The sequence below is a fragment of the Aeromonas sp. 600948 genome (assembly GCF_049174875.1).
GTDB lineage: Bacteria > Pseudomonadota > Gammaproteobacteria > Enterobacterales > Aeromonadaceae > Aeromonas > Aeromonas veronii_A.
Window position 1 is genome coordinate 1 of sequence record NZ_JAAKTY010000029.1, and the last position, 51,141, is coordinate 51,141.

The following is a 51,141-nucleotide window of genomic DNA, read 5'->3' on the forward strand; positions in this document are numbered from 1 at the left end:
CACCGGCAGCTTGCTGGTGTAGAGCCGTCCCCAGGCGTGGCGGCTGTAGCAGTCCAGCACGGTTTGCAGATACACCTGCCAACCGCTTGGATCGCGCCGACGAAGAAGGTGCCGACAGCCACCAGTTCTCCGGTGTAGTGGACCTCAATCTGACGTTCTCGAAACTCTGGGCTGAGACGCTCGAACAGGCGAAGTTACTCGTCATTGAGCTCTTTGGCGAGCTCTGGCAGGCTGAGTTTTTCTCGTTGCAGGTCTACGGTGACTCCAGATAACACAGTAGGGGGCACTGTTTTGTTATCCGGTTTGAAGCCATATGACCACTCCCTTTTGTGGACAACTGTCAGGTGAATACCAACTCCATACAGCCAGGGAGTGGCACCAGAGTCGGCTAGCCATGCACCAGCGCGGCGGCGGCCACCTTGTGACGGGCAATCAGCCCCTCGATATCCAGCCCCTCGATGGCGCCATCCACCACCCGCCACTTGCCGCCCACCATCACCCGATCGGCACGCTCGGCGCCGCACAAGATCAGGGCCGCTATGGGGTCGTGGCTGCCGCTAAAGCGCAGATCATCGAGCTTGAACAGCGCCAGATCCGCCTGCTTGCCGGGTAGCAGCTCACCGAGATCGCCGCGCCCGAGCAGCCGGGCCGAGCCAACGGTCGCCCACTCCAGCACCTTGCGCGGAGTGATGCGCTCGGCGCCGTAGCGCAGCCGCTGCAGATAGAGCGCCTGACGGGCCTCCTGCATCAGGTTCGAGGCATCGTTAGAGGCCGAGCCATCCACCCCTAGCCCCACCGGTGCACCGGCCGCCTCCAGATCCAGGGTCGGGCAGATGCCGGAGGCGAGCCGCATATTGGAGACCGGACAGTGGCACACCCCGGTGCCCGCCGCCCCCAGCCGCGCAATCTCGTCCGGATTGAAGTGGATGCCGTGGGCCAGCCAGGTGCGATCGCCAAGCCAGCCCACCTTTTCGAGATAATCGACGGTGCGCAGGCCAAAGCGTGCAAGGCAGAACGCCTCCTCATCCAGCGTCTCCGCCAGATGGGTGTGCAGCCGCACATCGAGCTCGGCCGCGAGTCTGGCGCTCTCCACCATGATCTCCTCGGTCACCGAGAAGGGGGAGCAAGGGGCCAGCGCAATCTGGATCTGCGCCCCGGCGCCGCGCTCGTGATACTGGCGCACCAGCCGCAGACTGTCATCGAGGATCTGCTGCTGCCCCTGCACCGTGTGGCGCGGCGGCAAGCCCCCCTCATCTTCGCCAAGGCTCATGGAGCCACGGGTCAGCATGGCGCGCATCCCCAGCTCACGCACCGCCGCCACCTGAATATCGATGGACTCCTCCATCCCGCGCGGGAAGAGGTAGTGGTGATCGGCCGCCGTGGTGCAACCCGAGAGCAGCAGCTCCGCCATCGCCACCTTGCTCGCCAGCGCCAGCGCGTCCGGCGTCAATCTGGCCCACACCGGATAGAGGGTCTTGAGCCAGGGGAAGAGCGGCTGATTGACCACCGGCCTCCAGGCACGGGTCAGGGTCTGGTAGAAGTGGTGGTGGGTATTGATAAGGCCCGGCAGCACCACATGGTCGCGGGCATCGAACAGCTGATCACACGGCCGGGCAGGCTGCTGGCCTGCCGCCAGCACTTCGCTGATCAGGCCGTTCTCAATCACCAGCCCGCCGCGGCCATCGACCGTTTCGGGGGTAAAGGTGGCAAGGGGGTTTTTAATCCAGATACGGGTAGCGGACATGGCCGACGCCTCCATCAGTGACACATAGGGGTGAGCCAGCTCAGTTATACCCTGTCTGCTGATCCAGAGGCGGCGGTCAGCGACCGCGGCCAACCCAGTCTAGACATACAGCGCAAAAAGTCTGTGATCGCCGTTTTGAATCAAGGTGATAGCGACGGATTACCCAAGGCGACCAACCGCACAAGGTTTACCCCGCAATTAATCAATCAGTAATTAACAAAAGCTTGTGCCAGCGCAAAAAAACCTCTGGTTTCTGATAGTTGCGTGATGGCCGCCATAGTTAAGCGCTCAATGAATCCGTAAGATATTTGGCGGCGCCTGTTGGCCCCTTTTCCCAAACCAAGGTCAACGGCGCAATGTGGCAGCGACAGTCAGGGGCGGTAGCGTCTTTCGCGGAGACCAGCCGGTCTCCCGCCCCTGCGCCAGGGCAACCGTCCCCTCTCCCCTTGCGGGTGAGCGGTAGGGTGCAATAAGCGCAGCGCATTGCACCACGGTAACCGTCCCCTCTCCCCCTGCGGGAGAGGGTTCGGGTGAGGGGTCACCAACCCCGTTGGCATGGCTTCGCCAGCAGGGTCGGTAGGGTCGATTAGCGTAGCGTAATCGTCCGTGCTAACCGCTCCCCTTGCAGATGAAGCCCATGGCGCAATCCGCCAAGCCTGACGCAGCAAGCAAACCCGCGTCGAATAGAGGTGCAATTCACTTCGTTCATTGCACCCTACGGTATGGGACAAACGGGCTCACCCCGGCGAACAACAGGGGGCAACAGCCAACCCGCCGCCCCGAAGCCAGTTAACAGGCGTAGGGTGCACCAAGCGCAGCGCATTGCACCGCGGTAACACTCCCCAGCCTATTTGGGGCAAAGATCGGGCGGGTTGTTAGCTCACAGCCAACCCCTTGCCCACCCCGTGACGAGAGCAGATTGTCGCACCTATGCAACAAGCGCCATCGGCATGGTTGCATAGGTGAAAAAATCATGATGAATACAATGACAAGCAGCAGATATCCCTATCGGGAAACGGTTTTATATTGAAGGCCCGATAGTGAGTACTTCACCGTAATAACACCTTATTTCTCGAACGTCCGATTACGCTTCGCTAGTCCTTATACCTTTTTCACAATTTTAAGATACCTAGACTTAAAGGAGTTTTATATGCTTCAACAACAGATTGAATTGATTCCAATCAAAGAGGGGGAAGTTAATGGCATTAGCATGGGGGTTTTGCCAGATGGGACTCCTTATCTTTCAGCTAGAGGATTAGCATCACTCTGTGGTGTTGCTCCAAGCTCCATAACGACATTAACATCCAATTGGGATCTAGAGCGAGTAAAACCTAGGGGGATAAAGATATCAGCCCTATTGCGCGAGCAAGGTATTTTATCAGATGATCTATTTATTCAAGTAACAGTCCAAGGTCAGAAGGTTAGTGCTTTCAATGACATATCTTGCATGGCTGTGCTTGAATATTATGCATTTGACTCATCCTCCACAAGTGATATTGCATTACAAAATTATCGATTACTGGCGCGCAGGTCACTTCGAGAGTTTGTATATACTAGCCTAGGTTATGATCCTTTAAATTCTATTCCTGAAGCATGGAAGCATTTTCACGACCGGATGATATTAAATGAGATTCCACGTGGTTACTTCAGTGTATTTAAGGAGGTTGCGGATATTGTTGTATCAGGAATACGTCATGGCTTGAAGATGGATAGTCACGTAGTCCCAGACATCAGTGTCGGCCGTTTGTGGAGTTCACACTGGGAAAAATACAACTTTGACAACAAATATGGCGCAAGGACTAAGCACCCACATACTTATCCTGATTATTTTCCACAAGCAAAAGCAGGCCCCAGACCTGCCTATATTTATCCATTATCAGCTTTAGGCGAGTTTAGAATTTGGTTAGAACAAGTGTATCTAGTTGAGCGTTTTCCAAATTATTTAGCTGATAAATCAAAAAGTGGATTTATTCCTGCTGGAAATATCAATTTATATATAGAGGCTGTTACTCCTAAATCGCTAACACAAAAATAGTTTAAAACTGAAACTGAAACTGAAACTGAAACTGAAACTGAAACTGAAACTGAAACTGAAACTGAAACTGAAACTGAATAAATTAGACAAAAACGAGGTTAATAATGAATTTTGATAAAGAGTTACTTGGGAAAATATTAGATCCAATCCATGGCATCATACGCCTAAGTGAATTAGAAATTGAATTCATAGATCATCCTCTATTTCAGAGACTTAGGAATATCAAACAAAATACTTTTTTATATAAAGTTTTTCCTTCAGCAATGCATAGTAGATTTGAGCACTCTCTCGGAGTTATGCACTTATCATATGAAATATTAAAAAATTTGAACTTGAATTCATATAGATACCAAAATAAGTATCGCGATGGTAGCGTTTTTGATGGTATTGAGAGTCTTCCATTAAGTAATATTCGAGAGTTGAGATTGGCGGCACTTTTACATGATATTGGTCATGGTCCAATGTCTCATCAATTTGATTCATTTATGTGTAAAAAAGAAGACTTATCAGAGCATCTTGAAGGTGATTTTGATGATATTTTTAATATGATTGAAGATGGTTCAACCATTGAGCATGAACACATGTCTTCAATCTTCATAAAAATTATTTATGATAGCCTTAGTCATAAGTTACGCAGTTCGATAAATATCGACAACGTCATAAACATCATCGAAAGCAAATATAAACAAAAAGCAATTCATGTTAACATTAATGGTGCAAATATTGACATCCTACCTTTATTTACATCTATAATTTCATCCTGCCCTATTGATGCAGACAGAATGGACTACTTGTTAAGAGATAGCTATTTTTCAGGCGTAAAGTGTGGTATTTATGACTATAATAGACTGTTCATGTCGATCGTTCCTGTGATAAATAATAATAAAGTATTTTTAGCGTATAAAGAAAGTGGTATTGATTCAATTCTTGAATTTATAAATGCAAGATCGAGTCTCTTTGGCCAAGTTTATTATCATAAAACGAATAGAGCATTCTCAGCAATGCTAGGAAATGTTTGCGATTTATCAAAAGAGAATGCATCAGGAAAACCTCTTAGCTTATTCAAATTTGAAGAACCTGATAAGGCTAACCCAGAGAGTAAGTTAGAACAGTTAGAGATATTCTATTTAGAAAATTCAGATGATTTTTTCCTACATGAACAACTACCCTGTTTCATTCATGAAAGTAAATTCCCCAGCGAGGGACAAGAGATTCTTGATGATATCATAAACAGAGTCCCATGGTCGAAAAAGTATGAATCAAAAATATACCCAACAAATTTAAAAATAACAGACGAGATAAACAAAACCTTTATATCAGAACTCAAATCAGAACTTTTTAAAATGATCTCAGAGATCATTCCAAAATATATGTTTGCCATCGATATAATGGCAGACAATGCATTTAAAGATATAGATAAAACAGAAATAAAACTACTGCGAAAGAATTTGAATGGCGGATACTGCATAAATAAACTCACTGAATGCGGCGACAAGCTCGACAAATATCAGTCAATAAAATATTTAATTCGCATCTTTATTTCAGAAAAATATAGCTGCAGAGTTTCAACTGATTTAATTGAATCGATTGAACGTAAGAAAAATGAGTTAGCTCAATCATATTTCAATTTATAACATCAATAAAAACCGCAGCCTTGAGCTGCGGTTTTTATTTCTATTCCCCAAACACACTTCTATCCCAACTAAAAAACTATTTCCCCAACCCCTTGCACTGCTCTCCCCCTGCGGCGGGATAGGCGGTGAGCGTCTCATAGAGGGCGGCGCGCAGGCTGCCGGATTGGCAGAAATCACAGCTGCCGCCAGCGTCGATATCGGTGATGCGGGCGCCTTGCGGCCCGTCTTGTACCAGATAGGTGCTGACAAAACGGTAGGTGCCGCTGGGGGCGTCGAGCGGGGTGCCCGGCTCGCCAAAGGTGAAGCGCACCTTGACCTCGCTGCGATCCCGGCTGCCGGCGATGGCGCGCGAGGAGAGGATCTCCGAGCCCAGCAGGTTATCCCAGGCGTTGGGCAGGAAGGGGTTGCCCTCGACAAAGGGGGGCTTCTCGTCGGGGGCCTCGCGAGTGGCTATTTCGCGCGCCTTGGAGGCGGCATTGAGCAGGCAGAGCAGCTCGGGGGAGACGATAGTGGGCAGCGCGCCGCCAAGATCACTCTGATAGAGGCCGCTCGGTTTGACTGCACGCTCCCAGTCGAGAAACTGGGCCACCTTGGCCTTGGCGCGGGCACTGGCGGCCGGATCGAGTTTGCCGCTGGTGGTGGTGCCCGCATGGGCCGGGGCGATCAGGGCCGCCGCAGAGAGGGCCAGTGCCAGCACGGGCCAGCTGGATATCTTCATGGTGCCATCTTCCTTATGTTCGCTTGCATGGGCCGCGCCTTGAACAACGCGCCGGGCCCTGAAAAAAAGAGCGCAGCCCAAGGGCTGCGCTCTGCGTCAGGTCGTCAACCGGCGGCCCTTAGGCACGGCGCCAGCTGGTCTTGCCGGCGCTATCTTCCAGCACTATGCCCATCTCGGTGAGACGGTTGCGGGCGGCGTCGGCCGCAGCCCAGTTCTTGTCGGCACGGGCCTGATTGCGCTCGGCGATCAGGCGCTCGATTTCGGCAACCTCTTCGTCCGCTTCGTCACCCTTGAGGAAGGCTTCGGGGTCTTGCTGCAGGATGCCGAGCACGGCGCCCAGCTCGCGCAGACGGGCGCCCAGCGCGGCGGCAACGGCCATGTCTTCACCCTTCTGGCGGTTGATCTCGCGCACCAGATCGAACAGGGCGGAGTAGGCTTCCGGGGTGTTGAAGTCGTCGTCCATCGCCTCCTTGAAGCGAGCCACCTGCTCGTCGCCACCGGCAGCAGCGGCCACCGGCAGATCGCGCAGGGCAGTGTACATGCGCTCCAGCGCGGCGCGGGCTTGCTTGAGGTTATCTTCCGAGTAGTTGAGCTGGCTGCGGTAGTGGCCAGACATCAGGAAGTAACGGACGGTTTCGGCGTCGTAGTGAGCCAAGACGTCGCGGATGGTGAAGAAGTTGCCAAGGGATTTGGACATCTTCTCTTTATCCACCATCACCATGCCGCTGTGCATCCAGGTGTTGACGTAGTCGCCACCGTGGGCGCAGCAGGACTGGGCAATTTCGTTCTCGTGGTGCGGGAACTGCAGATCGGAGCCGCCGCCATGGATGTCGAAGTGGTTGCCAAGGTGCTTGGAGTTCATGGCGGAGCACTCGATGTGCCAGCCAGGACGGCCCGGGCCCCAGGGGCTTTCCCAGGTCGGCTCGCCCGGTTTGGACATCTTCCACAGCACGAAGTCGAGCGGGTTGCGCTTGGCATCGACCACGTCGACGCGGGCACCGGCTTGCAGCTGCTCCAGATCCTGGCCGGAGAGCTTGCCGTAGTCGGCATAGGATTCGACGATAAACATCACATCGCCGTTATCTGCCACGTATGCGTGCTCTTTTTCCAGCAGGGATTGCACCAGCTCGATGATCTCTTCGATGTGCTGGGTGGCGCGCGGTTCGATATCCGGGCGCACCATGCCGAGGGCGTCGAAGTCGGCGTGCATGTCGCCAATCAGCCGCTCGGTCAGCTCGTCGCAGGTCACTTGGGTCTCGGCGGCACGTTTGATGATCTTGTCATCCACGTCGGTGATGTTGCGCACGTAGGTGAGGTCATAACCGGCGTAACGCAGGTAGCGAGCGACCACATCAAAGGCGACGAAGGTGCGGCCGTGGCCGATATGACAGTGATCGTAGATGGTGACACCACACACATACATGCCCACCTTGCCCGGGTGGATAGGTTTGAATTCTTCTTTTTGACGAGTGAGTGTGTTGTATATCTTCAGCATCTTCTAACCACTGCCTGTGAGTAAAATGGTTGGTCATGATACCCCGTTCAGGGGCAGAAAACGAGGCAGAAAACGTGGCCAATCCCGCCTGCCAGCACGGTTACGGCGCCAGAGAGACTATGCCGCCAGCCCCTGATGGGCTAGAATTGCCACCACTTTATGCCATACACCTGCGGGCACTTCGTCGTCCGCATCAAATGAAAGGACATATCATGGTCACTCTGCACACCAATCACGGCGACATCACCCTCACCCTGAACGCTGAAAAAGCCCCGGAAACCGTGGCCAACTTCCTGCAATACTGCCGTGACGGTCACTACGACAACACCATTTTCCACCGCGTCATCGACGGCTTCATGATCCAGGGCGGCGGCTATGCCCCGGGCTTTGAAGAGAAAGACACTCGCGCTCCCATCAAGAACGAAGCGGCCAACGGTCTCTCCAACAAGATCGGCACCATCGCCATGGCCCGCACCATGGAGCCGCACTCTGCCAGCGCCCAGTTCTTCATCAACGTGAACAACAACGACTTCCTCGACTTCAAATCCGCTACCACCCAGGGTTTCGGCTACTGCGTATTCGGTGAAGTGACCGCCGGTATGGACGTGGTCAACAAGATCAAGGGCGTCAAGACCGGCAACTACGGCCGTATCCATCAGGACGTTCCGACCGAAGACGTGGTGATCACCAAGGTGACCCTTGCTGACTGATCTCTGCCGACTTGGCACTGACAAAACTGCGGCCCCGGCCGCAGTTTTTCCATCTGCCTCCCCCACTGCCAGCCCAAACTGGCGCCGCCTCGACTATCTGGCCCACGGCAACCCGCGCCAGCGCTCGGCCCATGCCCTGCTCACCGCCGGTGTGTGGGATGAGCTGGCAACGCAGTGCGCCGATCTGGCGCTGGTGAGCACGCTCGCCATCGGCCTCGATCGGCCGGGCAGCGATCTCGATATTCTCTGCCAGCATCCAGATCCCGCCAAGTTTGCCGCAAGGCTCGAGGCTCAAGGTTGGCAAGCGAGCGTCAAGGGCGACAATATCTGGCTGCTGGAGCGCACCTTTTCCTGCCTCGACCAGAGCTGTGCTAATAGCGGTTCTGACAAGAGCGATGCCTGCTTGCTACTGGAGCTCTATGTCACCCCAGCTCCCATCGAGATGCAGAACGGCTGGCGCCACCTCACCTTGATGGCGGCCCTGCTAGAGCGTTTTGGTGATGCCTTCTACCGTGACGTGCTACGTCTGCGCCTTGAAGAGGGACTAAAAGGGGAGGCGGCCATGTGCCGGTTGCTGGGGCTGGCGGGAGATCCTTATGAAGCGCTGCTGACGCTGGAGGGACGCAATCTTGCCGAGCTGGCATGGCAGCCGCCATCCCGTGACGATATCCATACCTCAACTGGCGCGATGGCGCCCGCAGCGCACTATTCGTCCCCTGTTGTGTCTACTACCTCTGCCACCCCTGTTTGCCCTGTTTCGACCGAGAGCCCGACCCCCACATCATGAGCACCCTCTTTATCAGTGACATTCACCTCTCTGCCCAGCGGCCCGATATGACCGCGGCACTGGTGCGCTTTCTCGAGCACGACGCCCCCGGCGCCGATGCCCTCTATGTGCTGGGGGATCTCTTCGAATTCTGGGTTGGCGATGATGACCCCAATCCGCTCCATCAACAGATGGCCGATGCCTTCTTGGCCCTGAGCCAGCAGAACGTGCCCATCTACTTTATCCACGGCAACCGCGACTTTCTGCTGGGCCAGCAGTTTGCCAAGCGCGCGGGGATGACCCTGCTGGGGGACCCCTGCGTGATCGACCTCTATGGGGAGCGGGTAGTGCTGAGCCACGGGGATCTGCTCTGCACCCTGGATGAGGGGTATCAGAGGTTTCGTCGCATCACCCAGCTCAAGTGGCTGCGCTGGCTCTTTTTGCGACTGCCGCTTGCCCGCCGTCAGGCCATCGCCTGCAAGATGCGCGGCCAAAGCCAGATGGAAAATGCTCACAAGAGCCAGATCATCATGGATGTGACGCCCGCGGCGGTGGACGAGATGCTGCGCGCCCATGACTGCCGGATGATGATCCACGGCCACACCCACAGACCCGCCATCCACGACTTCACCCTGGACGGTCACCCCGCGCGGCGCATCGTGCTGGGGGACTGGTTCGAGCAAGGCTCGGTGCTGGTCTGTCGCCCCGGCGAGCAGCAGCTGGAGATGCGGGCGCTGGCAACGATCGACCCCGCCGCTCATCCATCCCTCTGACATCCCCCCTGCAAGGGTTGCAGGCAAAACCTGCGGCCCAGCATCCCCTGTTAACCCGGTGAAGCGACTCATTACGGTGAGCTCAGGCTGGTATGGCCTGTGCTGATGGGGGGCTCGCCCCATCCCTATCGGTTCTGCTGCACCAGCAACACCAAATACGGCAAAAGCCGGCCAAAAAAACATCCAAGATGCTGAAAATAAAGCAAAATGACCATTCAATCAGCGTTGAAATAAGCAAGGCAGCTCATTAGACTACCGACTCCCCTACCCGTCGTAACACAAGGAACGTATCAGACAATGAAAAAGACGGTTCTCACTCCCTTACTGGCGCTGTTGATCACAGGCTGTGGCGGCGGTGATGGCGAACAGGAAGAGACCCCTATCCGCCCCCCTGTCACCCCCAACTATTTCGAGGCATCCAGCCAGAGCAGCGCGGGCGGACAGTTGAACCCCACCAGCCTGCGGTTGGCGGCGGGTGAACAGGGGAGCTTCTCGGTACAGGCTGACAGCGGTTACCTCCTGACCGGGATAAGCGGCTGTGATGGCACCCTGGACGGCCTCACCTATACCACTGGCCCCATGCGCAGCGATTGCCAGATCTCGGCCAGCTTCACGCAGGAGAGTGCAGCCGTCTATTTCAACGCCACCACCCAAGCTTCTCTGGGAGGCGCGGTCAGTCCCGACTACCTGCGCCTGAATGCGGGTGAACAGGGGCGTTTCACCGTGCACCCCGAGAGTGGCTTCGTGTTGGCAAACATCACAGGGTGTGAAGGCACCCTGACGGGTAACACCTACACCACAGGCCCCATGCGTGGTGATTGCCAAATCTCGGCCAGCTTTATCAGCGATGCCGCCAATGCCATTACCCGGGAAGATCATACCCTTGCCAGCGAGCAATCCCTGATCGCCCATGCCCGCGCGGCGATTGCTGACAGTGAGGCGCACCGCACCGAGCTGGTTCGCAGCCTCTATCAGGGGATGGCACAGATCAGCTGGAACCCGAGCCACGACTCCATCACCTTTTCCAGCTTCCAGCCTGAGAGCACGGTGACCCTGCTCCCCTCCAACATCAATGGCAAGGGGGAGAGCGAGATCCGGGGTCTGGTGATGGTCTCCGAGCAAGCCGATTACCGTCAGGCTGCCATGGGGGCGAACCTGTTTTCCGTTGACCGCACAGCGCAGAGCGAGGCGCTGCTCAAGGGGCTGATTGGCTGGCTGACCCGGGGCAAGGATAGCGATGGCCTGCGCATCCTCACCGCCCAGATGCCAAGCCGCGCCGATAGCGTCTATTTTCCCCACAACGAAGGCGTGCGTGACTGGCTCAAGGCGATCTATCCCGACAAGCACAGTATCAACCCGGCCAATACCTGCGATTATCAGGCGCTGAGCGACTGTATCGACACCATGGCGCCGGAGCTTATCGTGATCAGCGATATCGACCGCCAGGGGCTGGGGTATCAGGGGATCGCAGAGGCGATCGCCAAGGCCAAAGCGGCCGGGATCCCGCTGCTGCTCTCCAACTATCGGCGCGATGCCAGCCCGCTGCTAAGCCCCCTCTATCTCGATATGGGGCTGGTCACCTGGGGCAACTACTGGTCAAAACTCAGAGCCAGCGATCTGGCAGTGAACACCATCATGGCACCCGACGCCCAGCTGATGGCGGTCGATACCCTGCTTGGCAACCTTCAGGATCGCAACTTCACAACCCAGTGGCTCGATAGCTGCGGCGGCAACTTTATCAATTGCGGTGGCTCGGAGAGCTTCAACCAGCAGTTCAAGCTGGGTGCCGACTGGCTGAGAAATGGGGCCATCACCCTCGACAAGGCCGGGATCAGCCCCTTTGCCCGTGAGGGCGCGACACTGCTGCCCGCCACCCTGCTGCTGGCCGACAAATACCGTGCCGCCATCGACTACCCCATCGCCTGGGATGAGCATCAATCCTGGCAGCAGGCGATGTTTGCCGACTGGCTGGTGAGCTATGCCCGCACTCGTACCCCGGCCCAACCCGATCTGGGGGAGTACGTCACCGATCGCAGCAAGGTAGTGAAGGGACAAGCGGCTCACTATGCCTATCCCGCAACGCTCACCGACAGTCGGCGCATTGCGGTTCCCTACAGCGGGCAGTGGACCACCACCGGCTGGTATGCCCTGCCGGGACAAACCATCACCCTGAGACGCACCGATAACGCCGATGTGTCCGCTACCGTCCGACTCAACTACCACAGGCCCAACACCAATCGCGCCTATGAGCAGAAGATCTATCGAGCCCCGCTGGAGCTGACCACCGGACGACTGATCTTGGCCAAGGGGGGCCGCGTCACCTTCACCTCGCCCTATGGCGGCCCTATCTACCTCTATCTGGAAGGGGCGGCTGCATCGCTGGCCGTCCAGGTGAGCGCCACGGGCGTCACCCGTCATCCGGCCATCATGGATTTCAGTGATGAGCAGCAGATCCGCGAGTTCAACGAGCGGCTGGAACAAACCGAGCTGCCCCATATCGATCTGCGGGCCGATGGCGCAGAACAGCATCTGCGCCGGGATCGCTTCACCAAGGCGGTGGGTGGCGTCATCCCCGACACCAATGCCCTGCTCGACAGCATCGCCCGGGATCACATCAATGGTGTCTACACCCTGGCGGGCCTGAAAATTCAGGGCAAGGGGCTCGATGAGTCGCTGCCTGCGGATGTTAAAAACGCCTGCGTGGCACTGTTGGGGGAGGGGTGTCTCGATGAATCGCTCCATACCCGCACCATCATCCAGCATGCCAACTATGACCAGAATGCCCATTGCGGCAGCGGTTGCAGCGGCAACCCGTGGGACTCTTCCGGCAGCATCAGCCCGACCGGCTGGCTCGACAATCACGAACTGGGCCACAACCTGCAGACCAACCGGTTGAACGTGCAGTACGCTGCGGCAGGCGATGCCGACAACTGGAGTGGCTACGGCAGCCGGGCGGGGGAAAACTCCAACAACATCTTCCCTTATGTGGTGAAGTGGCGCGCCCATTATCTGAGAGATGGCAACACGGCGCCCATCAAGGATGGACACATGAATCACAAGGATCTCTTCTATGTGTTCATGTCTGATGCGGCGCAGGTAAGGGACAGGAGTGGCAACCGCCTCGTGCTCGGGGCCAACTGCAAGGTGCTCGATACCGGCGAGAGTCGCTACGAAGCCCCCTGGAAGAGCAATGCCTACGCCGTCCACAACGGCTATCGCATGGCGTTTTATATCCAGATGGCATTACGCGCCCACCGTATGCTCCTGACTGATGGCACCCGGCTGAACGATGGCTTCACTCTCTTCACCCTGCTCTATCAGCATTCACGGATCTTCGGCGCGGCAGCCGACAGTGAAGCGCAGTGGAATGCCAACAAGGATAGGCTCGGCTTTAGCCTGTTCCCCTACTCGGGGCATGCGGTCTATGGCGGCAAACGGGTGCGCGACATACCGGGCAATGACTTTATGCTGGTTGCACTCAGTCGGCTCACCGGTTGGGACTGGCGCAATCATTTCGATCTGCTCGGCCTGCGTTACTCAAGCCTCGCGGTCGCTCAGGTGCAGGCCAACCAGCGTTATGGCAGCCTGCCGATGGGGATGTATGTGCTGGAGGATGACCTGCCCCCTGCCAACATGAGCGAAGGCGTCACATTCCTGCCGCTCTCTGAAAGCGACGGATCCACCCTCTGGCCCCGCAACAGCGGCTCGCCAAGCGCCTGCCCAACACCCTGAATCCGGTCATCACGATAACTACGACAAGCGCCCGGCTGGGCGCTTGTTGTTTATCCGGCCTTTGGCCCCATGGTGGATGCCGAGAAGGTTGGGGAGTCTGCGTGGAGAAGAACGAGCCGAAAATGTGTAAGCCTGTGTAAGGACTAAACACATCTCTGGCCCATCCACGCAGCAATGTTACAGCACCGTCATCTGACCGGCATAGAGGATGAAGTAGCGCAGCAGCAAGATCCCCACCAGGCTCAGGCTGCAGACCAGCACCAGGTGGGAGCGCTGGTGCTGGCGAGCTGGCGAGCTGAACAGCCCCAACAGTTGGGGAAGCAGGATGCCGATGCCAATCACGCCAAACCAGAAGACCTGCGACCAGAAGCCGCCGCCTATGGCCGCCCACATCGCTGCCTCCCGCTGGCCGCCACCGAAGTAGAGGCCGGTGAAGAAGCAGACCAGCAAGAAGATCTCGATAGCCACCATGGGACGCTCGAAGCGGTGCACAAAGCTCACCCCCTTGCTATGGCTGCTCTCCTTGAACAGAGTCACCGCCAGCAAGATGGTGGAGGCGACCCCTGAGCTGATACCGGATACCAGAAACAGCGCCGGCAGGATCGGGTTATTGAGCATGGGGTAGGTCTTGAGCGCCGAGAGCAGGAAGCCGGTATAGGCCCCCAGCAGTACGGCCAGCAACAACAACAGGGGAGTAAGCAGTCGCTCGATCTGTGCCATCTTGCCTATCAGGGTATCGATGAAGGCGAACCTGTCCGCCAGCAGGTGCCGCCGCAACCCCTCGATCTCGGCTCTGAAGACCACCGCCAGCCAGGCAAACAACACCGTCATATAGACCTGAAACAGCATGACCCCCATCGACATCACGGAATCGAACTGATAGTGGAACATCAGCTTCCAGAAGGTCCAGGGACGAGCCAGGTGGAAGATGAGGATCAGCAGCCCCAGTATCACGCTGAGCGGGGCCAGAATGGCGGTCGCCCTGATGATGCCGCTCTCGCTGCCGGCCCCGCGCTGGCGCAACAGCACCGAGAGGGTGACTGAACCGGCGGAGATCCCCAGCAGAAAGAGGTAGATGGCGATGGGACCATCCCAGACCAGTGAGTCGAAGTGAAATGCGTTATGCCACATGGTACATACCTCCCGTTTCGCTACTCACCATCTGCAGAGGGATACCGTCATGATGCGGGTTATGAGGACTCATGATTTTACCTCCCCTTTCGGTACCCGATACATCTTGGGCGAGGTGCCGAGGAACTGTTTGTAGCGATAGGTGGTTTCATGCACCAGCCGTCTGGCGATCGGGCTGTGAGGATCATCCAGATTGCCGAACACCAGCGCCTTGGTAGGGCAGGCTTCGACACAGGCGGGTTGCTTGCCGTTGGCCAGATTGGTTTTGCGGCAAAAGTCGCACTTGTCGGCAATGCGGGTGACCGGGTTGATAAAGCGTACCTGATAAGGGCAGGCCGCCAGACAGTAGCGGCAGCCGACACAGAGATCGGGGTTAATGTCGACGATGCCATCCTCGGCCCGGATATGGGATGCACCCGTCGGGCAGACATGCACACAGGGGGCGTTATCACAGTGCTGGCAGGACTTGCGGAAAAACCGGTACTCCTGATCCGGATATTCACCCACAGGGCCGGAGCGCAGGATCTGCAGGCGGGCTACCCCTTGTGGCACCTGATTGACTTCCCGGCAGGCATCCATGCAGGCGGTACAACCGATGCAGGCTGTCTCATCGTGGATCATGCCGTAGCGCCCCCCCCCGATGGTCATGCTGTTGGCCAGGGCGCGGGGCGACCCCGTCATCAGGATCAAGGCGCTGGCACTCATCCCCACCATAAACTCGCGACGGGTCGTGCTCATGCGCCCTCCTTGGCCGCGGCTTGCTGCCTGGCCTCATGCTGCTTGCTGTGGCAGTCGACGCACAGCTTGATGCGGGCCTTCTCGGGGATGCCGACCATGGGCTCTTTGGCCGGGTGCAACTGATGGCAGCTGGTGCAGGTCACGCGAGTCGCATGCACGTCGTGAGCCCACAGCGCCTTGCGCAGATCATCGGGCTCATGGCAGCTCATGCAGACGCCGTTTTGCTGGCTGAGCGGGAAGGCATCGTCGCCAAAGCGCATCACGTCGACAATGCCGCCACGCTGTTTGCGGTGCTGGGCTGACGGGTTGCCGTGACAGTTGGTACAGGTCACCGCTTCATTGGTATTGGGGTTGGTGACGCTGGCATGCTTGCCATGCATCCCCTCGTTTCCGTCGTGGCACTTGTCACACTTGGCGAAACGGGCGGCCGCTGTTTTCTCGGCTGCGGCTTTCTTCGCGGCTTTGGCCTGGCGTGAGGCCAGTGCATCGGCGGCACTGCTATCGGCCACAGTGCTGACGGCAGCAGACGCTGGTTCGACGGCGGTCGCTGCGAGGGCAAACTCGCTTGCACCCAGACAGATCGTGGCAAGCAAGGCCCACTGCATTATTTTTTTCATACTGGACTCCGGATCAAAGAGGTTCAGCGGCGTTATCCACCCCCTGACAAGAAAAAGAGCGACAAATACCTCCCAAAATGCCAGAAACGGGCAAGAGTCCCCCACCCACGACAGAGTGGGGGCTTGATCAATGGATAAACCTGACCGCTTTGGTTATTGCTGGCTGGCGTAGTACTCGGCCAACGCCTGGAGATCGGCATCACTCATGGCAATGATGGCGTTATTCATCTTCTCGTCATTGCTGCGCTTGCCGGCCTTGAACTCTTGCAGGGCCATCAGTATGTAACCTTTTGGCTGACCGGAGAGGATGGAGGCTTCATCGTCGGCAACGGAGCCACCTTCGGAGTGACACTTCTTGCAACCAGACTCTTCATGCAGTTTTTGTCCTGCTTTGGCCAGTGCGGCATCGAACGGCTGCTTCATCGGCTGGTAGGGCAGTTCGGCATAGTAAGCTGCCAATTCGTCGATCTGATCGTCGCTAAGACCCTTAACAATGTCGGTCATGTTTCCCTGTTTGCTGGTGTCACCGGTGACATGATTAACGGTCTTAGCAGGGCGGCCATCTAGGTAGCTTCGCATCTGCTCCGCAAGATTAGATTCTGCTATTCCGGCGATTGTCGGAATATCTGTATGTGAGCTGATCCCCTGATTACCGTGACATGCGTTACATGTTTTGGCCATCTCGTCGACCCCGGCAAAGGCTGGCCCAATTGAACCAATCAACAGAGATAACCCCACCACTTCCCATTTCATGCTTCGCTTCATTTTGCACTCCCTTTGACATAAAAATCGAAAAAGACAGCTTATACCGTTTTTTTATTCGAAAAAGTGGGCTCAGTCCCGCTTTTGAGACTTCTGTCAACGTCGAGAGCCACATAAACCTTATAATTTGGGTGGAAATGGTTTTTGACCAAGGTGGGGCTCAAAAGGCTTCAATGTTGCATGTTTTTGGGACTTTTCTGAGACAGCTCATACATGAAATAAAAAATCCGATAAAAAAGGATAAACAAGATGAAATACTGGAAAGCGCTGGTGGCAGCTGCAATGGTGCTCACCCTCTCGGCCTGTGGTGGCGGGGGGGATGGCAGTGATAAGAGTGAGCCACCCACCCCTCCTCCAGGAACCCCTGGATCTCTGATTATCTCGGCGTCGACACCGGTTCTCACCCCGGATGGTCAGCTCTCGGTACAGTTCAACGTGACGGACAAACAGGGCTCGGGTTACGACCTGGGCGCTACGATCCCCTCATTCACCCTCAACAAGATGATCCCCGGCCGCGATGCCACACGTGAAGACCCGGCCATCTGGAAGAGTTTTATCTACCGTTCCGGCAAAGCCACCAGTGAAAACAGCGGCAAGCTGGAGTCACTGGGCAATGGGCAATATCGCTACACCTTTGCTATTAACCCCACCACAGTGCCGGATCCCTATCCTGCTGATTCACAGAGCAACAATGGCGTGATTAGTTGGGATGAAACGGCGACTCATCGTGTGGGTATCTTTTTTGGTGGCAGTAACAATGTCCCCGTCACCAACTATGTGCTGGACTGGGTGCCGGCTGGGACGCGCGCCGCTTTGACCCGGGATATCGTGGATCAGAGCAGTTGTAACAGTTGTCACATGAAGCAAGCGATCAAACACGCGGATCGCGCTGACCCCAAACTCTGTGTCACCTGTCACAACGAGAGCAATCCGGCCATTGCTACCCGCCGCTCTCTGACGACCATAGTGCACAAGTACCATGGCAATCTGGATAGTACGGATACCAAGACGGTCAGCCACTTCCCGCAAGACTCGCGCAACTGCGATACCTGTCACAAGGACGCCACGCCAGCCACCCTCAATGCCGGTAACTGGCAACATGCCCAGGAAAAAGCGTGTGGTGCCTGTCATGCCGATTCAACCAGCTCCACAGGTTTTGATGCTCACATCACTGGCAAGATAAACAGTGGCGCAGTCTGCACCCAGTGCCATGGCGCTGATCCGGCCAGCAGCAAGTCCCCCTACATGGTCCACCTGGGTTACATGGCCAACGAGGCGATTGGACGCGACAAGCTGCAGTTCACGTTCGATGACGTTCGCTATGCCGCTCCCAATATCGAGATCGAACTGACCGTCACCGTCGACGGTACGCCGGCCGAGAGCGTTAATGACGTGCTGAAATATGTCAAAGATGGCAATCCGGCCATTCTGGTCAATTGGGATCAGGGCCAGGGATTCGAGCTGGCCACCACCAATCCGCAGACCTTCGTCTCTGGCAACAAGATCGAGTTCAGCAAGTGTGTCAGCCAGGGCACAGGCCGCTTCCTGTGCAGCAAAGAGACGGGCAACGAGGTCAACGGCACCCTGGCTGCGACCATCGCTGACTTGAGAGTCTGTGTGGCGCGTAAAGCCGATCGCAACGGGGCGTTTGCCGCAGGGGATCTGCTGCCTTGCAGCAGTACTGCCAGCGCACTCTCCCTGATCGCCATCAATCCGGTCAGCGCCTACTTCCGTGCCGAAGGGGGCATCGACAGCAGCTATCTGCTCAAGGCCGGTGCGGATCTCGCTTCCTGCAACAGTTGTCACAAGGATCTGGCAGTCCACATGAGCAATCATGCGGCCAAGGATATGAGCCAGTGCACCAGTTGCCACAACGCGACCCGTACCTCGTTCTATGCGGGGGTGCCGGGGGACCTGAAATATCACGTCCACTCCTTCCACGCGCTGGGCGCCAAACATGGGGGAAGTGCTACCTTCCCGGGCGATATCAGCAACTGCGAGTCCTGTCATACCCAGGGGCAATACAACCTGCCCAACCAGCAGAACGCGCGCCCCTCTCTGGTCGCCACCACGGCTGACAACAAACAGCCCAAATACTTCAGCCCGGTGCTGGTGGTCTGCTCCAGCTGCCACCTCAAATCACCGCTGGGGTTGGTCAAGCCGGATAGCCCGGTGGCAGGGGATGAGTGGGTTACCCACATGAAGAATAACGGCGCCGTCTTTGGTGCAGAGACGATCGAAGCCGCAACCGGTGTTGAACAGTGTGCCTCTTGCCATGCCGTCGGGCAGGAGCAGGGGGTCGACAAGGTTCACAAGGTCTACGACTTCCGTTGATGAAATCCTGCGGTCAGGGGGTAACCCCTGGCCCTTCGCCGTTGAAGGAAACAAGATGAAAAAGACCATCACGCAGTGGTTATTGGCTGGCATGCTGGCCCTGAGCTGCCTGTCAGCCTGGGCCAAGAGCGATGCCGCGCAACCCGCTGGCGATGCAGATCCGCGACTCCAGATTGAATCGGCTCTGGACAAGAAATTTGACCAGGGAAAATACTCCCCGAAGGGAGCTGATACCTGCCTCAAGTGCCACGATTCAGATTCACGCAAACCCGCGACCGGCATATTCCACAGTGTGCACGGCAATCTGGGCAACCAGAATGGCCCCATGGCCGACCGGCAGTGTGAAGCTTGTCATGGTCCGGCAGGCAACCACACGCGCAATCCTCGCAAAGGAGAGAAACGGGAGCCGATGATCACCTTTGGTCCCGATTCACCTGTGCCGGTCGAGAAGCAGAACAGTGTCTGTCTCTCCTGTCATACCGATACCAACCGGATGGGCTGGCATGCCAGTGTTCATGCGGTCGAGGATCTCTCCTGTACCAGCTGCCACACATTGCACCAGGCCAAGGATCCGGTGATGGACAGCAAGAAACAGGTCGAGACCTGCACCAGCTGCCATGCCGCAGAGAAATCGGATCTGCACAAGCGCACCAGTCATCCCATCCTGAATGGCGAAATGCCCTGCTCCAGCTGCCACAACCCGCATCAGTCACAAAATGAGGCCAGCCTGAAACAGCCAACCGTCAACGAGAGCTGTTACGAGTGCCATGCCGAGAAGCGGGGCCCCTTCCTGTGGGAGCACGAACCGGTGACCGAGGATTGCTCTCTATGCCACAGCCCCCACGGTTCCATCAATCAGGCGCTGCTCAACAAGCGCGTGCCCCAGTTGTGTCAGGAGTGTCACAGCGCCCCCCATGCCAACGTGTCCATCCCCGAGGGGGATCTCAAGGTGCGCGGCGGCAGTTGCCTGAACTGTCATAACCAGATCCACGGGACCAACCATCCGAATGGGCAGTCCCTGCGACGTTGAGGAGAGAAGTCATGAAACATTCAACACTTTGGCTCTCCTTGCTGACCATCTTCTCGGCCCATGCCACCGAGGAGCCGCTGGCTGTCGAGGATTACTCTCTGCAATCGGCCAGGGAGGCCAAAACCGCGCGCTGGCGCTGCGCATCCTGTGAAAGCGAGAGTGGCTGGTTTGGTGAGGTGGGGCTGGGGACAGGCTACATCAACGATGATGGCGCGACCCGTTTTCGCAACTGGGTGCCCGCCGCCAACGATACCGGCATGCAGGGGATCTTTAACGCTGACCTGCAGTATCGGGGAGAGGGATCCCGTTATGGCGCACTCGAGGCCAGGGATCTTGGAATGCGCCGTTTCAGCATGTCACTGGAGCAAGGGTTCTATGATGGCGCGCGCGCCAAAATTGGCTACTCCGAAACCCCCTTTTACTGGAACAGCCATGGCAAGAGTGTCTATCGCTCTGACGATGCGCCTATGGCGGCTGGTGCGCTGGCCGAATTTGACAAGGAGGTGGTCCGCAAGAAGCTGACTATGGGGCTTGCCTATACCCCCAAGAGCCCATGGCGCCCTTATGCCGATTTCTCTTATGAGAAAAAAGAGGCAACGCTGGCCACTTATCAGTCCAGCATCCCGGGGATAGGCAGCATGCCGGGCTTTGTACCCAAGCTGGTCGATGGCAGCAGTACCACCCTGGTCAAGAGTGGCATCAGCTACCTGGGTGAAGGCTGGCTGGTTGATCTGGCCTACAACGGCTCACTCTATCGCAACGAGGAGACCGCATTCTATTTCGGTTCGGCCAGCGACCCCTATGCCAATGAGCGGGCTTACGAACCCGACAACAGCTTCCATCAGGTCAGTTTATCCGGCCAGTACAACTGGAACCGGCAGAGTCTGAGCGGTCGCATTCTCAGCAGCCGAACAACGTCGGATGGCAATCTAGCCGCCTTCCGGCAGGTGCCGATCACCCAGAGCGATTTCCACGGTGAGATCGATACCATCCAGACCAATGCCAAATGGGTGGGGCGTTTTGGCCGGGATTTGACTCTGCGGGCCGGGGGCGAATACCGGGATCGGCAGGACAACTCGGACAAGCAGGTTGTTATTGGCAAACAACGGCAGCCGGGGGATCGTTCTCACAGTAAAGCCAATCTGGAAGCGGATTACCGCCTGAGTCGATCGGTCAAGGTAACCGGGGGTTACCAGTATCGTGCCGATGAACGGGAGTACGCGGATCGTCGCAAGACGGATGAGCAGACATTGTTCCTCAAGAGTCGCTATCGCCCGGTGGGTGATCTGCAACTGGGGGGGAAACTCTCCTGGAGCACCCGGGATGGCTCTGAGTGGAAGAATAACAATACCAATGTCAGCCCGACCTTGCGTCAGTTCTATCTGGCCAATCGTGACAGGTTCGAGCTGCGTGGCGATCTGCAGTATGCCTTCAGCGAGCAGTTAAGCTCCTCGCTGGAAGGGTGGTGGGCACGGGCAAACTATCCGGAGCCTGACATCGGACTCAGTGAAGGGGAGGATTACGGTATCGATCTGACCCTTAACCAGCAGTTTGATGAGAATCTCAGTGGCCATCTCTTCAGCAATGTACAGTGGATCACCTCAAGCCAGAACCATGCTTACACCGGTGCCCCGGACTGGGATCCCTATTCGACCCGGGTTCGTGACCAAATCACTACTCTGGGAGTGGGTCTAAGCCAGAAGAAGGCGTTTGATTTGGCGCTGGAACTGGGGGTGGATTACAGCTTCTCCTATGGCCGTGGCCAGACAGATGCCAGCAAGGGTTATGACTACCCCGACCTGACCAGCAAGCAACACCGTCTGGAAGGCTATGCCCTCTATCAGCTCGACGAGAAGCAGTCACTGCGCTGGGATATGCGCTACGAGTTCTACCACGATGTGGACTACCTCTACACCGGTGAGGAGTACAGCATGGGTCATGTTAACCAGAACTATAACGGTTACTTCACCGCTATCTCCTGGCTCTACAAGTTCTAACGCCGCAAGTGCCACAAGGGGAGCCTGGCTCCCCTTTTTCATGCCCGGCACAGACACCCGAATGCGGATAGCAATTGATGCCTGGATGCCGCGAGGCATGTTGCTATCTAATTGATTTTCTATATTTCAGATCTTCCCAGCAGCTGGGTTGCGTGGCGGCACTGCGACGTTAGGCCGCTGATCTTGTGTGGCGCCGAACGGGCCGATCGGTTGATGGTGGGCGACAAGTGGCGGGTGTGAATGGCGCCGTCGTGGGGCTCGATATCGAACAGCTTATCGCCCTTCACAAGGTGGCTGCTGCTGTGCTGGTACGTGGCCAGGTGAGAGCAAACGGTAAAAAGCGAAGGGGTCCGCAGCGGGCCCCTTGTTGTTGGCGCTTTTCGCTGCGCCGCTATTTGGCGGCGGGGGCAGGGAAGTATTTGCTGTGCAGCAGCGGGTATTCACTGCTCGCCAGCACCTGGGTCAAGCCGGTCTGGAACTCTTTGACCAGTTCGTCGCTTACCGGATGGCTGAAGGCGAAGCAGAACTGCTCCGAGCTAAGTACCCACTGCTCCTTGAAGCGGGCGGGGTCGAGTTTTTGCTCCACGATCAGCTGTTCCATGGTGGTTTTGTTGGTGGAGACCAGATCGATCCGACCTGAGGTGAGCATCTTCAGCGCTTGTGCCAGCCGATTGGCTGCCATCAGCTTGGTCTCGTCAAAGCCGTTGTTGAGTAGCAACTGTTCTCCCACATCAGCCCGTACCGCCCCGATATTGAATGCTTTGGCATCATCGAGCTTGGTGATAGTGATATTGCGCTCGGCCAACCCTACCAGCACGATTTCGGCGTAACCAATGGGACAGGCCCATTTGAACAGAGGATCCCGCGCCTGGGTGCGGGCGGTGGAGAAGAGTACCGCATTGGGCTTTTGGGTCAGCAGGTAGTAACCGCGCGCCCAAGGCATGATGGTGATGGGCTGCGCCGGGGTATTGGTCTTTTTCCATACCAGTTGCAGCAGTTCGACCGCGAGGCCGGTGGGGGCGCCACTTGCATCGGCGTAGTTGTAGGGTTTGTACTCTTCGGTAATGTAGTGAAGCTTGGCCAGCTCGGGGCTGGCGTTGGCAAAGGAGGTAACAAGCAGTGTGGCCAACCCGATCCATGGTTTCATTTCTCTATCCTGCTCAAGGGAATACCTATGCTCAATTGTGACCAAGCCGGATGATTTCGCCAAGGCGGGTTTGCAGTTTGGCAAAAAGTGCAGGAGGCCGCCGGCATGTTGTGCTGTGTTGCGAGGGTCAGAGAGACTGGCGCAGTGGCAGGTATTTGGCTTGCAGTTGCGAAAATTGAGGGGAGGCCCGGGCACGATCCAGAGCTTGTTGAAAGCGGCTTATATCCCTGTCTGGCACCTGACGGCTAAAGGCATAGCAGAGTGGCTTGCTGTCGAGCACAAAGGCCACATTGAAGTCATTCAGATCCATGTTGAGATCCTTGAGGGTTTGATAGCCGACCAGCTTGTTGGTAGCAAAGAGATGGGTACGGCCCGAGGCGAGCATTTTGGCCGCCTGGCTGAGACGGTTTGCCTCGACAAGGTTGCTTTCATCCAGACCCCGCTCCTGCAACAGCTGACTCGATACGGTCGAGCGCACCACCGCAATCTTGTATTGTTTCATTTGTTCGGCAGAGACAAGGGTCAGCTTGTCAGCTGCGCGGCCAAGAAGCACAAAGTCCGAGTTGTCGATGGGGCAGGCCCACTTGAAAAGCGCTTCCCGTTCGGGTGTCCGTGCGGTGGCAAACAGCACCACATTGTGCTTGCTGCTTAGTTCTTTGTAGCCGCGGGCCCACGGCAGAATGCGTATTGGTTGGGGGGAAAGGTCACTATATTGCCAGATCATCTGCAGCAGTTCGACGGCAAGGCCGGTGGGCTGACCCTCTGCGTCACTGAAGTTAAAAGGCGGGGAGATTTCGGTGCAGTATTCGAGCTTGTCCAGATCTGCACGGGCAAAGCTGGCCCACAGAAGGAGTAGGATGTGGGAGAGATGCCATTTCCGCATGGAAGAGATCCTTCACTATATCGACAATGCCAAACAGTGTGACGGCTCGAGTTCGCAATAGCCAGCTCCTTGAGGGCAACCATAGTGCGACTGAGGGACCATCCCAGCCGCAGCCGAGAGTCAGCGCACCGGCAGGTATTTGGCCTGCAATTTGCGAAACTCCTCCGAGGCGAGGGCGCGGGTCAGGCCCTGCTGAAAGAGGGTGATCTCGCTGTCAGGCACCTGACGGCTGAAGGCGTAGCAGAGCTGCTCGGCGCTCAGCACCATGGCCACGTTGAAGTCGTCGCTGCTCAGCTTCAGTTCGCGGATGGCGTCATATCCCGCCAGCTTGCTGGTGGCGAGCAGGTCGGCGCGGCCGGAGAGCAGCATCTTCAACCCCTGCGACAGGCGGTTGGCCGGGATGATGTTGTTGTCATCCATGCCGTTGTTGAGCAGCAGCTGTTCGGCTGCATCCGAGCGCACCGCGCTGATCTTGTATTGGCTCATCTGATCGAAGGCGGTCAGGGTGATGTTCCGCGCTTTGCGGCCCAGCAGTATGTATTCCGAGTAGCCGATGGGGCAGACCCACTTGAAGAGATCCTCCCGCGCCTGGGTGCGGGCGGTGGAGAAGAGCACCACGTTGGGCTTCTGGGTTAGCAAGTAATAACCTCGCGCCCAGGGCAGGATGCGCACCGGCTGGGGCGTCACGCCGCTGTGTTGCCAGATCATCTGCAGCAGATCGACCGCAAGCCCGGTGGGCTGGCCTTGCGGATCGCTGTAGTTGTAGGGGGGGTACTCTTCGGTGAGGTACTCGAGCTTGCCCAGATCAGCCCGGGCCGTCGAGGCCCAGCAGAGCAGCAACAGATGACAGATCAGCCATATCCTCATTGGGAACATCCTTAGCGATCAACCTTCCCTTGAGTGTGACCATGAACAGAGTAAATAGCCACTCACGGCCGTTACCAGCGGGCGCGGGTCTGCCCGATGGGCTGGTAGGCCTCATCCCGCAGCCCCACCAGCAGGGTCTTGCCATCGGCTTGCAGCCGGAACTCGCCGTAGCGGGCCGTTTCGTACTGCTCCCCCGTGCCCTCTTCAAAGAAGTAGGCATCGGGGCCGATCTGCCACTGCCGCTCGCTCTGGTGTACCTGCAATAGCCGCTCATCGCTGGCGAGCCGATCCGGTTTGCCATCGACCACCAGAGTGGCTACCTGATGGGCATCGAGGCGGATCACCAGGGTGTCGCTGCCCTTGTCTTGAGTCGCACGGGCGTCGCGGCTGGTCAGCTCGCGGGCAATTTCATAGTTGAGCCGCATGTAATCCCCCTGCATCATAGAGCGGGGATCGACCGGAGCGAGCCGCAGCAGCACCACTTCGCCGCTGCTCATGGCGTGCTCATAGCGCCAGACGGTGGCATTGATGCCTGCCAGGATGGCGAGGCCGCTCAGCAACAGGGCGAGTTGTCGGGTGACGGGTTTCATGAGTCGCTCCTTGCCGCAAAGGTGGTGAGCAGCTGGCGGGCCACCAGCAGCAGGATGCCGGAGCCCAGCAGCAGCCAGGATTTGGTCATCAGGGTGAGCCCCAGGTCGTAGTAATAGAGGGAGCCATAGCCGAGCAGCAGCAGGGCAGAGAGGGTCATCAGCCCCAGGCTGCCGGCATAAAACCCGAGGATCAGCACCAGTGCGCCTGCCCCCATGCCGGGGATGATGGCACTGATCAGCACCAGTGGCAGGCCAAACAGCAGGGGGAGCTTGAGTTTCACCATCACCGCCAGCAGCAGGGCGGCGCAGATCAGGGGATTGAGCCAGAGCGGCAGGCGGGACAGCCCCAGTTCGTCCAGCACGCTGCTGCCGCCATCCCACAGCGGGTGGTGCAGGCGGCCCAGCACCAGCAGGGAGAGGGCGAGCCCCAGCGTGATGGAGTGGTAGAGTTGGTGACGGGCGGGATCCCTATCTGCCCGCAGCCAGCAGAAGGTGATGGCCGCCATCACCAGCGGCAGCGCCAGCAGTTGCAGCCCGAGGCAGACGAGGCCAAGGGTGAGCAGCAGGGCCGCCGCCACGCTGTGAAACAGCCGCACCAGCCAGTGATCGAACAGCACGGCGATGGCAAGGGAGAGCAGGCACAACCCAAACCAGAGCAGGGCATGATGGAGATCAAGCTGATCGAGCAGGCCATAGAGCAGCCAGGCATCGGCCGCCAGGGTGAGGGCCAGCACGAACTGATCCCAGAGATCGCCGCTTTGGCTGCGATTGAGGGCGTAGGCCCCCGCCAGCAGCACGGCCCCGAGCAGCAGGGCGCTGTTGGCCTCGCGGGTCAGCTGTTCGAAGGTGAGAAATAGGAAAAAGAGCAGGAACAGGGCGGCAATCCACCCCACCAGCCCCAGCAGAAAGCGGCTCGACCAGTGGGGCTGGGTATCACTGGGCTGATCCCCTTCCACCAGATTGGCCTGTTGCAGTGCTTGCCAAAGGGTCAGATCACTCATGAGACCTCCGTTGTTGTTGCAGCCAGCGGGCGGCGGTGACAGAAAGGCCGATGGCAATCAGGCTCAGCAGCAAGAAGCCGTTGATGTCGGGCTCCATCCACTTGCCCAGCGCCGCGAGGATGACGGCAATCAGGCTGAGGCACCCCATGGCGAGTCCGGCGATAAATCTGTGGTGCCACAGGGCATAGGCCGCAGCGAGCCAGCCAAGCCAGAGCGGCCACACCAGCGGGGAGGCGACATCAAACAGCGCCAGCAGGGTGAGCAGGGTGGCCCCCAGACCGGCAGCAAGGCCCGCCAGCCAGCTTGGCATCAGGCGCCAGCGGTTTGGCGCCAGCAGAAGCAGAGCCCAGAGGGCGGCGTTGAGCAGGGTAAGGCACCAGCCCAATCCCTCTTCATCGAAGGTAAAGAAGAACGTGAACAAACCGAGCCGCCAGTAGAGCACCAGCGCCAGCTGGCCGAGCAGCCAGCTTAAGGTCCAGAGCAGGGGACTTTGGCCAAATGCCGCCAGCGGCACCAGCATCAGCGCCCAGGTGGCGAACAGTTGCCAGGGATCGGCGCCGGTCTGGTAGGTTTGACCCACCAGCGCCAGCAGGGCACCGATATTGAGGGCGATGGCGAGCAGCAGCGCCTGACGGGGGGTATCCCCAAGGGGTTTGCGCCACAGCAGAAGCAGCATGGCGAGCAGCGGCGCCTCCAGCAGGGCGAGGCGGGAGACCCGGCCCAACTCCTGCCAGTTGAAGGCAACGAAGAAGATGAGGCCAGCCCCGATGCAGAGGGCGCCGAGCCAGAGCAGCAGCCGGTCAAACAGCCACTGCCAGCGCGCCGGATGGGGGGGAAGATCGGCGAGGGTCAGGGCGTCCGCCAGCTTCTCTGGCGCCAGCCGTCCCTGTTTGACCCATTCGAGAAGCGTCTCTCTTGATACGTTGTGCATGGGGGGACTCCACGAGGTTTGCCCCATTATGGCATGAGGTCCCCGCAACCGTGCACTGCCCCTTGGCTGTAGGGCAGGTGGTTGCGACAGCGGGTTACGCACTAGACAAAGCAGCAAACAAAAAAGCCCTCCGAGGTGGAGGGCTTGGTCAGCGGAAAAGGCGATCAGGCAAAGATCAGGGTGCTCACCCCGAGGCCGACGAAGAGGATGGCGCAGGCGATGCGGATCCCCTTGAGCGGCAGCTTGTCTGCCCCCAGCTTGCCGATCAGCACCACCGGCACGTTGGCCAGCATCATGCCGAGGGTGGTGCCGGTAATGACCTGTACCAGCGAATCATATTTGGCGGCCAGCAGCACGGTGGCGATCTGGGTCTTGTCGCCAATCTCGGCGATGAAGAAGAGCACGAAGGTGGCCATAAAGGGGCCGTATTTATCCAGCGAGCTCTCCTCGTCATCCATCTTGTCCGGCACCAAAATCCAGATAGCCATGGCGATAAAGGCGATGGCGACCAGCCAGGTCATTATCTTGGGATCGAGCCAGCGGCTGATGAACTCACCAATCCAGGCGGCGCCCGCATGGTTGAGCAAGGTAGCCGCCAGCATGCCGGCGATGATGGGCCAGGGCTTGCGAAAACGGCAGATGAGCAGCAACGCCAACAGCTGGGTTTTATCGCCGATCTCGGCAATAGCGACGCTGAGGGTTGAGGTTAACAAGGCTTCCATAAAAATGACCGGGGGACGGAATTGTTATAAACCAAAGACAAGCCTGCGCCATCCGTCCCCGGTATTGGCACTGGCCCGTCAAAGGTCTTGTCAAATCCATGGCTGGCATGGATCACCCTGACCATGGTGATTTGGCACCAAGTATGTTGATCAGGGTCGCAAACCGGTATTCATGCAATGGATGGCACCGGCGTGCGAGACTACTCCCCCTCGATGGGAGCGGGCATTCTAGGGAAAAACCGCATGAGTGACAAGGGGATCAGCCACCCACCAGCTTGACGCTGAAACCGGCTTTCTCCAGCTCGGTTTTGATCAGGTCCCGTTTATCCCCCTGGATCTCGATCACTCCCTCCTTGATACCGCCTCCGGTGCCGCACTTTTTCTTGAGCAGGGTGGCCAGGGATTTTTGCTGATCGGCGGGTACGCCATGAATGGTGATCACCCCGGCGCCCTTGCGCCCTTTGGTCTCGCGGCGAATGCGCACGGTGCCGTCAGTGGGGAAGGGGGAGGCGGATTGGGGAGCGCTCTGCTCCTTGATCATGCCGCCATCTGTGCTGTAAACGAGGCGGCTGTTGTTGTCGTGATTCATGGCATTACTTTATGGGTTAGCTAAGCGGAGTTTGATTTTACTCAAATAAAAGTTGAAGACACAGCTTATAATGCCCCAAGTAAAAGAGAATTATTATTGTTTAACTTCAGGAGTCAGTCATGGTACTCACGCAGTTGTCACCGGGACAGAGTGCTCGCATCAAGAATATGAATCAGCTCGCCCGGCCGCTGCGCCGCAAACTGATGGTGATGGGCCTGTTGCCCCAGACTGAAGTCATTTATCTGCGCTCCGCCCCCCTGGGGGACCCGCTCCAGATCCAGTGCCAGGGGATCTGTCTCTCCATGCAAAAGAGTCTGGCCCAGCAAATAGAAGTCGAGCCGGTATAACCCCCTGTTCGGCTACCGCTTCAGTCAAGAAAGTCACCGGGAGCGGTTCAGAGACAAGAAGTCGAACCTGCAAAGCAGCTTGCCACTCGCACGCGGCGGGTTCAGAAGAAAATAGAGGTAGAGCTGGTATGAATTATTCCCTGGTAACGGTAGGTAACCCCAATAGCGGCAAGACCTCCCTGTTCAACGCCCTGACCGGCGCCCGCCAGCAGGTAGGCAACTGGAGTGGCGTCACCGTCGACAAGAAGATGGGTGAGTTCAGCGCGGGTGAGCATCACTTCAAGCTGATGGATCTGCCCGGCATCTATAGCCTGGCGGGTCAGGATGGCAGTCTGGACGAGCAGATCGCCAGCCGCTTTGCCCAGGGCCAACAACCCGACCTGCTGCTCAACGTCATCGACGCCGCCAATCTGGAGCGCTCCCTCTACCTCACGCTGCAACTGCGCGAACTGGGCCTGCCCATGGTGGTGGTGCTCAACAAGCTGGATATCCTGCAAAAGCGCCGCATCGTCATCGACGATAGCAAGCTCGGCAAATCCCTCGGTTGCCCTGTAGTGGCCCTCTCTGCCCACAACAGCAAGCAGGTTACCGCCTTCAAGCAGCAGATCCGGCAGTTTATCGGTCAGCCGCAAGCAGCCTTGCAACTCGATTACGGCCAAGAGCTTGAAACCGATCTGGCGGAGCTGGAGACCCTGCTCGCCCCGCATCACCTCACTACCCGTGGCCGCGCCCTGCGCCTGCTGGAAGAGGATGCGGTGATGCAGGAGACCCTGCTGCCCGGTCAGCAGGCGGCCGCCGCCAATGTGGTAGCTCGCGCTCATCAAGGGCAGGATATCGACCTGCAACTGGCAGATATCCGCTACGGCCATATCCACCAGTGGGTACAACAGGCTCGTCAGCAGAAGGGCAAGCTCACCGAGGCCCAGAGCGAGTGGCTGGATCGGGTGCTGCTCAATCGCTGGATTGGCATCCCCTTCTTCCTGTTTGTCATGTACCTGATGTTCCTGTTTGCCATCAACGTCGGCAGCGCCTTTATCGACTTCTTCGACATCATGGGCGGCGCCCTGTTTGTCGATGGGGTGCACCACCTGCTGGGGCTGGTCAATGCCCCCGAGTGGCTGGGCGCCATTCTGGCAGACGGCTTCGGCGTTGGTTTGCAGACCGTGGCCACCTTTATTCCGGTGATTGGCTGCCTCTATCTCTTCCTCGCGGTGCTGGAGAGCTCCGGCTATCTGGCCCGTGCCGCCTTCGTGGTGGATGCCCTGATGCGCCGCCTCGGCCTGCCGGGCAAGGCGTTCGTGCCGATGCTGATGGGCTTTGGTTGTACCGTCCCCTCGGTGATGGCGACCCGTACCCTCAACTCCGAGCGGGAGCGGCTGATGACCTCCGCTATGGCCCCCTTCATGTCGTGCGGTGCACGTCTGCCGGTTTACGCCCTGTTTGCGGTGGCTTTCTTCCCCGAGTCTGGCCAGAACCTGGTGTTCGGCCTCTACCTCATCGGCATTCTGGTGGCGGTGCTCACCGGCCTGTTGCTGCGCAGCACCCTGCTGCCGGGCAAGAGCGACTCCATGCTGATGGAGATGCCGGATTACGAGTGGCCGCGTCCGGTCAACGTTGCCATCAAGACCTGGCAAAAGCTCAAATCCTTCGTCTTTGGCGCCGGTAAAACCATCGTGCTGGTGGTTGCCGTGCTGAGCGTGCTCAATTCCCTGGGTACCGATGGCAGCTTTGGCCATCAGGAGCAGGAGAGCTCGGTACTGAGCAAGATTAGCCAGGCCGTCACGCCGGTGCTGCACCCCATCGGTGTGCGCGATGACAACTGGCAAGCCACGGTCGGTATTGTCACTGGTATCTTCGCCAAAGAGGCGGTGGTCGGTACCCTCAACAGCCTCTACGCCGGTGGTGGCGATGCAGAGGAGGCGAGCGAGTTCTCGCTGGTGGCTAGTTTCCACGAGGCGATCGATGCCGTGGCGGCCAATCTGGCGGAGATCAACCCGAGCGACCCCATGGGGCTTGATGTTGGCAACCTCGACGACCAGAAAGCTGCCGCCGAAGCGCAGGAGGTCGATGTTTCCACCTACGGTAATATGCAGACCCACTTCGACGGGGCGGCCGGTGCCTTTGCCTACCTCTTGTTCGTGCTGCTCTACATGCCCTGCGCCGCAGCCATGGGCGCGCTGGTGCGGGAAACCGGTCGCCAGTGGGCGCTGATGACGGCGGTATGGTGCAACTATATGGCCTTTATGTGCGCCACCCTCTTCTATCAGGTGGCGACCTTCGCCGCTCACCCGGAGCAGAGCCTGTTCTGGATCGTCAGCTATGGCCTCTCTCTGGTACTGCTCTGGTGGGCCGGTCGCCGTCACGGTGACATCGTTGCCCGCAAGGTGGTGACCTTATGATCCTGCGCGAGCTGGGGGATTACCTCGCCGCGCAGCAGAAGGTGAGCCGGCGTGATCTGGCTCGCCACTTCCACACCTCGGAAGATGCGGTGGAGGCCATGCTCGGCGTCTGGATGCGCAAGGGGCGGGTCATCAAGCGTGAAAGCCGGGTCTGTGGTGGCAGTTGCTGCGGCAAGAGCGAAGAGGTGATGTTCGAGTGGTGTGACGCGGGCCAGATTGGCATCAAGATCCGCTAAACGACTACCCAACCTCATCATCAAACATCGAACAATAAAAAACGGCAGATCCTGCTCAAGGGTCTGCCGTTTTTATTGCTGAAGACAGGCGGGATCAGGCGCCTTGGCGAGCCTCGCTCAGCAGTGCCAGCGCCGGTTGGGCGTTGTCCGGCATCAGCCGGTAGGCCTTGTGGTGCTTGACCAGGGTGGTCTTCTTGTTGCCCTGGCTCAGCAGCAGGCCGTGCTTGAAGGCCGCCTCGGCCAGCACCTTCTCGTCACCGCGCACATAGAGGGTGAGGGGTTTGACAAGCTCACCGTCCTCGATATGGCCTTCATATTCGCTATGGCTTACCACCAGACTCGCCTGACCGCCCGATTGCAGGCGCAGCTTGGCGTTCACCTCGCTCTCGGTCAGCACCAGCCAGCCTGCCGCCGTCAGATCCTCCAGCAGGGCCGCCAGCTTGGCTCCCAATTGCTGCGGATTGGTCATGGCGTACTGGTATTGGAAGGCGATGCGCTCCAGCAATCCCTTGAGATCGGCGCCCGCACCCAGCGTGCGGCCAAGCTGCACCCAAGCTTTCAAATCTTCCATCACCAGACGGGAGAAGCGCTTCTCCTTGAGGGAGTCGGCCATCCAGGTGCAGAGAAAGTGGCTCTCTTGCGCCGGAGTGCGCTTGCCCGCCTTTTGCTCGGCGGTGCGGGCCAGTTCGGCCAGGCTCTGGGTGGCCATCTCGAGCAGGGCCTGATTGTAGGTCGGAGAGGTCATAAGCAATCCTTGAGTTGACCACCAGGGGTCAACACCGATGACAGAGATGGCAAAGGCGCCAGTGGCGCCTTTGCGGTTCAATAGAGCAACTGTCCGCCTTATTTCGGCTGGCGGGGCTTCTTGGCGGCGGCCAGACGCTTGAGGCGCTGACCCTGCAGCTTGGCTTCGGCCATCACCTGGGCCACGGCGTTATCTTCACGCTGCGGACGCTTGCCGAAGCGGCGACGCTCCTGCAGCTGTTTGATCAGCTCGTCACGGCTGCTCACCTCATAGCCCGGTACCATGATGCGGCGGATCTTCTGGCCGATCAGGGCCTCGATCTCCAGCAGGGTACGCTCCTCTTCACGGCTGACGAAGGAGATGGCCATGCCGCGCTTGCCGGCACGACCGGTACGGCCGATGCGGTGCACGTAATCTTCCGCCAGGAACGGCAGATCATAGTTGACCACGTACTCCAGATCCGGAATGTCCAGACCACGGGCTGCCACCTCGGTGGCGACCAGTACCCGTATCTTGCCTTCCATGAATTCGCGCAGGGCGCGGCGACGGTTGCCCTGGGCCTTCTCGCCATGGACAACGGCGGACTTGATGCCGTCGAGGTTCAGCTCCTCGACCAGCACATCACAGCTCTCGCGGGTACTGGCGAACACCAGCACCTGCTGCCAGTTCTGCTTGCCAATCAGCTCGGAGAGCAGCTCGCGCTTGCGCTTCTGCTCGACCGGATAGACGGTGTGGCTGACGGTGTCGGCGGTGGAGTTCTGCTTGTTGACGCTGACGATCTGCGGTCTGTCCAGCATCAGGTTGGCCAGCTTCTTCACCGCGTCGGAGAAGGTGGCGGAGAAGAGCAGGTTTTGACGGGTCTTGTTGACCGCTTGCAGGATCTTCTGCACATCGGCACTGAAGCCCATGTCGAGGATGCGATCTGCTTCATCCATCACCAGACACTCGACGCCAGAGAGGCTGAGGTTGCAGGCGGTGAGGTGCTCCAGCAGACGGCCCGGGGTGGCCACAATGATGTGTGCGCCCGCTTTGAGCTTCTTGGCCTGCACGTCCTGCTTGCCACCGCCGACGAGGGTGATGGTGGTGATATCGAGATACTTGGCGAAGTCATTGATGTTGCTCGCCACCTGAGCCGCCAGCTCGCGGGTCGGGGTCAGGATCAGCACCCGGGCGTTGGAAGGCTGGACCGGCGCCGGATTGTCTACCAGACGCTGCAAGATGGGCAGGGCGAAGGCGGCGGTCTTGCCGGTACCGGTCTGGGCGCTGGCCAGCACATCGCGGCCACGGCGAATGGCCGGGATCGCCTGTTGCTGCACAGGGGTCATCTCCTGATAACCGCAATCTGAGACAGCACGCAAAATCTCGGGGGCAAAATCGAACGATTCAAATCTCATAATGGGTTCCTGTGTTCCAGCTGGGCTGTGTTTGGCTTGGTTAGCTCGGCATGAGCGAGACGGAGGTTGTAACCACCGACGGCTGCGCCTGACATCAAGTCAGAGAGTGAGCCGGAAAATGGCGGGCGCGAAGTGTAACAGATAGACGTCACAAATTCTGCCTCAAATGGTTGGAGTTTTTCCCGTGGCAGTTGCCCAGTGTAGGAGCCATCGCAAGGCACTGCATCTAGTTATCTTCACGGCTGCCAGGAGCGTATGAGCGGTTGGTGAGCGCGCATAGAAAATCAGCCCCGCATTGGCGGGGCTGACTGTTAGGGAACATCACGGCTGTGGCCGGTCAGATCAGACCGCCAGATAGTCCATGATCCCTTCGGCCGCTTTGCGCCCTTCGTAGATGGCGGTCACCACCAGATCGGAGCCACGCACCGCGTCGCCACCGGCAAACACCTTGGGATTGCTGGTCTGGAAGGCGTATTCCGCCTGCTCGCGGGCCTTGATGCGATCCCGGTTGTCGAGCTCGATGCCGAACTCCGCCATCCAGGGCTGGGGGTTGGGCTGGAAGCCAAACGCCATCACCACCGCATCGGCGGCCAACACCTGCTCTGAGCCCTCGATAACCACCGGATTGCGGCGGCCATTGGCATCGGGTTCACCCAGCTCGGTGCTCACCACCTTGATGCCGACGGTGCGACCGTTGGCATCCAGCTCGACCGCCACCGGTTGCAGGTTGAACATGAATTCAACCCCCTCCTCGCGGGCGTTTTTCACCTCCCGCTTGGAGCCCGGCATGTTCTCCTCGTCGCGGCGATAGGCGCAGATCACCTTGGCGGCCCCCTGACGGATGGCGGTACGCACGCAGTCCATGGCGGTATCGCCACCGCCCAGCACCACCACCTGCTTGCCGGCGAAGTCGATGTAGTCGGCTTGCGCCTTCTCGAAGCCCAGCAGCCGGTTGGCGTTGGCGATGAGGTAGGGCAGGGCGTCATAGACGCCCGGCGCCTCTTCGTTGGCAAAGCCGCCCTTCATGTACTTGTAGGTGCCGACCCCGAGGAAGACCGCATCGAACTCGCCGAGCAGGTCGGCGAAGGTGATGTCCTTGCCCACTTCGGTCTCGAGACGAAACTCTACACCCATCCCCTGGAAGATCTCGCGGCGACGCTGCATCACCTCTTTTTCCAGCTTGAAGGAGGGGATGCCGAAGGTGAGCAGGCCGCCGATCTCCGGATACTTGTCAAACACCACAGGGGTGACGCCGTTGCGTGCCAGCACGTCGGCACAGGCGAGACCCGCAGGGCCGGCACCGATGACGGCGACCCGCTTGCCGGTTTTGACCACGTTCGAGAGATCGGGCTTCCAGCCCATCTCGAACGCCTTGTCGGTGATGTACTTTTCGATATTGCCGATGGTCACCGCGCCGAAGCGATCGTTGAGGGTGCAGGAGCCCTCGCAGAGGCGATCCTGCGGGCAGACCCGACCGCACACTTCCGGCAGGCTGTTTGTCTGGTGGGAGAGCTCCACCGCCTCCAGAATGCGCCCCTCTTTGGCCAGTTTCAGCCAGTTGGGGATGTAGTTGTGGACCGGGCACTTCCACTCGCAGTAGGGGTTGCCGCACTCGAGGCAGCGATCCGCCTGCATCTGTACCTGCGGCTGATTGAAGGACTCGTAGATCTCCACAAACTGGATTTTGCGGATCTTGAGCGGCTTCTTGGGCGGGTCGACCCGCTGGACATCGATAAACTGAAATACGTTCTGGCTCATAGGGTTCCCTCCTTATTGCGCCTGGATTCTGAGTTCTGCACTGGAACGGCTGGTGTGACCCAGTAGCGATTTCACGTCGCTGGACTTGGGTTTGATCAGCCTGAACTTGGGCACATAGGAGTCGAAGTTGGCCAGGATCTCCTCGGCGCGCGAGCTGCCGGTCTCATTGAGGTGCGCCGTGATGATGCCGCGCAGGTGCTCCTGATGGATGGCGAGATCCGCCACATCCAGCAGTTCCACCAGCTCGGGGTTGGTGCGCTTGGCGAAGTTGCCGCACTCGTCGAGCACGTAGGCAAAGCCGCCGGTCATGCCTGCCGCGAAGTTGACGCCAGTCTGACCGAGCACGGTGACGATGCCGCCGGTCATATATTCACAACCGTTGTCGCCAATCCCCTCGACTACCGCCAGGGCACCTGAGTTGCGCACCGCGAAACGCTCGCCAGCAGTGCCTGCGGCGTAGAGTTTGCCGCCGGTGGCGCCGTAGAGGCAGGTGTTGCCGATGATGGCTGCTTCATGGGATTTGAACGCCACGCCGACATGGGGCTTGATCACCAGCTTGCCGCCGGTCATCCCCTTGCCCACGTAGTCGTTGGCATCACCGGTGAGGATCATCTCAAGGCCACCTGCGTTCCAGACGCCGAAGCTCTGGCCTGCGGTGCCGTTGAAGTGCACTTTGACCGGATCGGCCGCCATCCCCTGGTTGCCGTGACGTTTGACGATCTCGCCCGAGAGGCGCGCACCCACCGAGCGGTCGGTGTTGCGAATGTCGTAGCGGAACTCGCCGCCGCTTGAGGTTTCCACCGCCTCCAGCAGATCCTCCACCATTTTCAGGTTGAGCGGCCCCTTGTCGAAGGTGGGGTTGTGCTGCTGGCTGAACAGGCTGGAACCTGCCGGTGCCACCGGAAGGGCCAGAATGCCGGAGAGATCCAGCTTGGCCTGCCGGGCGGTGAGGCCGGGCAGGGTCTCCAGCAGATCGGTGCGGCCAATCAGGTCGGTCAACTGGGTGACGCCGAGCTGGGCCATCAGCTCGCGGGTCTCTTCGGCGATGAACTTGAAGTAGTTCATCACCATCTCCGGCAGGCCGGTGAAGTGCTCGCGACGCAGCTTCTCATCCTGAGTGGCAACGCCGGTGGCGCAGTTGTTCAGGTGGCAAATACGCAGGTATTTGCAACCGAGCGCCACCATGGGGCCGGTGCCAAAACCGAAGCTCTCGGCGCCGAGGATGGCCGCCTTGATGATGTCGAGACCGGTCTTGAGGCCGCCATCCACCTGCAGCCGCACCTTGTGGCGCAGGCCGTTGGCGACCAGCGCCTGCTGGGTTTCAGCCAGACCCAGCTCCCACGGGGAGCCGGCATATTTGACCGAGGTGAGGGGGCTCGCGCCAGTGCCGCCGTCATAACCGGAGATGGTGATGAAGTCGGCATAGGCCTTGGCCACGCCGCAGGCGATGGTGCCCACGCCGGGCTCGGAGACCAGTTTCACCGACACCAGACAGCTCGGGTTGATCTGCTTGATGTCGAAGATGAGCTGGGCCAGATCCTCGATGGAGTAGATATCGTGGTGCGGCGGCGGTGAAATCAGGGTCACGCCGGGCACGGAATAACGCAGCTGGGCGATCTGGGCCGTCACCTTGTCACCGGGCAGCTGGCCCCCTTCGCCGGGCTTGGCGCCCTGCGCCACCTTGATCTGCACCACATCGGCGTTCATCAGGTAGTGGGGGGTGACGCCAAAGCGGCCGGAAGCGACCTGCTTGATGCGGGAGTTCTTCTCGGTACCGAAACGCTTGGGATCTTCGCCACCTTCGCCGGAGTTGCTCTGACCGCCGAGGCGGTTCATGGCGACAGCCAGCGCCTCGTGAGCCTCTGGGCCGAGGGCACCGATGGACATGGCGGCGGAGTCGAAGCGGGGGAACAGCTTGTCGGCCGGCTCAACCTGATCCAGCGCGACCGGATTGTCGACCTTCTTCAGGGCAAGCAGATCGCGCAGAGTGGCAACCGGGCGCTCGTTCACTAGACGGGCGTACTCCTTGTAATCGGCATAGTTGCCGGAGCGCACCGCGGTTTGCAGGGTCTGCACCACATCCGGGTTGTAGGTGTGGTACTCGCCGCCGTGGACGAACTTGAGCAGGCCGCCGTGGGGGAGGGGCTTGCGCACCAGCCAGGCCTGACGGGCTAGATTGTGCTGATCCTGCTGGATGTCGGCAAAATCGGCACCCTGAATACGGCTCGATACGCCACGGAAGCAGGTATCGACCACGGCTCTGGCCAAGCCCACAGCTTCAAACAGCTGGGAGCAGCGGTAGCTGGCGACCGTGCTGATGCCCATCTTGGACATCACCTTGTAGAGCCCCTTGTTGATGCCGTTGCGGTAGTTGACCATCGCCTGGCGCAGGGACATGGTGAGCACGCCCTCTTCAACCTGTTTGGCCAGGGTTTCGTAAGCGAGATAGGGGTAGATGGCGGTCGCGCCAAAGCCCAGCAGCACCGAGAAGTGGTGCGGGTCACGGCAGCTTGCAGTTTCCACCAGAATGTTGGCGTCACAGCGCAGGTTGTTGTCCACCAGGGTGCGCTGTACCGCGCCCACCGCCATGGCGGCCGGGATCGGCAGGGTATCGGCGCTGATATCGCGATCCGACAGCACCAGCAGTACGGTGCCACTCCTGGCGGCGGTTTTGGCCTCATCGCAGATGCGCACGATGGCCGCTTCCAGCCCCTCTTCTGGCTTGAAGTTGAGGCTGATCACCTGATGACGGTAGTACTCACCTTCCAGTGCCAGCAGCTGGTGGAAGTCGGAGTAGAGCAGGATCGGCGACTGGAACAGCACCCGGTGGGCGTGGCCGAAGGTCTCGTTGAAGACGTTCTGCTCGCGACCGATACAGGTGGCCAGCGACATCACGTGGTTTTCCCGCAGCGGGTCGATGGGCGGGTTGGTCACCTGGGCAAACATCTGGCGGAAGTAGTCATAGAGGGTGCGCGGGCCGGAGGAGAGCACCGCCATCGGGGTATCATCCCCCATGGAGCCCACCGCCTCCTGACCATTTTCACCGAGCACCCGGATGATCTGATCCAGCTCCTCGAAGGAGTAGCCAAACAACTTCTGATAGGTTTTCAGCTGGTCATCAGAGAACTCGCGGCTACCGGTCTGGCTGTCGTCCATCTGCTCGAAGGGGACCAGTCGGCGGCAATGTTTATCCATCCACTGCTTGTAGGTGTGACGGTTCTTGAGGTCGTCATCGATCTCGAAGCTGGTCCACACCTTGCCGTTGCTGGTATCCACCACGAACAGCTCGCCCGGGCCGACCCGGCCCTTCTCCAGCACTTCGTCCGGGGTGTAGTCCCAGGTACCGACTTCTGAGGCGAGGGTGATGAACTTGTCCTTGGTGATGACGTAGCGGGCCGGACGCAGACCGTTGCGATCAAGTGCGCAGGTGGCGTAGCGACCATCGGTCATGACGATACCGGCGGGGCCATCCCATGGCTCCATGTGCATGGAGTTGAAGTCGTAGAAGGCGCGCAGGTCATCATCCATGTTCGGGTGTTTTTGCCATGCAGGCGGGATCAACAGGCGCATGGCGCGGAACAGGTCCATGCCACCGGCGAGGAAGAGATCCAGCATGTTGTCGAGGCTGGAGGAGTCAGAGCCGGTGGTGTTGACGAAGGGGGCCGCTTCCTGCAAATCGGGAATGAGCGGCGTGGCAAACTTGTAGCTGCGTGCCTTGGCCCACTGGCGGTTGCCGGCGATGGTGTTGATCTCGCCGTTGTGGGCCAGATAGCGAAACGGCTGCGCCAGCGGCCAGCGCGGGCTGGTGTTGGTGGAGAAACGCTGGTGGAAGACGCAGATGGCCGCCTGCATACGTATGTCGGCGAGATCCAGATAGAAGCGCGGCAAGTCCACCGGCATGCACAGCCCTTTATAGACGGTGACCAGGTTGGAGAGGCTGACCACATAGAAGTAGTCGTCGTTGACGCGCTTTTCGATGCGGCGACGCACGATATAGAGACGGCGCTCGAGATCCTTGTCGACCCAGCCGGGCGGGGCGTTGACAAAGACCTGTTCAATGCTGGGCAGGGAGGCTTTGGCGATGGTACCCAGTACGTTGGTATCGACGGGCACCTTGCGCCAGCCGACCAGACTCAGGGTCTCTTTTTCCAGCTCTTCGTCTATGATGTCGCGGGTCTGCTGGGCCAATACGGGGTCAGGGTTGAGAAACAGCATGCCGACCGCATAGTTGCGGCCAAGGTGCCATCCCTTCTCCTCGGCGACAGCTCTGAAGAAGCTGTCCGGTTTTTGCAGCAGCAGACCGCAACCATCGCCGGTCTTGCCATCGGCGGAGATCCCGCCGCGGTGCTGCATGCGAGCCAATGCTGACATCGCGAGACGGACAAGCTTGTGGCTGGCTTCCCCTTCCATGTGGGCCAACAGGCCGAAGCCACAGTTATCCCTCTCCAGCTTTGGATCATATAGTGACATTGCATTTCTCCCTTGCTCGGCCTTGTATCGCACAGTCATCACCTGACTGCATAAATTGCGATTGGCTCTTGTGGTTCCGTCTGCCTGACGTGGCGAATCTCCAAACTAATGGGATTTTCTGGCGAGGTCAATCGCAGGTCAGGTTTGTCTTCATGGTTACATTCGCATAACAAAATGTCGGGTTAGGGGGATTCGCTCGCAGTTATGGAGTGTTTATTCTGTGTATTTTTATTTTGTTGGTTAAATATATCGTCATTGGCGGGCTCAATGGTGCGCTCGGCGACGGTGGGCGAATGTAGTAATTTTACCAACCCGATGTGGCCGACAGCGGAAGGGATCACATTTTCAATATCCCATGCTTGCAATTGTGTGCTGTCGGGTCTCTTTGAATTTTTCATTGTTCAACAGTGGGTTATCAGGTCTCATTTTCATATGGATGTTTACTGTTTGAATCGTCAAAGAACTGTAAAAATCCTTTTTTTGCGCTTTTTCTCTATATTTATTCAAAATTGGTCGGGTATTTATATGTTTTACCCTCTCCGCTAGCTTGATCCAGCTCAGTCCCTGTTTTGCGCAAGCTCGTACAATGGCGCTCCTTTAGCGGAGGTGTCATGCAGTTACACGAACTCGTCAATACATTCGGTCAGGATCTCAAGCAGCGTCATGGTCAGAAGATCCACAAACTCTCCATCCATGGGGCCTTCACCTGCCCGAACCGTGACGGCACCCTGGGCCGCGGTGGCTGCACCTTCTGCAACGTATCCTCTTTTGCCGACGAGTCGGCTCAGCAACTCTCCGTGGTGCAACAACTGCTGGCTCGCCGGGACGAAGTCACCCGTGCCAAGCGCTATCTTGCCTACTTTCAGGCCTATACCAGTACCTATGCCGAGGTCGAATATCTGCAGCGGATGTATGAAGAGGCGCTGTCGGTGAGCGATATGGTGGGGCTCTGTGTGGGCACTCGCCCCGATTGCGTGCCGGATGCGGTGCTCGATCTGTTGGCGGGCTATCAGGCCCGGGGTTACGAGGTGTGGCTGGAGCTCGGGCTGCAAAGCGCCAATGACAAGACCCTGCAACGGATCAACCGCGGCCACGGTTATGCCGCCTATGAGGATGCGGTAAGACGTGCCCATCAGCGCGGCATCAAGGTATGTGCTCATCTGATCGTCGGCCTGCCGGGCGAAGTGCCAATAGACAGCCTCGATACCCTGCATCGTATCGTTGAGACCGGTGTTGAGGGGATCAAGCTGCATCCGCTTCATGTGGTAGAGGGCAGTACTCTTGGCAAAGCGTGGCAGGCGGGGCGCCTTGAGGTATTGACGCTGGAGCAGTATGTGGAAGCCGCTGTCGCCATGATCCAGCACACACCACCCGAGGTGGTGTATCACCGGATTTCGGCATCGGCGCGCCGCCCAACCCTGCTTGCTCCCGCCTGGTGCGAGAATCGCTGGACTGCGATGGCGGACATTGCACGAGCACTCTCCTTGAGTGGCCCTCAGGGTCATGCACTGGGAAGACCCTTCATACTTCCTGACCTATAATTGAGTTCGTAATTATTATTTTCACGTAAAACATAGGGTTATATAAAAAGTTCATACCATAAACTATAGTTTTGGTACCTGCAGGTTGATATAGTGATGCGCCACAATAAATGCCATTATCAATTAACACCTCCATTTACCTGAGGGAGGCGTCGGCATGATGCTCACAGGCTGGTTTTACCAATCATCATGCAAGGAAAATTGGTGGTGAGTGTCACGATGTATCCGGATAGGTTTATTCCCTGATCAGGCTCATCTGTGGGAGGGGGCTCGTTTTTAGAGTCGCTATAGCAGGAAAATATGAGTGATACCCCTCTCGTATCGACCTTATTAATGCAGTGACGGGATGCTATGCAAGCAGAAACAAGTCGTATCGATGAGTTATTGGAGTGTCTGGTCTTCTTGACCCGCTTTTATGGTGTGCCCAACAGCCAGGATGCCCTGACGACCGGGTTGCCACTGGTCTCCGGACGACTGACTACAGCACTCTTTTGTCGTGCTGCCGAGCGGGGCGGGCTATCTGCCCGTGAAGTGATCCAGCCGCTTGATCAGATCTCTCCCTTGCTGCTGCCCTGCGTATTGCAGATGCGTAACGGTGGCGCCTGTATTTTGCTGGAGTGGAACGAAGATCGCAGCCAGGGGAAAGTGATTTTCCCGCAGGCAGGTGATGCCGCCCAATGGCTGACTGCTGCCCAGCTGGGTGATGAGTATTTGGGGCGTCTCTTTTACGTTAAGAAGCAGTTCAAATTTGACGAGCGCTCTCCCAAGGTGCTGGAGACCCGTGATGGCCACTGGTTCTGGAGCACTTTGTTTGAATCTCGCGGAATCTATCGCGATGTGCTGATCGCCTCCATTCTGATCAACCTGTTTGCCATCGCTAGCCCCCTCTTTACCATGAACGTCTATGACAAGATTGTGCCCAATCTGGCATTTGATTCGCTCTGGGTGCTGGCGGTCGGGGCCATGGTGGTCTTTACCTTCGATTTTGTGATGCGGCAGTTGCGCAGTTACTTTATCGATATCGCTGGCAAAAAGTCTGATGTGCTGCTGTCCGCCAAGATTTTCGCCAAGGTGATGGGCATGCGGATGGAGTCTCGTCCCGCTTCCACCGGCGCTTTCGCCAAACATCTGCAGGAATTTGAATCGGTGCGGGAGTTTTTCACTTCCGCGACGGTTTCTACTCTTATCGATCTGCCTTTTGCCGTCTTCTTCCTTTTTATTATCTGGATGTTTGCCGGTGTGATGGTGGTGGTCCCCATCGTCGCCATGCTGATCCTGATCGCCTACAGCTTCTATATTCAAGAGCCGCTCAAAAAGTCCATCGAAGAGGGTTCCCGGCTGGCCTCTCAGAAAAATGCCAACCTGATCGAAAGTATTTCCGGGCTGGAAACGGTCAAAATTTTTGGCGCCGAGAGTCTGTTCCAGCACCGTTGGGAGCAGGCTGTTTCCCATATTTCCACCTGGGGTGTACAAACACGGCGAATTACCAACTCCATGTCGTCACTGGCCAGTTATATCCAGCAGGTGGTGACGGTCGGTCTGGTGATTGTCGGTGTTTACCAGATCTCCGAAGGCTTAGTCACCATGGGGGGGATGATTGCTGCCGTGATGCTCTCCAGCCGTGCCATTGCGCCCATGGTGCAACTCTCAGTGTTGTCGACCCGTTATAACCAGGCCAAGTCTGCACTGGATATTCTGGAAAAAATCATGCAAACCCCGGGTGAGCAGGAGGAAGGCAAGCAATATATCCATCATCCGGTGATTGCCGGTCGAATTGAATTCGAAAATGTTTCGTTCAAATATCCAGGAATGGAAACCAGCACCCTGCACCATATCAATTTGCGTATTCAGCCGGGTGAAAAGGTGGCAATTATCGGCCGGATTGGGGCGGGTAAAACGACCCTCGAGAAGTTGTTGATGGGGCTGTATCGGCCGACTGACGGTTCGGTCCGGATCGATGGTTTCGAAATAGACCAGTTGCCTCCCTCGGTGATTCGTCGCAATATCGGTTGTGTTCCCCAAGATGTCATTCTCTTTTTTGGTTCGGTGCGAGACAACATCATGCTGGGTAATCCGCTGGTGGATGACGTGAGAGTCTTGCGTGCTGCCAAGCGGGCGGGCGTCACCAATTTTACCAACCGTGATCCCAACGGATTGGATCGGCAGATAGGTGAGGGTGGCCGTCAGCTTTCCGGTGGCCAGCGTCAGTCGATCCTGCTGGCACGCGCCCTGCTCAATGATCCCCCCATTCTGGTGATGGATGAGCCTACCTCCAACATGGACAACCAGTCCGAGATGCAGGTCAAACAGGAGCTCGCCAGACTGGGCCCGGAAACCACCTTGATCCTCATCACCCACAAGACCTCAATGCTGGATGTGGCCTCGCGAGTTATCGTCATCGAGCAGGGACAGATTGTGGCAGATGGTCCCAAAGAGGTGGTGTTGCAGCAGTTGAAGGAAGGCAAGGTGCGCGTGCAGGAGGTGTCCCATGGTTAAGGGGCTCATGAACTGGTTAAAACGCAGCAAAAATGCGCCTTCCGGTGATGTATTGCCGGCACCCGAGCATCTGGAGTTTGTCGATGACGGCGCGGCAGCTGTGTTGCTTACTACCCCAACCGGTGCCCGCATCCTGTTATGGTGCTGTTTCCTCTTTTTCATGAGTGCCATCGTCTGGGCTGCCTGGGCCGAGCTGGATGAAGTCACCGTGGGTCAGGGCAAGGTGATCCCATCCCGCCAACTACAGGTGATCCAGAATCTGGAAGGGGGGATAGTCAAAGAGATCTTCGTCAAAGAGGGAGATATCGTCGAGAAGGGACAGCCGCTGCTGCGTATCGATGACACCCGTTTCCGCTCCGATTTTCGAGAGCGTGAGCAGGAGCTGGTCACTCTGAAAGGAGATATTGCCCGGTTACGGGCCGAAATGGCCAGTGTTGAGGTTAAAAATGACCCTGCACTGGGGTGGCGTGAACAGGTAGTGGTGGGAGAAGCGCCAATTCAGTTTCCGGATGGCTATGAAACCGTCTTTCCCGAATATGCCAACCGTGAACGCTCGGTACAACGGGATCGCCTTAATAACCTGAAGAACCAGCTCTATATTCTTGGTCAACAGATCGAGCAGAAAGAGCAGGAACTGATTGAACTGAATGCCAAAATTCGCACCGTGAATCGCAGTGTGGATCTGGCCAGACAAGAGCTCAATATTAGCCGTCCACTGGCAAAAGAGGGTATAGTGCCTCAAGTGGAGCTAATCAAGCTGGAGCGGCAGGTCAACGAGATGCAGGGGGAGCTGGAGAGCAACCGTCTGCTGATCCCAAAACTCAATTCGGTGTTGCGTGAGACTATTTCCAAGCGCAATGACATAGCGCTGAAATTCCGTGCTGACTCCCAGACGGAACTGAATGAGAAGCAGGGGCGACTTGGCCAGTTGTCAGAAGGGCAGGTTGGCTTGCGAGACAGGGTAGACCGGACCAGCGTGATTGCTCCGCTCAAGGGCACCATCAAGAAACTCAAGATCAACACTCTGGGCGGCGTGGTGCAGCCCGGCATGGATTTGATGGAGATAGTGCCGCTGGAGGACACCTTGTTGGTTGAAGCCAAGGTGTCGCCGAAAGATATCGCCTTCCTGCGACCGGGGCTGGATGCCATCGTCAAGATCACTGCCTACGACTTTACAATCTATGGAGGATTGCATGGCAAGGTTGAACAGATAAGTGCGGACTCGATCCAGGATGAGGAGGGGAACTCCTTTTATCTGGTTCGGGTGCGTACCGAGAAGAGTTACTTGGGCGATGAGCTTAACGCACTTCCCATCATCCCCGGTATGTTAGCCAGTGCTGATATCATTACTGGTAAAAAAAGTGTCCTAGACTATTTACTTAAGCCGATTTTACGGGCTAAGCAGTCGGCACTGAGAGAACGATAAGCCAACAATCTAAAAACAAAACATGACTGGAGATAACATGAAAAAAACGATTGTTGCCATGCTGGTCAGTGGCATCACCCTGATCCCTAGTTTGGGTCAGGCCCAGACTCTGGAAGAGTCGGTGGCACAGACACTCGCTACGCATCCCAAGATCAAGGAAGCGTTTGATCTCTACCAGGCACGCCTCTATCAGCATGATGGCGCCAAGGGTGGCTATTATCCAACGATCGATCTGCGTGGCGGCGTAGGCTATGAAAAGACTGACAGCCCTTCTACCCGGGCTGCTGGTTCAAACAGCAATATTGATGACTCCATGACTCGCAAAGAGGCTGGGCTCAGTTTGCGGCAGATGTTGTTTGATGGCTTTGATGTCAGCAACAACGTCTCCCGAACTGAAGCTGAAGCCAACGCCCAGCGTCTGGCGATGATCTCCGAAGCAGAGAATACCGCGCTGCGAGTGGCTGAGGTCTACCTCAATATGCTGCGCCAGCAGGAGATCCTGGAACTCTCCAAACAGAACCTGGAAACCCACGAACAGATCCGTAGCGACATTCAGAAACGGACTGATTCAGGGCTTGGTTCTACTGCTGATCAGACCCAGATTGATGGTCGTGTTGCCAGGGCCTACGCCAACCAAGCCGCCGCTGAAAACAACTACCGTGATGCGGAAAGCGAGTTTATTCGGGTGGTTAACGAGGTACCAAAAGATCTCGTTCAACCGGTACCTAATGCCGAGTTGGTCCCGGCTAGTCTCGATACTGCCCTGAAAACGGCGACAGAAGTTCACCCGACCCTGCTCTCATCCCTGCAAGATATTGAAGCGGCCAAGTATCAGCATGAAGGTGCCAAATCCGGTTTCTACCCTAACGTCACTTTTGAAGTGGACCAAAACTGGAATGAGGATATTGATGCCGTTAAAGGTCGCAATGACGATCTGACAGCTATGGTGCGGATGCGTTACAACCTGTTCCGAGGTGGTTCTGACGTAGCCGAGAGCAATGCAACTTCGGCACTGTACTCTCAGGCGAAAGACATTCATCTGAATGCATTTCGTCAGGTAGAAGAGGGAACCCGTTTGGCATGGAATGCGAAAGAGTCGCTGGCCAAACAGAAAACCTTCCTTAAAGAGCATGTGGATGCAAGCTACGATACCGTTCAGGCATACAAGAAGCAGTTTGGCTTGGGTCAGCGAACCTTGCTGGACGTATTGAACACCGAAAACGAATTGTTCGAAGCGCGTCGCAGTTATATCACTGCTGAGTATGATGCATTGCTGGCGGACTATCGCATCCTCAATGCGACTGGAAGTCTGCTCAACGCATTTAGCGTCAAGCAACCCGCTGAATGGCAGCCCAGGCAATAACCGTTTGCCAATGATCCCGCCGGGATGATGATGAACGCCAACATGGTGACTGCAGCTGGCAGTCACCATGTTTGGCTAAAGCAGGTGGTTGCGCGGTTTTTGAGGAGTGCAGAAGCAATCATGCAGCAGGCATATGACGTGACACTCCAGCGTGGTACCGGAGGCAGATGGTATGATCTCCTCAATAAATGGAGATACCGATCTCTACGTACTCTGCGCCACTCCTTATGGATCCTGCTGTTACCCTTCTCACTTTTGCTCTGTGCCAGCCAGCCTCTGCCACAGGAAGACCTCAACTTGATCAAGCGGGCGGAGCAGACCTATGGCGCCAGAGCTGGCAAGCGTGTAACCAGTTGGCGCATGCTGGTGATGGAAACGAAGGGAAAGGCACTGAGCGAGACGAAAAAGCTCGAAAGAGTGAACAACTTTTTTAATCAAATGCGCTTTGTTGATGACATCAAGTTGTGGCGCAAGAAAGATTACTGGGCAACCCCGCTCGAGTTTCTGGGAGCTGCCGGAGGAGATTGCGAAGATTTCAGTATTGCCAAATATTCCACACTACTGGAATTGGGGATCCCGGATGAAAAAATGCGGATGGTTTATGTCAAGGCCCTTGATTACAACCAGTTCCACATGGTGGTGGCATATTATGAGACACCCTCTTCGGTTCCGGTTATTTTGGATAATTTGATAGGCTCTATTCGACCCGCTACCCAACGGCGAGATTTGGTACCTATCTATAGTTTTAACGGTAGTCACTTGTGGTTGATGAAGGCGCGAGGCCAAGGGGAGCTGGCTGGCCAATCATCTCGCTTGGGATTATGGAATGATTTACGCAATCGCATGACATCGGGGCGATTGGCTAGGCCTGTGGTGAATTTGGATGATTAACCTATGACGCTTTATAGACAGTTATTGGCCACCATGTTGCTGTTGTTTGGACTATTGTTTGCAGCTACTTATTGGGTGCAATTCAATTCGACACGAACTTATCTGGCACAACAGCAGGAAACAACGGTAATCAACACCGCTACGTCACTGGGACTGGCATTAACCCCTTATCTTGAAAATGGCGACAAGGTGGGAGCTGAGTCGGTGATTAAGGCCATATTTGATGGTGGTTATTACCGTATGGTTCGTCTTGACCTGCTTGCGTCGAAAGATGTGATTGAAGAAGAAAACAGCAGCCGTATTCAAGGTGTACCTGACTGGTTTATTGAACTTGGCTTGTTTCCGGAAGTATCCAATGAGTCAATTCTGACGTCTGGCTGGCTGCAACTTGGCAAGCTCAAGGTGGTGGGCCACCCAGGACAAGCCTATCACGAACTGTGGGCAGGGATGAGCGAACTGGCGACCTGGTTTGTGATTGGATTTTTGGTAACCACGATCTTGCTTATGCGTGCACTTAATTTCCTGTTAAAACCGCTCAAGCAGATTTGTGAGCAGGCCGTCGAGATTGAATTGCATCATTTTGGGCATACCATTCCAGAGCCCAAGACCTATGAATTGAAGCAGGTTGTACAAGCGATCAACATCTTATCCGGAAAGTTGGCGGTGCAATTCAAAGAGCAGGCCGACGAGGCGGAGAAACTGCGTGAACGAGTTTATGTGGATGCCGTTTCTGGCTTGGGTAATCGAGCCTATTTTGTTGGTCAGGTTAATGCCTGGATTGCAGAATCTGGCCAAGGGGGCATCATGTTGGTTGCGGTAGATATGCTCGATGATATCTACCGTGATGAAGGTTTTGCTGCCCGTGATAATATGGTCAAATCTATAGCACAAATCTTACGCGAACAGCTTAAGGGATGGGATGGTGCAGCTGTGGCGCGGATATCAGCGACCGAATATGCTCTGCTCTGCCCGACAGATGATTTGGGTCAGCTTAAGGAGTTGGCAGAAATTATCAATTCTCGTATTGCTGATCTGGTCGTGAACCCAATGGCGGAGGGTAATCCTCTCTCCGTCATTGGTATTGCAGGCCGTGATGGTAATGATGATCTCTCAGTCCTGTTGACTAAAGCGGATAATGCACTCGGCAAGGCGCGTAATGAACGCCGTGGTGCTGTTGTCATGGAAGGGGGAGCCGAGCAGGGGTTGATGGGGCGCTTGGCATGGCGTGATTTGGTTCAGGATGCTATTTCGCATCACCTCTGGCGATTCAAGGCTCAGCCAGCTTGCCGATTTGATAACGGGGCCAGGTTGCATGCCGAGTTGTTTGCATCTATCTCTCGCGATGGCACGGACTATTTTGCCGGTCAGTTTTTGCCTGCCATCGAACAGTTCAAATTGGGGGGCGATTTTGATCAGGCAATACTTGATGCATGTGTTCCCTTACTGCACAAACAAGCGGATCTAGTGCTGGCAATTAATATAACGGCAGGTTCGCTTTGTTCGGATGAGTTTTTGACCTGGCTGACGCACTATCTGGTCGAACATGGCGAATTGAAAGAACGGCTGTTATTCGAGATACCCGAGGCAGCCATTATGAAGCACAAAGATCATGTGGCCGCTTTGGTAGGCGCATTGCAGGTCCATGGTTTCCAGTGGGGGGTTGACCACTACGGCCGTCACTTCCAGTCACTGGGCTATCTGGAGGAGTTAGCGCCTGCCTATGTCAAGGTGGATCACGGTTATACCAGTCAGGTCATGGAGCCTGGTGCTGACACCTCATTCTTGGCTGCAGTGTGCCGAGCTGCGCACAATGCCGGTGTGACCACCATTGCAACCCGCGTCGAAGATCAACATCAAGTGGAACTGCTTTCCAAGTTGCATATCGATGGTTATCAGGGATTTGTGCATCCTGCTTTCCCCTTGTCTTGATTGATATGTGCACTGTAGAAATGGCCCCGAATGGGGTCATTTTTTATATCAATACAATATATTTTTTGATTTTTTTATTATCAAATTAATATGGGTGTTATTTGGTTCCATTTGTATCGTTATGATTTTGATGAAGAAAAAATAACCTTTCGATTTTATTCTCTATATCGGTTTGAGGGCAGTCAAACCTATAGATTATTGCAACGGAAAAGCACGTTATCTCCCTCTACGGTGTAGACATCAAGATCTGTCACGTTGGAGCAATGGATATGCGTACCCAAATCATCGACAAGTCCGTGGTTGTCTCAGCTATCGAAGGGAATGTGGAGATTGTGCTGGCTGATGGCAGCAGTCGCCCCCTGCAAAAGGGGGAAATACTCCAGCCCGGTGCCAAATTGACCATAGCGGATGATGCCAAGCTTGTTCTTTCCCCCTATGACGATACACCAGCGCAGAATGTACCCACCGGTTCCGAATTAGCAGAACCGGGACAACCGCAAGGTGGTGCCAGCACGGAGGGCGCTCCTTCTGACATTGCTGCATTGCAAGAGTCAATTTTGCAAGGCGTTGACCCGACGCAAAACTTTGAGGCTTCAGCAGCAGGTGGTGCACCTGCTGCCGGTGGTGGCGGTGGTATTGGCGGGGTAGCAGGAGCAAGCGGCAATGGTGGCTTTGTCACCATTGATAGAACCGGTGATGCGACCATTGCCGAGGCCGGTTTTGATACCAATTATCAGGCTGAACCCATTATCAACACTGAGCAAGCGGCTGAACCACTGTTAGAACCGGAGCCACTAACTAATCTCTTGTTGGATGAGAGTGAAGTATTTTCGATGGATGAAGATAACCCTGTCAGTGGTGATCTTTTGGCCAATAGCTCCAACCCGGATGGTCCCTTGGCTCAATCCATCATCAGCTATAGCTGGGGTAGTAATATTGATGTTCCCGCAGGTGTTACATCGACCCTTACTGGCATTGGTACGCTGATCATCAACAGTGATGGCTCTTTCACCTTTACCCCCGCTCCTGACTATTCTGGTGCAGTTCCTACAGTGAGTTATCTGGTCACCGATAGTTCTGATGTTGTTACTTCGACCTTGACGCTGATAGTGACGCCACAAGGTGACATCGACTTCAACGTCGAGGCGCTGAATGCGGGTGCGACCGAAACGGATGGCACGGTACAGGTGCTGCTGACCA

General features: G+C 57.1%; 38 protein-coding genes and 1 pseudogene. 19 read left to right on the forward strand and 20 right to left on the reverse strand.

The features are described 5' to 3' along the window. Together G5182_RS18510 and G5182_RS18515 are read right to left on the reverse strand one after the other, a co-directional pair. A pseudogene (locus G5182_RS18510) lies at positions 1–212 on the reverse strand (IS481 family transposase); the annotation flags it as partial. Between the two features lie 176 nt (positions 213–388). Continuing rightward, complete coding sequence (locus G5182_RS18515) at positions 389–1,744, reverse strand: 8-oxoguanine deaminase (protein ID WP_421254625.1); 1,356 nt, start codon at positions 1,742–1,744, stop codon at positions 389–391. Between the two features lie 1,150 nt (positions 1,745–2,894). On the opposite strand from G5182_RS18515, the gene G5182_RS18520 reads away from it, so the two are divergent. After that, positions 2,895–3,779 carry a hypothetical protein gene (locus G5182_RS18520; protein WP_421219915.1) on the forward strand — a complete coding sequence of 295 codons (885 nt, stop codon included), beginning with the start codon at positions 2,895–2,897 and terminating at the stop codon, positions 3,777–3,779. A gap of 104 nt (positions 3,780–3,883) precedes the next feature. Next, a complete protein-coding gene (locus tag G5182_RS18525) occupies positions 3,884–5,413 on the forward strand; it encodes an HD domain-containing protein (protein WP_421219913.1) in 1,530 nt (509 codons plus the stop codon). Positions 5,414–5,489: 76 nt separating this feature from the next. Here the strand turns inward: G5182_RS18525 and G5182_RS18530 are convergent, their stop codons facing one another. Both G5182_RS18530 and cysS read right to left on the reverse strand, forming a co-directional pair. After that, positions 5,490–6,131 (reverse strand): hypothetical protein, encoded by a 642-nt coding sequence (locus G5182_RS18530; RefSeq protein ID WP_421254626.1) that lies wholly within the window; start codon positions 6,129–6,131, stop codon positions 5,490–5,492. A 118-nt stretch (positions 6,132–6,249) separates the two neighbouring features. Beyond that, positions 6,250–7,626, reverse strand: coding sequence for a cysteine--tRNA ligase (gene cysS / locus G5182_RS18535; protein ID WP_041208491.1), 1,377 nt, complete (start codon positions 7,624–7,626; stop codon positions 6,250–6,252). 212 nt (positions 7,627–7,838) lie between these two features. Here cysS and G5182_RS18540 point away from each other — a divergent pair, with 212 nt between their 5' ends. The 4 genes from G5182_RS18540 to G5182_RS18555 all read left to right on the forward strand — a co-directional run bounded on the left by G5182_RS18540 (position 7,839) and on the right by G5182_RS18555 (position 13,607). Beyond that, positions 7,839–8,336, forward strand: coding sequence for a peptidylprolyl isomerase (locus G5182_RS18540; protein ID WP_033115878.1), 498 nt, complete (start codon positions 7,839–7,841; stop codon positions 8,334–8,336). Beyond that, complete coding sequence (locus G5182_RS18545; protein WP_421254627.1) at positions 8,326–9,123, forward strand: DUF4269 domain-containing protein; 798 nt, start codon at positions 8,326–8,328, stop codon at positions 9,121–9,123. The genes G5182_RS18540 and G5182_RS18545 overlap by 11 nt, the downstream gene beginning before the upstream one ends. Next, positions 9,120–9,875: a UDP-2,3-diacylglucosamine diphosphatase gene (lpxH, locus tag G5182_RS18550; protein WP_421254628.1), complete on the forward strand. Its 756-nt coding sequence runs from the start codon at positions 9,120–9,122 to the stop codon at positions 9,873–9,875. Before G5182_RS18545 ends, lpxH begins: the two co-directional genes overlap by 4 nt. Before the next feature lie 297 nt (positions 9,876–10,172). Beyond that, positions 10,173–13,607 carry an ImpA family metalloprotease gene (locus tag G5182_RS18555; RefSeq protein WP_421254629.1) on the forward strand — a complete coding sequence of 1,145 codons (3,435 nt, stop codon included), beginning with the start codon at positions 10,173–10,175 and terminating at the stop codon, positions 13,605–13,607. Between the two features lie 177 nt (positions 13,608–13,784). On the opposite strand, the gene nrfD is transcribed toward G5182_RS18555, so the two are convergent. The 4 genes from nrfD to pdsA form a co-directional block, all read right to left on the reverse strand. Beyond that, on the reverse strand, positions 13,785–14,738 hold the full coding sequence (nrfD, locus tag G5182_RS18560; RefSeq protein ID WP_421206415.1) for a cytochrome c nitrite reductase subunit NrfD: 954 nt from the start codon (positions 14,736–14,738) through the stop codon (positions 13,785–13,787). A gap of 69 nt (positions 14,739–14,807) precedes the next feature. Continuing rightward, positions 14,808–15,476, reverse strand: a complete 669-nt coding sequence (netC, locus tag G5182_RS18565; RefSeq protein WP_421206413.1) for an Nrf-like electron transfer protein NetC — start codon at positions 15,474–15,476, stop codon at positions 14,808–14,810. Then, positions 15,473–16,093 (reverse strand): cytochrome c nitrite reductase pentaheme subunit, encoded by a 621-nt coding sequence (gene nrfB / locus G5182_RS18570; RefSeq protein ID WP_421254630.1) that lies wholly within the window; start codon positions 16,091–16,093, stop codon positions 15,473–15,475. Before nrfB ends, netC begins: the two co-directional genes overlap by 4 nt. Before the next feature lie 153 nt (positions 16,094–16,246). Continuing rightward, positions 16,247–16,858 carry a periplasmic diheme shuttle PdsA gene (gene pdsA / locus G5182_RS18575; RefSeq protein ID WP_216953317.1) on the reverse strand — a complete coding sequence of 204 codons (612 nt, stop codon included), beginning with the start codon at positions 16,856–16,858 and terminating at the stop codon, positions 16,247–16,249. Positions 16,859–17,104: 246 nt separating this feature from the next. On the opposite strand from pdsA, the gene G5182_RS18580 reads away from it, so the two are divergent. The 3 genes from G5182_RS18580 to G5182_RS18590 are packed head-to-tail and all read left to right on the forward strand — an operon-like array spanning position 17,105 to position 22,216. Beyond that, a complete protein-coding gene (locus G5182_RS18580; protein WP_421254631.1) occupies positions 17,105–19,189 on the forward strand; it encodes an OmcA/MtrC family decaheme c-type cytochrome in 2,085 nt (694 codons plus the stop codon). 55 nt (positions 19,190–19,244) lie between these two features. Then, entirely contained in the window at positions 19,245–20,219 is a 975-nt protein-coding gene (locus G5182_RS18585) for a DmsE family decaheme c-type cytochrome (protein ID WP_227342431.1), read from the forward strand. A gap of 11 nt (positions 20,220–20,230) precedes the next feature. Further along, entirely contained in the window at positions 20,231–22,216 is a 1,986-nt protein-coding gene (locus tag G5182_RS18590) for an MtrB/PioB family decaheme-associated outer membrane protein (RefSeq protein WP_216978494.1), read from the forward strand. Positions 22,217–22,607: 391 nt separating this feature from the next. Here the strand turns inward: G5182_RS18590 and G5182_RS18595 are convergent, their stop codons facing one another. The 8 genes from G5182_RS18595 to G5182_RS18630 form a co-directional block, all read right to left on the reverse strand. Next, the gene (locus G5182_RS18595) at positions 22,608–23,363 is read right to left on the reverse strand and encodes a substrate-binding periplasmic protein (RefSeq protein ID WP_216953321.1); all 756 of its coding nucleotides are present in this window, start codon (positions 23,361–23,363) and stop codon (positions 22,608–22,610) included. 127 nt (positions 23,364–23,490) lie between these two features. Further along, positions 23,491–24,246, reverse strand: coding sequence for a substrate-binding periplasmic protein (locus G5182_RS18600; RefSeq protein WP_216953322.1), 756 nt, complete (start codon positions 24,244–24,246; stop codon positions 23,491–23,493). 120 nt (positions 24,247–24,366) lie between these two features. Further along, complete coding sequence (locus G5182_RS18605) at positions 24,367–25,113, reverse strand: substrate-binding periplasmic protein (RefSeq protein WP_216953323.1); 747 nt, start codon at positions 25,111–25,113, stop codon at positions 24,367–24,369. A gap of 71 nt (positions 25,114–25,184) precedes the next feature. Next, complete coding sequence (locus tag G5182_RS18610; protein WP_421254632.1) at positions 25,185–25,703, reverse strand: GDYXXLXY domain-containing protein; 519 nt, start codon at positions 25,701–25,703, stop codon at positions 25,185–25,187. Continuing rightward, complete coding sequence (locus G5182_RS18615) at positions 25,700–26,704, reverse strand: DUF4401 domain-containing protein (protein WP_421254633.1); 1,005 nt, start codon at positions 26,702–26,704, stop codon at positions 25,700–25,702. The genes G5182_RS18610 and G5182_RS18615 overlap by 4 nt, the downstream gene beginning before the upstream one ends. Beyond that, entirely contained in the window at positions 26,697–27,635 is a 939-nt protein-coding gene (locus G5182_RS18620; protein WP_227342435.1) for a DUF2157 domain-containing protein, read from the reverse strand. The genes G5182_RS18615 and G5182_RS18620 overlap by 8 nt, the downstream gene beginning before the upstream one ends. 164 nt (positions 27,636–27,799) lie before the next feature. Next, positions 27,800–28,357, reverse strand: coding sequence for a TMEM165/GDT1 family protein (locus tag G5182_RS18625; protein ID WP_005337386.1), 558 nt, complete (start codon positions 28,355–28,357; stop codon positions 27,800–27,802). Positions 28,358–28,616: 259 nt separating this feature from the next. Beyond that, complete coding sequence (locus tag G5182_RS18630; protein WP_139428489.1) at positions 28,617–28,946, reverse strand: translation initiation factor; 330 nt, start codon at positions 28,944–28,946, stop codon at positions 28,617–28,619. 119 nt (positions 28,947–29,065) lie between these two features. Between G5182_RS18630 and G5182_RS18635 the strand changes: the two genes are divergently transcribed. The 3 genes from G5182_RS18635 (at position 29,066) to G5182_RS18645 (ending at position 31,928) form a co-directional block, all read left to right on the forward strand. Then, positions 29,066–29,293 carry a FeoA family protein gene (locus G5182_RS18635; RefSeq protein ID WP_005337384.1) on the forward strand — a complete coding sequence of 76 codons (228 nt, stop codon included), beginning with the start codon at positions 29,066–29,068 and terminating at the stop codon, positions 29,291–29,293. Positions 29,294–29,421: 128 nt separating this feature from the next. Next, positions 29,422–31,692, forward strand: coding sequence for a Fe(2+) transporter permease subunit FeoB (feoB, locus tag G5182_RS18640; RefSeq protein ID WP_421254634.1), 2,271 nt, complete (start codon positions 29,422–29,424; stop codon positions 31,690–31,692). Continuing rightward, on the forward strand, positions 31,689–31,928 hold the full coding sequence (locus G5182_RS18645) for a FeoC-like transcriptional regulator (protein WP_005350974.1): 240 nt from the start codon (positions 31,689–31,691) through the stop codon (positions 31,926–31,928). The genes feoB and G5182_RS18645 overlap by 4 nt, the downstream gene beginning before the upstream one ends. A 94-nt stretch (positions 31,929–32,022) precedes the next feature. Here G5182_RS18645 and G5182_RS18650 read toward each other — a convergent pair whose 3' ends face one another. The 4 genes from G5182_RS18650 to gltB form a co-directional block, all read right to left on the reverse strand. Further along, positions 32,023–32,673, reverse strand: coding sequence for a DUF2913 family protein (locus tag G5182_RS18650; protein ID WP_421254635.1), 651 nt, complete (start codon positions 32,671–32,673; stop codon positions 32,023–32,025). Between the two features lie 98 nt (positions 32,674–32,771). Beyond that, on the reverse strand, positions 32,772–34,067 hold the full coding sequence (locus tag G5182_RS18655) for a DEAD/DEAH box helicase (RefSeq protein ID WP_421254636.1): 1,296 nt from the start codon (positions 34,065–34,067) through the stop codon (positions 32,772–32,774). A 342-nt stretch (positions 34,068–34,409) separates the two neighbouring features. After that, positions 34,410–35,825: an FAD-dependent oxidoreductase gene (locus G5182_RS18660; protein WP_021229438.1), complete on the reverse strand. Its 1,416-nt coding sequence runs from the start codon at positions 35,823–35,825 to the stop codon at positions 34,410–34,412. Between the two features lie 12 nt (positions 35,826–35,837). Continuing rightward, complete coding sequence (gltB, locus tag G5182_RS18665; protein ID WP_421254637.1) at positions 35,838–40,295, reverse strand: glutamate synthase large subunit; 4,458 nt, start codon at positions 40,293–40,295, stop codon at positions 35,838–35,840. 611 nt (positions 40,296–40,906) lie between these two features. Here gltB and G5182_RS18670 point away from each other — a divergent pair. From G5182_RS18670 to G5182_RS18700, 7 genes are all read left to right on the forward strand, one after another. Beyond that, positions 40,907–41,836: a TIGR01212 family radical SAM protein gene (locus G5182_RS18670; protein WP_407959429.1), complete on the forward strand. Its 930-nt coding sequence runs from the start codon at positions 40,907–40,909 to the stop codon at positions 41,834–41,836. Positions 41,837–42,187: 351 nt separating this feature from the next. Then, positions 42,188–44,332 carry a type I secretion system permease/ATPase gene (locus G5182_RS18675; RefSeq protein WP_266135586.1) on the forward strand — a complete coding sequence of 715 codons (2,145 nt, stop codon included), beginning with the start codon at positions 42,188–42,190 and terminating at the stop codon, positions 44,330–44,332. Continuing rightward, on the forward strand, positions 44,325–45,758 hold the full coding sequence (locus G5182_RS18680; RefSeq protein WP_266135587.1) for an HlyD family type I secretion periplasmic adaptor subunit: 1,434 nt from the start codon (positions 44,325–44,327) through the stop codon (positions 45,756–45,758). The genes G5182_RS18675 and G5182_RS18680 overlap by 8 nt, the downstream gene beginning before the upstream one ends. Before the next feature lie 37 nt (positions 45,759–45,795). After that, entirely contained in the window at positions 45,796–47,121 is a 1,326-nt protein-coding gene (locus G5182_RS18685; RefSeq protein ID WP_216953335.1) for a TolC family outer membrane protein, read from the forward strand. 138 nt (positions 47,122–47,259) lie between these two features. Beyond that, complete coding sequence (locus G5182_RS18690; RefSeq protein WP_254204305.1) at positions 47,260–48,012, forward strand: transglutaminase-like cysteine peptidase; 753 nt, start codon at positions 47,260–47,262, stop codon at positions 48,010–48,012. A 3-nt stretch (positions 48,013–48,015) separates the two neighbouring features. Further along, on the forward strand, positions 48,016–49,941 hold the full coding sequence (locus G5182_RS18695) for an EAL domain-containing protein (protein WP_216953336.1): 1,926 nt from the start codon (positions 48,016–48,018) through the stop codon (positions 49,939–49,941). Positions 49,942–50,210: 269 nt separating this feature from the next. Beyond that, on the forward strand, positions 50,211–51,141 hold a 931-nt coding region (locus tag G5182_RS18700), incomplete at its 3' end, for a retention module-containing protein (protein ID WP_421254638.1).

Bases quoted from the DNA above. Each gene is read 5' to 3' on its own strand.
- G5182_RS18515 (WP_421254625.1), bottom strand. From the start codon at position 1,744: ATGTCCGCTACCCGTATCTGGATTAAAAACCCCCTTGCCACCTTTACC.
- G5182_RS18520 (WP_421219915.1), top strand. From the start codon at position 2,895: ATGCTTCAACAACAGATTGAATTGATTCCAATCAAAGAGGGGGAAGTT.
- G5182_RS18525 (WP_421219913.1), top strand. From the start codon at position 3,884: ATGAATTTTGATAAAGAGTTACTTGGGAAAATATTAGATCCAATCCAT.
- G5182_RS18530 (WP_421254626.1), bottom strand. From the start codon at position 6,131: ATGAAGATATCCAGCTGGCCCGTGCTGGCACTGGCCCTCTCTGCGGCG.
- cysS (WP_041208491.1), bottom strand. From the start codon at position 7,626: ATGCTGAAGATATACAACACACTCACTCGTCAAAAAGAAGAATTCAAA.
- G5182_RS18540 (WP_033115878.1), top strand. From the start codon at position 7,839: ATGGTCACTCTGCACACCAATCACGGCGACATCACCCTCACCCTGAAC.
- lpxH (WP_421254628.1), top strand. From the start codon at position 9,120: ATGAGCACCCTCTTTATCAGTGACATTCACCTCTCTGCCCAGCGGCCC.
- G5182_RS18555 (WP_421254629.1), top strand. From the start codon at position 10,173: ATGAAAAAGACGGTTCTCACTCCCTTACTGGCGCTGTTGATCACAGGC.
- nrfD (WP_421206415.1), bottom strand. From the start codon at position 14,738: ATGTGGCATAACGCATTTCACTTCGACTCACTGGTCTGGGATGGTCCC.
- netC (WP_421206413.1), bottom strand. From the start codon at position 15,476: ATGAGCACGACCCGTCGCGAGTTTATGGTGGGGATGAGTGCCAGCGCC.
- nrfB (WP_421254630.1), bottom strand. From the start codon at position 16,093: ATGAAAAAAATAATGCAGTGGGCCTTGCTTGCCACGATCTGTCTGGGT.
- pdsA (WP_216953317.1), bottom strand. From the start codon at position 16,858: ATGAAGCGAAGCATGAAATGGGAAGTGGTGGGGTTATCTCTGTTGATT.
- G5182_RS18580 (WP_421254631.1), top strand. From the start codon at position 17,105: ATGAAATACTGGAAAGCGCTGGTGGCAGCTGCAATGGTGCTCACCCTC.
- G5182_RS18585 (WP_227342431.1), top strand. From the start codon at position 19,245: ATGAAAAAGACCATCACGCAGTGGTTATTGGCTGGCATGCTGGCCCTG.
- G5182_RS18590 (WP_216978494.1), top strand. From the start codon at position 20,231: ATGAAACATTCAACACTTTGGCTCTCCTTGCTGACCATCTTCTCGGCC.
- G5182_RS18595 (WP_216953321.1), bottom strand. From the start codon at position 23,363: ATGAAACCATGGATCGGGTTGGCCACACTGCTTGTTACCTCCTTTGCC.
- G5182_RS18600 (WP_216953322.1), bottom strand. From the start codon at position 24,246: ATGCGGAAATGGCATCTCTCCCACATCCTACTCCTTCTGTGGGCCAGC.
- G5182_RS18605 (WP_216953323.1), bottom strand. From the start codon at position 25,113: ATGAGGATATGGCTGATCTGTCATCTGTTGCTGCTCTGCTGGGCCTCG.
- G5182_RS18610 (WP_421254632.1), bottom strand. From the start codon at position 25,703: ATGAAACCCGTCACCCGACAACTCGCCCTGTTGCTGAGCGGCCTCGCC.
- G5182_RS18615 (WP_421254633.1), bottom strand. From the start codon at position 26,704: ATGAGTGATCTGACCCTTTGGCAAGCACTGCAACAGGCCAATCTGGTG.
- G5182_RS18620 (WP_227342435.1), bottom strand. From the start codon at position 27,635: ATGCACAACGTATCAAGAGAGACGCTTCTCGAATGGGTCAAACAGGGA.
- G5182_RS18625 (WP_005337386.1), bottom strand. From the start codon at position 28,357: ATGGAAGCCTTGTTAACCTCAACCCTCAGCGTCGCTATTGCCGAGATC.
- G5182_RS18630 (WP_139428489.1), bottom strand. From the start codon at position 28,946: ATGAATCACGACAACAACAGCCGCCTCGTTTACAGCACAGATGGCGGC.
- G5182_RS18635 (WP_005337384.1), top strand. From the start codon at position 29,066: ATGGTACTCACGCAGTTGTCACCGGGACAGAGTGCTCGCATCAAGAAT.
- feoB (WP_421254634.1), top strand. From the start codon at position 29,422: ATGAATTATTCCCTGGTAACGGTAGGTAACCCCAATAGCGGCAAGACC.
- G5182_RS18645 (WP_005350974.1), top strand. From the start codon at position 31,689: ATGATCCTGCGCGAGCTGGGGGATTACCTCGCCGCGCAGCAGAAGGTG.
- G5182_RS18650 (WP_421254635.1), bottom strand. From the start codon at position 32,673: ATGACCTCTCCGACCTACAATCAGGCCCTGCTCGAGATGGCCACCCAG.
- G5182_RS18655 (WP_421254636.1), bottom strand. From the start codon at position 34,067: ATGAGATTTGAATCGTTCGATTTTGCCCCCGAGATTTTGCGTGCTGTC.
- G5182_RS18660 (WP_021229438.1), bottom strand. From the start codon at position 35,825: ATGAGCCAGAACGTATTTCAGTTTATCGATGTCCAGCGGGTCGACCCG.
- gltB (WP_421254637.1), bottom strand. From the start codon at position 40,295: ATGTCACTATATGATCCAAAGCTGGAGAGGGATAACTGTGGCTTCGGC.
- G5182_RS18670 (WP_407959429.1), top strand. From the start codon at position 40,907: ATGCAGTTACACGAACTCGTCAATACATTCGGTCAGGATCTCAAGCAG.
- G5182_RS18675 (WP_266135586.1), top strand. From the start codon at position 42,188: ATGCAAGCAGAAACAAGTCGTATCGATGAGTTATTGGAGTGTCTGGTC.
- G5182_RS18680 (WP_266135587.1), top strand. From the start codon at position 44,325: ATGGTTAAGGGGCTCATGAACTGGTTAAAACGCAGCAAAAATGCGCCT.
- G5182_RS18685 (WP_216953335.1), top strand. From the start codon at position 45,796: ATGAAAAAAACGATTGTTGCCATGCTGGTCAGTGGCATCACCCTGATC.
- G5182_RS18695 (WP_216953336.1), top strand. From the start codon at position 48,016: ATGACGCTTTATAGACAGTTATTGGCCACCATGTTGCTGTTGTTTGGA.